Genomic DNA, 57,671 nt, shown 5'->3' on the forward strand with positions numbered 1-57,671 from the left:
TCGCCCAGCTTCGTGGCGATGAACGGGGCCAGCGCGCCACCCATCCAGCGCACGAAGTTGTAGCCCGCCGAGGCCACCGGCCGGGGAGCGTCGGAGACCTCCATGGCCGACTCGGTGAACACGGTGTTGTTGAGGCCGATGGGGATGCCGGACAGGATGGTGAAGACGATGACGCCCGCGTGCCCCGACAGCGCGATACCGATCTGGAGCACGGCCAGCAGGGCCAGCGCCAGGTGCAGCACGTTCACCGAGCCGATCCTGCGCTGCAGCGGCGGCGCGGCGAACACCGACGACAGCGCCACGCAGACGCCCCAGCCGAAGAAGACGGCGCCGATGCCGTAGGCCGACATGCCGAGGATGAACGGCGTGAAGGCCAGCACCGTGAAGAACGCGAAGTTGTAGAACAGCGCGGTGAACGCGGTCGTGGACAGGCCGCCGTGCGCCAGCGCCCTGATGGGGGCGCTCAGGCGGGTCTTCTGGGCAGGTCCGGGCGTGGCCCTGAGCATCGTGGCGATCAGCACGAAGCCGACCGCCATGAGCGTGGCGGTGCCGAAGAACGGGGCCCGCCAGTTCCAGTCGCCGAGCAGCGCGCCGACGAGAGGGCCCAGGGAGATGCCCAGGCCGAGCGCGGCCTCGTACAGGATGATGGCCGACTCCGCGCCGCCGCTGGCGGCGCCGACGATGACGGCCAGCGCGGTGGCCACGAACAGCGCGTTGCCCAGACCCCAGCCGGCGCGGAAGCCGACGAGCTCGGCGACGCTGGTGGAGGTGCCGGCCAGCGCGGCGAACCCGACGACCAGCACCAGCCCGGCCAGCAGCGTGCGCTTGCCGCCGATGCGGCTGGAGACCCAGCCGGTGATCAGCATGGCCACGGCGGTGACCAGGAAGTAGCTGGTGAACAGCAGGGAGACCTGGCTGGGGGTGGCCTTCAGACCTTGGGCGATGGAAGGCAGGATGGGGTCGACCAGCCCGATGCCCATGAAGGCCACGACCGCGGCGAACGCGGTGGCCCAGACGGACATGGGCTGGCGGAGGATTCCGCCGCCGGTTTGCATGTTGCTCCTTCTCGTACGGGCTTTCCTACGAGCGGCCGAGCTTCGCCAGCACGGGCAGGGCGGCCGCGAGGGTGGCGCGCTCGTCCTCGGTGAGCGCCTCCAGTTCACGGGTGAGATGGGCGATCCTGGCCTGGCGTACGGCCCTCAGCCGGTCACGGCCCTCGGCCGTGAGCTCGACCGTCCTGACGCGGGCGTCGGCGGGGTCGGAGCCGCGGGCCACCAGGCCCGCGTCCTCCAGGCGGTTGATCTGGACGGTCATGGTGGGGAGCTGGACGGCGTGCTCCTCGGCCAGCTCGGTCATCCGGCGGGGGCCGCCTTCCAGGGAGCCGAGGACTCCGTACTGCTGGCTGGTGACGGGCTGGCCGGCGACGGTGCGCCTGAGCAGGAGGACCAGGTGCCGCAGCACCGTCGAGACCTGTTCGGCCAGGTGGGTGGGATCGTCCCTCATGGTTAGCACAACTAAGTTAGCCTGGCTAATATTCCGGCCTCGCCGCCCGGACTGAGGTCCTTCCGAAGAGGCGCGCCAGCCGGCCTACGGCGCATCGCGCGCGGGTGTAAGGGCGGCGCGGGCACGTGAGGCCGCGCGAGCGGGACGAAGGCGTGGTGGTTGCTCAAGCGGATCGCCGCGGCGGCACCTCAGACCGCGCTACTCCGGCGCCGGGTCGGCGGGACGTGGTGCGGCGAAGTGCGGCGCGACGTGCGAACTGCACGCGATGCCGGAGCACAACACGCGACGTACAAGACACCAAGGGCACAGAGCCCACGATCGCGCGAAGAAGGGCCTTCGGAGCCGCGGGAGCGTGAGCACGTCCAGGAGGTTCGACGTGCTCACGCCGGCCCAGCGGCGAGGCGGGCGGTTACGGACGCTCGGTCTCCAGCCGAACCGTCTCCTCCACGGTCATCCCAGCCCCGCGACGGAGCGTCGGGTCCAGCGGGCGCAGGTACGTCTGCTGCACCCCGGGCACCCGGTCCTCGATGACGAACGTGGCCCGGGTGTACACCTCGGACCCCGGCGTCTGCACCTGCGGCACGACCTTGAAGTCGGCCGCCAGCTGGTCGCGCTCGATCTTCGTCAGCACGTATCCGCGCTGGTTGTTGTAGAACTTCAGATGCGGGTTGATGGTGAGGAACGGATGCTGCGCCGGGTCGGAGTCGGCCCCGTTCCCGCCGGTCGAGATCGACGTGGCCACCAGTTCGGAGCCCACGGTGGGCCCGGTCGGGTCGTCGTAGTCGAGCTTGAGGTCGCTGGCCCAGTGGGCGTGCACGTCGCCGGTCAGGACGACGGGGTTGCGCACCTGGGCGTCGATCCAGCCCTGGGTGATCCGCCGGCGGGAGGCGACGTACCCGTCCCAGGCGTCCTGGGAGGTGACCTTGACGGGCCCGGCGTTGTTGTCACGCTGGGCGAAGAAGACCTGCTGGCCGAGGATGTCCCACTGCGCGCGCGAGTGGCGGAAGCCGTGCAGCAGCCATTCCTCCTGCGCGGCGCCGGTGATCGAGCGGGCCGGGTCGACGGAGGCGGAGCAGTCGCGGTAGCCGTCGCCGCAGCCCTGGTCGTCGCGGTACTGGCGGGTGTCGAGCATGTGGAAGGTGGCCATCCGGCCCCACCGGATGCGGCGGTAGAGCTGCATGTCGATGCCGCGCGGGATGGAGGTGCGGCGCAGCGGCATGTTCTCGTAGTAGGCGCGGAAGGCGGCCTCGCGCCTGCTCAGGAAGTTCGGCTGGGGGTTCTCGGGCCGCTCGGGCACCTCGTCGGCCCAGTTGTTGTCCAGCTCGTGGTCGTCCCAGACGACCAGCCACGGCGCGGCGGCGTGGGCGGCCTGGAGGTCGGGGTCGGCCTTGTACTGGGCGTGCCGCTGGCGGTAGTTGGCCAGGGTCTCGGTCTCGGGTCCCTCGTGGTGGCGGATGTTGCCGCCGGGGATGGTGTAGGTGTTCTTGGTGTACTCGTACTGGTAGTCGCCGAGGTGCAGGATCAGGTCGGGGTGTTCCTCGGCCAGGCGGCGGTAGGAGGTGAAGTAGCCGTGCTCGTACTGGGCGCACGAGACGAAGGCCATGGCCAGGCCGCCGCCGTACGACAGGGGGTGCGGGGCGGTGCGGGCGCGGCCGAGCTGCGAGACGTACGGGCCGACGCGGAAGCGGTACCAGTAGTCGCGGTCGGAGCTCAGGCCCTGCACCTCGACGTGGACGCTGTGACCCCACTCGGGGGTGGCGACGGAGACGCCGGTGCGGACGACGCGGCGGGCCCGCTCGTCGGCGTAGATCTGCCACTGCACGGGGAAGGGCCGCTGCGGCATGCCGCCGAGCCCGTCCTCGGCCATCGGCTGCTGGGCGAGCCTGGTCCAGATCACGAAGCCCTCGCTGTCGGGGTCGCCGCAGGCGACGCCGAGCGTGAACGGGTCGGTGGTCAGGCCGCGCGAGGCGAGGCTCTGCGCGCTCTCGGCCGTGGGGTCGGGGTCGGCGTGCGCGGCACCCGCGGGGATCGCCGCGGCGGCGCCTGCGGCTAACCCTGTGACGAGGAAGTGTCGGCGGTTGAGCTTGGACACGTGTGGCTCCCGGGACGATCAAGGAACGAGGGTTGACCCGTAGCCTGACTGAGGATCATGACTACGCGGTGAACACCACACAACACCAAAAAGGCGACATCCTTCGCGGATGTCGCCTTATTTGGCAATTTCCACCGTCACATTGTGGCGCCCCCGCCAGGCCGTCAGCGGCCTGCCAGACGTGATCGTCTCACGCGTCCAGCGCGGTGACCTGCAACGACGCGCCGGACTACCAGCCGCGCTCGGCCAGGCGGTGCGGCTGCGGGATCTCGTCGACGTTGATGCCGACCATGGCCTCGCCCAGGCCGCGCGAGACCTTGGCGATGACGTCGGGGTCGTCGTAGAAGGTCGTCGCCTTGACGATGGCGGCGGCGCGCTTGGCCGGGTCGCCCGACTTGAAGATGCCCGAGCCCACGAACACGCCCTCGGCGCCGAGCTGCATCATCATCGCCGCGTCGGCCGGGGTGGCGATGCCGCCCGCGGTGAACAGCACGACCGGCAGCTTGCCGGTCTTGGCGACCTCGACGACCAGCTCGTACGGGGCCTGCAGCTCCTTGGCGGCGACGTACAGCTCGTCCTCGGGCAGCGAGGTGAGCCGCTTGATCTCGGCGCGGATCGTGCGCATGTGGGTGACGGCGTTGGAGACGTCGCCGGTGCCGGCCTCGCCCTTGGAGCGGATCATGGCCGCGCCCTCGGTGATGCGGCGCATGGCCTCGCCCAGGTTGGTGGCGCCACAGACGAAGGGCACGGTGAACTGCCACTTGTCGATGTGGTTGGCGTAGTCGGCCGGGGTGAGCACCTCGGACTCGTCGACGTAGTCGACGCCGAGCGACTGCAGCACCTTGGCCTCGACGAAGTGGCCGATGCGGGCCTTGGCCATGACGGGGATCGAGACGGCGTTGATGATGCCGTCGATCATGTCGGGGTCGCTCATCCGGGACACGCCGCCCTGCGCGCGGATGTCGGCGGGCACGCGCTCGAGGGCCATGACGGCCACCGCGCCGGCGTCCTCAGCGATCTTGGCCTGCTCGGGGGTGACGACGTCCATGATGACGCCGCCCTTGAGCATCTCGGCCATGCCGCGCTTGACGCGCGCGGTTCCGGTGACGGGGGTGCTTTCTGGCGTGCTGGTCGACACGGTCATCCTCACGGGCTCTCACGGCGATTCGGTAGGTTTCAAGCCCATCGTAGGTCCTGGAGGACCCCTCCTCCGACATGCCAAGATGTCAGGATTCGCCCCGTGACTTCTACGGAATGACGGGCTTGCGGCTGGCGAGGGCGACCCAGACCTGGCCGGGGGCGAAGTTCATCGGCTCGCCGCTCTCAGTGGTGAACGTCGTGCCGCTCTCCTCCGATTCCCGTTCCCACCGCGCCTTGAAAGCTTTACCGTCACGCAGCACGATCGCGGAACCCTTGCCCGTGGTGTGCACGAGCGGCGTGTAGCTGTCGTTCTTGTCGTGGAACTCCGAGCGCTCGGTCTTGGTGTACTGGACGACGATCGTCGGCGCGCTGAGCTGGCCGCCCTCCGCGGCCATGTTCTTCTTGCCGTCCTGCCAGATCATCCACTGCTGCTTGTCCTCCGACCAGGCGAAGGTGAAGCGGGCCGCGGGCCACTTGACCGTGTACGACTTCTTGTCGACCCCGCCCTCGGCCGGCGCGTCGCCGAAGCTGAAGCCGATGTCCTTGGCCTTGCTCGCCTTGGGCGCCTTGGCCAGGAGCTGCTTGGTGTTGGCGAACAGGTTGTAGGGGGCGAAGCGGCCGGGCTGGCGGAAGTAGGCGCCGGGGTTGCGGGTGTCGCCCACGTCGTACAGGGACGCCTCGGCGATGAACGGCAGCATCTTGGTCTGCGCGCCCGAGTACGAGAAGGCCGGCTTGCCGAACTGCGGCGCGATGTGCAGGTCGGAGATGCGCGCGCTGCGCACGGGGCCCACCTTGGGCGGCAGCTTGGAGGAGAAGATGGCCATGAGGCGGGTCAGCCCGGCCTCCACCTGCTCGATGTAGACGATGTCCGCGCTCTTGAGCCCGAGCTGGGGCTTGCCCGCCGCGGTGTTCTCGATCTTCACCGCGAGCACGGGCTTGAGGCTCGCGTACGGCTTGCCGGTGAACGGATGCGCCTTGACCTCTTCCGGTTCCTCGCTGGGCGCCGCCGTCGCGGACGGCGCCGGTGCCTGGCCGGCGGCCGGGTCGTCCGACGAACAGGCCGCCACGGGCAGCAGCACGGCCGCTCCGGCCAGGTAGACCGTGATCATCCGGGGTAGCCGCACGTGTAACTCTCCTCGCTTCAGCCCGAAAACGGGATGAAGCTTACTGGCTTCCCCAAATCAGGTCATTCAGTTGCCATAGCTGCGGGCGGATTGTCATCAATCTCGAAGAATTGCGGGTACTCCGTGTGCCCGGCCAGGCGCAACGTCCTGGCGAGCCAGCGGTCCTGGGCCGCCCGCGTGACCCCGACCGCGTTGTTGAAGAAGCGGCGCGAGTAGACCACCTTGGCCACGGCCGCGTCGAGCTCCTCCAGCAGCTCGCGCCCGCCGGGCGACTCCGACAGCTTCTCCCTGAACCGCTCCTGGTCCACCACCGCCCGCAGCGTCCGCGACAGGTCGCTCTCGGCGTGCTCGCGCTCCTCCGGCCCGGCCGACCTGGCCTCGTGCGCCGCCGCGGCCAGCACCAGGGACGTGGCGGGGTCGAGCAGGCGCGAGCCGGCCAGCTCCAGCACCACCGCGCGACGCCGCATCAGCGCGGCGTCCAGCGACTCCTGGGCCAGCTCCAGCCGGATGTGCAGGCGGTCCAGCCGCCCGGCCCGCCAGGAGATGTAGACGGCCGTGAGCACGACCACGATGCCCACGATCAGCACGATCATGGTGGATGTCACAGGTCTTCCTCCACGCGTCCCGCGCCGCTCGTGGTGACGGTCTCGTAGACGCGGACGACGTCGCGCGCCACCGTGGACCAGTCGTACTTCCTGACCGCGACCAGCGCCTCGGCGGCCAGCTTGGCCCGCCGCTCCGGCGCGTCGAGCAGCGCGGCGGCCTCGCGCGCCAGCGAGGCGGGGTCGCGGTTGGCGAACAGCGCGCCCGCCTGCCCGTCGCCCAGCACCCTGCGGAAGGCCGGAATGTCGCTGGCCAGCACCGTCGCCCCGGATGCCATCGCCTCGGCCAGCACGATGCCGAAGCTCTCGCCCCGCGTGTTGGGCGCCACGAACACGTCGACCGAGTGGTAGGCGCGGATCTTGTCGGCCTCGCTCACCATGCCCAGCACGGTCACCCGGTCGCGGAACTCCTTCGGCACCTTGTCGAAGACGTCCTTCTCGTCGCCGGGGCCCGCGATGAGCAGCTTCACGTCCGGCCGCTCGGCCGCCAGCGTCCTGAACGCGTCGAGCAGGATCGGCAGCCCCTTGCGCTCCTCGTCCATGCGGCCGAGGAAACCCAGCGTGGACCCGTCGGGGCCCCAGCCGTCGAGCGGCTCCGCCTCGGTGTAGCGGGCGACGGTGACGCCGTTCGGGATGAGCACGGTGTCGCCGCCGAACTGCTCGACCAGGCTCTTGCGGGCCGCGTCGGAGACCGCGATGCGGCCGCTGAGCTTCTCCAGCGCGCTGCGCAGCAGCGGCTCGGCCACGGCGATCGCGCGCGAGCGGGTGAAGGAGGCGTGGAAGGTCGCCACGATCGGCCCCTTGGCCGCCCAGCAGGCCAGCACGCCCAGGCTCGGGATCAGCGGCTCGTGGATGTGCAGCACGTCGAAGCCGCCCGTACGCACCCAGCGCCGCACCCTCGCGGCCGACAGGAACCCGAACGACATCCTGGCCACCGACCCGTTGTACGGCACCGGGATCGCCCGCCCGGCGCCCGTCACGTACGGCGGCAGCTCCTCGTCGTCCGCGGCGGGCGCGATCACCGACACGTCGTGCCCCTGCGCGATCAGCGCCTGGGCCAGGTCGTCGATGTGCTGCTTGACGCCGCCCGGCACGTCCCACGAGTACGGGCAGACGATGCCGACCCTCATCGGGGTTCCAGGTCGTCGAGCCAGAGCCGCTGCAGCATGTGCCAGTCCTCCGGATGCTCGGAGATGCCCTTCTCGAACACGTCGGCCAGGCCCTGCGCCACGGCCGCGACCTTCTCCTGACGGGTGCCCTCGGCGGGGACCGGCAGCTCGGGGTGGATGTGGATGCCCCAGTCGTCGCCCACGAAGTAGACGGTGGCGGGCAGCAGCGCCGCCCCCGTCTGCACCGCCAGCAGCGGCGGCCCCGCCGGGTACTTGGTGGTCGCGCCGAAGAAGCTCACCTCGACGCCGCTCTTGGTCAGGTCGCGCTCGGCCGGCAGGCAGACCACGCCGCCCTTGCGCACCCGCGTCGCCAGGGTGCCGAAGTTGTGCCCGTCGCCACCGGTGAGCGGCAGCACCTCCATGCCCAGCCCCTCGCGGAAGGCCACGTAGCGGCGGAACAGCGACTCGGGCCTGAGCCGCTCGGCCACGGTCGTGAACGGGTGGCCCACGCCCACCAGCCACGCCCCGGCCTGGTCCCAGTTGCCCATGTGCGGCAGCGCCAGCACCACGCCGCGCCCGGCGGCCACCGTGCTGTGGATGTGCTCGGCCCCGATCACGTGGGTGCGGCGCACGAGCTCGCCGCGGTCCATGGCGGGCAGCCGGAAGATCTCGTGGAAGTAGCGGAAGTACGAGCGCATCCCGGCCCTGGTCAGCTCGCGCAGCTGGGGGCTGCCGACCTCCAGGCCGGTCACCCTGGCCAGGTTGGACTCCAGCCTGCGTACGGACTTGCCGCGCCTGCTCCAGACCCGGTCGGCCAGGAACCGGAAGACCGCGGCCGTCGGCCGCTGCGGCAGCAGCGGCACGAGCTTCCACCCCGCCGCGAACCCGGCCGCCACGACGCGGTCGCCGAAGGACACCTTCTCGCTCATCTCTCCCTCGTCTGCTGGTAGACAGCGACCACCCGCTGCCCGACGGTGATCAGGCTCGCCACCGCGAGCAGCCACATGCCCACGGGCAGGATGTACGGAACGCCGAGCCCCGAGAAGCAGGCGGCCACCAGTGCCACCACCAGCCGCTCCGGCCGCTCGGCCAGCCCGACGTCGGCCGTGAGCCCGAGCCCTTCCGCTCTGGCCTTGGCGTAGGAGACCACGGCGCCGGCGATCAGGCACACCAGTGTCACCGCGGCCATCAGAGTGTCGTCGACGGAGATGAAGTACATGATCAGGCCGGCGAAGATGGCGGAGTCGGCGACCCGGTCGAGCGTGGAGTCGAGGAAGGCCCCCCAGGTGCTGCCCCCCTTCCCGCCGAGCCGGGCCACCACGCCGTCGAGCAGGTCGAACAGCACGAAGACAGTGATGACGAGTGCCCCCCAGGTGAGCTGCCCCAGGGGGAAGAAGAGCAGGGCGGACACGACGGTGCCGAGGGTGCCGACCGCCGTGACGGCGTTCGGGCCGATCCCGCGGCCGACGAGGGCCCTGCCCAGCGGGGTGAGTATCCGGGTCATGGCCGGGCGCAGGAGTTTGAGCATCGCGGTCCGATCGTAGGCCATGACGCGCCTGACAACTTTCTTTGCCCCACCCCCCTTGTGATATCCGCCACACGGGTATTTGGTGAACACACCGCGTCCATGCGGTTTCCATTCCCTCCGCGCGGGCGCGGCGTTGGCACACAACCGACGACGCGGGAGGCCGATGTGGCGGAAAGAAACTCTGGTGGGGCCGTGGGAGCCGCGGGCAGGGCACCCGCGGCCGACAGGGCGGATGCGATACGCAATGTCGTGCTGGTCGGCCACTCAGGAGCGGGTAAGACGACCCTCGTCGAGCAGCTGCTGGCCTCGACGGGCACCATCCAGCGCCCTGGACGGGTGGAGGACGGCAACACGGTCAGCGACTTCGACGAGGTGGAGGTCCGGCAGCAACGGTCGGTCAACCTCTCCGTGGCGCCGCTGGTGCACAACGGCATCAAGATCAATCTTCTCGACACCCCGGGCTACGCCGACTTCGTGGGCGACCTGCGCGCGGGGCTGCGCGCGGCCGACGCGGCGCTGTTCGTGGTGTCGGCCTCCGACGGCGTGGACGGTCTCACCCAGATGCTCTGGGAGGAGTGCTCGCAGGTCGGCATGCCGCGGGCGGTCGTGATCACCAAGATCGACCACCAGCGGGCCGACTTCGACGAGGTGCTCGCGACCTGCCAGGACATCTTCGGCGACGGCGTCGCGCCGCTCTACCTCCCGGTGATCACCAACGGTCACGTCAACGGGCTGATCGGGCTGCTGACGCAGAAGTTCTACAACTACGCCACGGGCGAGCGCACGGTGAAGGAGCCGGGCGCGGAGTACGAGGCGCAGATCGAGGAGCACCGCGGCGTGCTGATCGAGGGCATCATCCAGGAGAGCGAGGACGAGTCGCTCATGGAGCGGTACCTCGAGGGCGAGCCCATCGACACCAAGGTGCTCATCGACGACCTGGAGAAGGCCGTCGCGCGGGGCAGCTTCTACCCGGTGCTGTGCAGCGGCATCGGCGTGGGCGCCCAGGAACTGCTCGAGCTGATGACGCAGGGCTTCCCGTCGCCGCTCGAACATCCCATGCCCGAGATCACCGACCTGTCCGGCAAGCCGGTCAAGGGCATCACGTGCGACCCCGACGGGCCGCTCGTGGCCGAGGTCGTCAAGACCACCAGCGACCCGTACGTGGGCCGCATCAGCCTCGTCCGCGTCTTCTCCGGCACCCTGCGCCCCGACATGACCGTGCACGTCTCCGGGCACGGCCTGGCCGACCGCGGGCACGAGGACCACGACGTCGACGAGCGCATCGGCACCCTGACCTGCCCGCTGGGCAAGCAGCAGCGCAACATCGCCAAGGGCATGGCGGGCGACATCGTGGCCGTGGCCAAGCTGTCGCGCGCCGAGACCGGCGACACGCTGTCGGAGGTGGAGCGCCCGCTGCTGATGACGTCCTGGATCATGCCCGACCCGCTGCTGCCCGTGGCGATCAGGGCCAGGTCCAAGGCCGACGAGGACAAGCTGTCGCAGGCTCTCGGCCGGCTGGTGGCCGAGGACCCGACGCTGCGCCTGGAGAACAACGCCGAGACCCGCCAGCTCGTCCTGTGGTGCATGGGCGAGGCGCACACCGACGTGCTCCTCGACCGCCTGGCCAAGCGGCACGGCGTGGAGGTCGAGCGGATCGAGCTGCGGGTGCCGCTGCGCGAGACGTTCGGCGGCAAGTGCCAGGCGATGGGGCGCAACGTCAAGCAGACCGGCGGCCACGGCCAGTACGCCATCTGCCACCTCGAGGTCGAGCCGCTGCCGTCCGGCGGGGGCTTCGAATTCGTGGACAAGATCGTGGGTGGCGTGGTGCCCCGGCAGTTCATCCCGTCGGTGGAGAAGGGCGTGCGGGCCCAGATGGAGCGCGGCGTCGTCGCCGGGTACCCGATGGTGGACGTGCGGGTCACCCTGTACGACGGCAAGGCGCACTCCGTCGACTCCTCCGACATGGCCTTCCAGATCGCGGGCCAGCTCGCGCTCAAGGAGGCCGCCTCGAAGGTCCCGACGCTGCTGCTGGAGCCCGTGGACGAGCTGGCGGTGCTGGTGGCCGACGACCACGTCGGGTCCGTGATGTCCGACCTGTCGTCGCGGCGCGGGCGCGTGCTCGGCACCGAACCGGTCGGCACGGGCCGCACGCTGGTCAAGGCCGAGGTGCCCGAGCTGGAGATCACGCGGTACGCGATCGACCTGAGATCCATGTCACACGGCACGGGCACGTTCACGCGCACGTTCCTGCGCTATGAACCGCTGCCCGCGAACCTCGCAACCAAGCTGACGGCCGCGGATTGAGCTCCGCGGAGAGCCGGGAGGGATTTGTCCCTCCCGGCCCAGCAGTAGGCTTTTGTCACAAACGTGTCACGACTTGATTTCGGTTTTTCGTACCGAGCATGCCGGAGCAGCTGTCACACTGGGTGGCACTATGCGAACTGGACGCCCACTCCTAGCCGCTGCCGCCCTGGCCGTCGCCACGACGACCGCCGCCTACGTCTTCGGACCCGCGGAGAGCCCGGCAGCGAGCGAGAAGAAGACGACCGTCGCCCCACCCCCCGCTGCGGCCTGCAAGGCCGATGCCCGCTTCCCGAAGCGTGAGCTGCGCGGAGTGTGGATCGCCACGACCCAGAACATCGACTGGCCCTCCAAGGCCGGCCACGGCATCGACCGGCAGAAGGCCGACTACGTCAAGATCCTGGACAACGCCGCCAAGCGCAATCTCAACGCGGTCTTCGTCCAGGTCCGGCCCGCCTCCGACGCCCTCTACAAGAGCTCGCTGGAGCCCTGGTCGCAGTACCTGACCGGCACCGCGGGCAAGGACCCCGGGTGGGACCCGCTGCCGTTCCTCATCGACGAGGCGCACAAGCGCGGCATGGAGTTCCACGCCTGGTTCAACCCCTACCGCGCCTCCTACGGCGACAGCGCCTCGGCGCTGCCCGCCAACCACCCGGCGCGCCGGCACCCCGACTGGACCGTCAAGTACGGCGGCCGCCTCTACTACAACCCCGGCCTGCCGGCCGTCCGCGAGCACGTGACCAAGGTCATCACCGACGTGGTGGACCGTTACGACATCGACGGCGTGCACTTCGACGACTACTTCTACCCCTACCCCGTGGCGGGGGCGAAGTTCGACGACACCGCCGCCTTCCGCAAGTACGGCAAGGGCGCCTCGCTCGCCGACTGGCGGCGCGGCAACGTCAACAAGCTCGTCGCGCAGGTCGACAAGGCCGTCCACGCGTCCAAGCAGCACGTGAAGTTCGGCATCAGCCCGTTCGGCATCTGGCGCAACAAGGCCCAGGACCCGACGGGGTCGAGCACGTCCGGCATGTCCGCGTACGACTCGATCTACGCCGACGCGCGCGCCTGGATCAAGTCCGGCACCGTCGACTACGTGCTGCCCCAGCTCTACTGGCCGCGCGGGCACAAGCTGGCCGACTACAACACGCTGGTGCGCTGGTGGTCCAACGAGGTCAAGGGCAGCGACGTGCAGCTCTACATCGGCCAGGGCGCCTACCGGGTCGGCGCCAAGGACGACAGGACCTGGCTCAAGCCCGGCGAGCTCGCCGGCCAGGTGGGCGTCAACCGCGCCAGCAAGCAGGTCGACGGCGCCGTCTACTTCAGCGCCAAGAACCTGATGGCCAACCCGCTCGGGGCGGTCGACCGGATGGCCAAGGCCCACTACAGCCGCCCGGCGCTGCTGCCGCTGCAGGACTCGCTCGGCGGCTCGGCCCCGGCCGCCCCTGCCGACGCCAAGGCGGCGGGCACGCGGTTGTCCTGGAAGCCCTCGGAGGGGGCCCGGGCGTACGCCGTGTACCAGGTGCCCAAGTCCGGCAAGGACTGCCACACCACCGACGCGCGGAACCTGGTGGCCGTGGTGAGCGACCCGTCCTACGCCGCGAAGTCGGCGGGGACGTATCTGGTCACCTCGCTCGACCGCCTGCACCACGAGAGCAAGGCGGTGAAGGTCAAGGTGGACGAGGTCTGAGCCTCGCGTGACGCCGAAAGGCCGGTCGACTTTCGACCGGCCTTTCGCCATTTTCTCCGCTTTCTTGGGCCATGCTGGGGCTTATGCGACTGATCCGGATCTTGTCCTGTGCGGTCGTCAGCGTGCTCCTGCTGGGCCTCGTCGGCAGGCCTGGGGAGGTCATGACCTCGATCGAGAGCTCCCCGGAGCCGTGGCAGGGATCCGGGACGGGCCGGCGGGGACGTGGGCACCGGTGACGAGGTGGTGGTCGGCTGATCCCGGCCCTCTCGCGAGCCGCCTTCATCTCCCGTAGGCCCGCCAGGCCTGGGCCAGACCGGCGACCGCCTGGTCCAGCAGGTCCGGCGGCAGGGCGAAGCTGAGGCGCAGCCGGTCGCGGTGGCGGCCGTCCGGGGAGAACAGGGAGCCGGGCGCGACCGCCACGCCGTGCTCGCGCGCCACGGCCGCGAACCTGTCGGTGTCCGTGCCCGGCAGCCGCGCCCACACCGACAGCCCGCCCGCCGGGCGCGTCCACGTCCACTCGGGCAGGTGCGCGGACAGCGCCGCCAGGCAGTGCTCCCTGCGGCGGGCCAGCTCGGCCAGCCAGGGCCGCACGGGGTTGCGTTCGAGCAGGTCGGTGGCCAGCCGCTGGGCGACCGCGCTGGTCGCCAGGTCGGCGTCCACCTTGGCCTCGGTCAGGCGGGCCAGCAGCGGCTCCGGGGCCGCCAGCCAGCCCACCCGCAGCCCGCCCCACAACACCTTCGACAGGGACCCGACCGTCACCGTCCCGTACGGATGCACCCGGGCCAGCGGCTCGGGCGGCGGCGTGCCGTCGTACACGAGGGCCGCCAGCGTCCGGTCCTCCACCACCGTCACGCCCGCGTCCCTGGCCAGTTCGGCGACGTGCCGCAGCGGCGGGACCGCGCCGGTCGGGTTGTCGACGCTGACCGCGTACACGGCGGCGGGGCGATGGCGGGCCAGCGCCTCCTCGACGGCGGCCGGCGCGCCGAGATCGACGGCCACCACGTGCGCCCCCGCCCGCCGGAACACGCTCAGCGCGCCCCCGTAGGCCGGGTCCCCCACCAGGACGCGGTCACCGGGCCGCAGCAGCACCCGGGCGGCCAGGTCGATGCCCTGCTGGGCGCCCGCCGTGACGAGGACGTCCTTCGGGTCGGCGCTCTCGCCGCTCGCCAGCACCGTCCTCAGCCGGGGATCGCCCATCGCGTCGTACCCGTGCCCGCTGGGCACCCTCAGCAGGTCCGCCGGGTCGATCGAGGGCAGGACGAGGTGGGAGGGGTCGGGGACCACGGAGGTGAACAGGTCCGCGCGCACGGCCCCCGCCTGCAGGAGTCCGCCGAACGAGGGGGTGCCGAGCACGTACGTGCCGCTCCCGTGCCGCCGCTCGCACCATCCCTCCTCGCACAGGGCGTTGAACGCCGCCGCCACCGTCCCCCTGCTGACCCCGACCGCCTGGGCCAGGTCGCGCTCCGACGGGAGGCGGGTGCCGGGGCTGATGAGGCCGGTCTGGGCGAGGTCGGCGAGCGCGCCGGCCAGCCGCCGGCTGGGCGGGCCCTGGTGGAGCCGGAGGCGGTCGCGGACGAGTGTGACGAGGGTGTCTTCCCTTCCCATAGCCACCATTATCCCGATACTGTGCCACTCACCGCGCAATTGGCCCATCGAATGTCGTCGTGCCGGGCCACCGAAGGAAGGAGTGCGGGTGGAGGAGGCCAAGTTCATCTGGATGGACGGGGAGCTCGTGCCGTGGGGCGAGGCCCGGGTGCACGTGCTGTCGCACGCCCTGCACTACGGCACGGCCGTCCTGGAAGGCACCAGGGTGTACGAGACGCAGGACGGGCCCGCCGTCTTCCGGCTGGACGACCACCTGCGGCGGCTGACGGCCAGCGCGCGGATCATCGGGCTGGCGATGCCGTACACGATGGACGAGCTGCGCGAGGCCACGCTGCGGACGGTGGCCGCGAACGGCCGCCCCTCCTGCTACATCCGCCACCTCGCGCACCGCGGCTACGGCGAGATGGGCATCGCGGCGCGCGGCTGCCCGACCACCGTGTCCATCGCCACCTGGGAGTGGGGCGCGCTGCTCGGCTCCGGCGTCCGGCTGATGACCAGCTCCTGGCGGCGTAACGACCACACGATCGTGCCCACGGCCGCCAAGGCCACCGGCCCCTACCTGAACTCCGTCCTGGCCAAGCACGAGGCGCTCGACGCCGGCTACGACGAGGCCGTGCTGCTGAACTCCGCCGGCTACGTCAGCGAGTGCACCGGGGCGAACCTCTTCGTCGTCCGCGACGGGGTGCTCGCCACGCCGCCCGACAGCGCGGGCGCGCTGGCGGGGCTCACGCAGGACACCGTGGAGCGCCTGGCCGCCGGCCTCGGATTGCCGGCGGTCAGGCGCGAGCTGATGCGTTCCGACCTCTACACCGCCGACGAGGTCTTCCTGTGCGGCACGGCCGCCGGCGTCGTGCACGTCTCCTCGGTCGACCGCCGGGAGCTGGGCACCGGCCCAGGCCCGGTGACGGCCAGGCTGGCCGACGCCTACGACGCCGTCGTGCACGGCAGGGACGAGCGCTACCGCCACTGGCTCACCCCGGTGGCCGGCTGAGACGCGACGATCGGTCCGTACGATCGCCGCCCGGCGGGCGGAAGACGGCCTCCGGCACTCCCGGCGCATGAGAGGGTAGTCGCGTCTGGTGGCGCCGGAGCATGACCTAGCACTACCCAGCCCGGCCGTGCCACAGAACTCTGCGATCACGGGAGGTCATCGGGTGAGGCGCGCGCTGGTCGTGCTGGCCGTGCTGGTCGGTCAGGTGATTATCGGTCATGCTCTGTTCGCCGGCCCCGCCAGGGCGGGGTCCGAGACGGGGCGGGTGGCGCTCATCGGCGTGCCCGGCCTGCACTGGAACGACCTGACCCCGTCCGGCACCCCCAACCTGTGGGCCCTGGCCGGGTCCAGCGCGATCGGCTCCCTGTCCGTCCGCACGGTCGGCAACGTGACCTGCCCCTACGACGGCTGGCTCACCGTGTCGGCGGGCACCAGGTCGGCCGTCGGCTACGCGTGCGGCGCGCCGCCCGCGCCCGAGCCCAGGGGCGAGGGCGCAGTCATCCCCGACTACCGGTACCTCATCGACGTGGCCGGCCAGCGCACGGCGGGCACGCTGGGCGAGTCGCTGAAGGCTGCCGGGCAGTGCTCGATCGCGATCGGGCCCGGCGCGGCACTGGCGCTGGCCGACCGGCAGGGCGCGGTGGCTCACTACCACGCCTCGCCGCTCCAGGTCGGGACCGCCGGCCTGGAGAAGTGCCGGATGGTGGCGATGGACGTGGACGACCTCGTCCAGCCGTACCTGGCGGGCGAGCCCGGCCGGCTGCCCAAGGTGCCCGACAAGCTCGGCCCCGCCGAGCGGCGCGAGGCGCTGCGGCTGGCCGACACCAAGGCGGGGGCGCTGCTGTCGGTGCTGCCCGCCGGCACGACGGTGCTGCTGGCGGGCCTGTCGGACCACGGCTCCGTGCCGCACCTGCGGGTGGCCGCGCTGCGCGAGCCCGGCGCCGAGGGGCGGCTGCTGGGCGCCGCCTCCACGCGCAGGGACGACATCTCGATCCTGACCGACCTGACCGCCACCGTGCTGGACGAGCTGGGCGTGGCCGTGCCGAGCACGGTCGTGGGCGTGCCGCTGCGGGTGGGCGAGCCGGGCGCGACGGTCGAACGGCTCCGCAGCGCCGACGCCACCGCCCAGACCATGCGCTCGGCGAAGGCCGCCTACTTCACGGCCCTGGCGGTGTTCCAGGTCCTGTTCTACGTGCTGGCCTTCCTGCTGCTGCGCCGCCGCAAGGGCCTGCCCTGGGTACGCCGCGCCGCCGTGGCGCTCGCGGCCCTGCCCGTCACCTCGTTCCTGGTCAACCTCCTGCCGTGGGACTCCCACCTGGAGCTGTTCGGCGGCATGGCGGCCTGGTGGGCGGCGATCACCGCGCTGGCGCTGGCGGGGCCGTGGCGGCGCAGGCCGCTCGGCCCGCTGGCCGTGGTCGCCGCGATCACGGCGCTCACCCTCGTCGGCGACCTGCTCACCGGCACCACCCTCCAGCTCAACAGCTTCATGGGCTACAGCGCCGAGCAGGGGGCCCGCTACTTCGGCCTGGGCAACATCCCGTTCGCGCTGCTGGCGACCGGCACGCTGCTGGCCACCACGGTGATCGCCCATCGGTGGCCGGGCAAGGTGGGCGTGGGCGCGATCGTGGTGCTGGGGGCGTTCGCGATGGTGCTGGGCGGGTCCGGGATGGGCAGCGACTTCGGCGGCGTGATCGCCTTCGTGCCGGGCATCGCGGTGACCGCGCTGATCCTTTCGGGCAAGCGCGTCTCGCTGGTGAAGCTGGGCGCGTTCTGCGTAGCCGGAGGCGTGATCGTGATGGGCTTCGCGTGGCTCAACTACCTGCGGCCCCCGGAGGAGCAGTCGCACCTGGGCAGGTTCGTGGGGCAGGTGCTGACCGGGGAGGCCGTGGACGTCATCTGGCGCAAGTTCCTGGCCATGGTCTCCACCCTGGCCAACCCCAACCTGATGCCGATCGTGATCGCCGCCGTGGCGTTCCTCGTGTACGCGATCCTGCGCCCCGAGCAGGCGTCGGCGGGAGTCGTGCCCGCGGCGTTCGAGCACTCCCCCGCGCTGCGTGCCGGCCTGATCGGCACGCTCGTCAGCGGCGTGGTCGGGATGCTGGTCAACGACTCCGGCGCGGCCGTGCTGTCGATGGCCCTGGCACTGGCCGTGCCGCTGCTGCTGGCCACCGGCATCGGCGCGCTGCGCCGCGACGGCGAGTCAGTCCCACGCGTCGGCGAGCAGCTGGCGGGTGTCGTGAAGTAGCTGCGGCAGCACCTTGGTCTGGGCGACGACCGGCATGAAGTTGGTGTCGCCGCCCCACCGGGGCACCACGTGCTGGTGCAGGTGGGCGGCGATGCCCGCGCCCGCGACGTGGCCGAGGTTCATGCCCACGTTGAAGCCCTGCGCGCCGCTGGCCTTGCGCAGCGCCCGCAGCGACCGCTGCGTGAACTCGCCCAGCTCGGCCACCTCGGCGGCGTCGAGCTCGTCGTAGTCGGACACGTGGCGATAGGGCACGACCATCAGATGGCCCGAGTTGTACGGGTACAGGTTGAGCACGGCGTAGACCGTCTCGCCCCGCTTCACGATCAGGCCGTCCTCGTCGCTCATCTTCGGGATGGCGTCGAACGGGCAGCCGTCGCCGGGACCGGTGCCGGTCGGCTTGTTCTCGCCCTTGATGTAGGCCATGCGATGCGGGGTCCACAGACGCTGGAAGTTGTCGGGGGCCCCGGCCCCTGCCTGATCGTGCATAACTAGCAGCATAGGACCCCGGACAAACGGGGTCCTCTTCCGGCACAATCCTGAGCACCCGCCTACAGGAGGCCGCGATGAGTGAAGCCTTGGCCGAGCAGCCCGCACCGTCCGCCGAGCAACCTGCCCCCTCGCCGCCCTCGTACATCGAGGCGCCCACCTCGGGGGCGGTGGTCAAGGGCCGGATCAAGGTCGCCGACGAGGTGGTCGAGAAGGTGGCCGCGCTGGCCGCGCTGGAGGTGGCCGGGGTCGCCGACATGGGCGGCGACCTGGCGCGGGCCTTCGAGTCCGTACGCGACCGCATCGGCATCGGCTCCCGCCGCGGCAACCAGGGCGTCAGCGCGCAGATCCAGGACCGCCAGGTGGCGGTGAGCCTGACGATCGTGGTCGAGTACGGCCACGTCGTCATGGACGTCGCCTCCGAGGTCAAGACGAACGTGGCCAGGAGCGTCAGCCGGATGCTCGGCATGCGCGTCATGGAGGTGAACGTCACCGTGGACGACGTCCGGCTCCCCGGCGAGGGCCGGGCCGCGGCCCGTGGCCCCGCCGAGGACCTGGTCGAGGGTGAGGAGCCGGGCTGAGGCTCAACCCACCCTGGTCATGTTCGACTCGTAGCCGCCGCCACCGGGGTACACCCAGGCGCCGGTGACGCTCGCCCCGTCGGCGCTGAACGTGCCGCGGTAGTAGGCCCCCGAGTCCTTCTTGTGCGCCCAGATCGTCAGCGTGTCGCCCTCGATCTCGTACACGTAGGCCAGGGTGCTGCCGTCGCTGTCGAAGTACCAGGAGTGCACGTCCTGGCTGGGCTCCTCCGCCCCGTACGGCCGCTTCCTGCCGATGAACTCCGTGCCCTTGACCGTGCCGCCCTCCTGCGTGAGGTCCACGTCCTGGATGAGGAAGTGGCCGCCCTCCATCCAGCGGTAGGTGACGGTGCCTGCGGCGGCGCCGGTGACCTTCCAGGTGCCGACGAGGCGGTCGAGAGCCTTGAGCTTGGGGTCGTTGTGCTCGGTCATGGCGGAATTCCTCTCTAGTGAGTGGTCGTACGGCCATATGACGGCGGGGCGGCGGGAAAGGAATCGGTCCGGGCCGGGAAATCTCCTCTCAAAGTTCGTGGGGCAGGCCGAAAGCGGTGTGCAGCTCGGCGCCGAACGTGGTGATCTCGGCGATCAGGCCGTCCTCGACGCGGAGCACGTCGATGTTGACGGCGGTGTAGCGGCCCTGCCCGGGACGGCGTACGTAGTTGGCCACGGCCGGCTGCCGGTTGGCGCGCGTGGCCAGCGCCTTCCACTCGCCCCACGCCTCCGGCCCGATCATGACGGGCCGCCACATGTCGAGGATGGCCGCCCGGCCGTCGTACACCTGCGAGGCCGGCGGCATGGTCTGCCGCGCGTCCTCGCGCAGCAGCTCGGCCAGGGCCGACAGGTCGCCCTCCACGGACGCCTCCATGTAGCGGCGCAGCACGGCCCGCTCCTGCTCGTTCGGCGCCGTGGCGGGGCCCCACTGGGAGCGCCGGGCGGGCAGGTGCATGCGCAGCGTGGCGCGGGCCCGCTGCAGGGCGCTCTTGACGGCCGCCACGCTCAGCTCCAGCGCCTGCGAGGTCTCCTCGGCGGACCATCCGGCCACGTCCCGCAGGATCAGCACCGCCCGCTGGCGTGGCGGCAGGTGCTGGATCGCGGCCAGGTAGGCCAGCTCGATCGTCTCCCGCTCCACCGCCACCGCGTCCGGCGTGCCCGCCCCCGGCGCGGCCAGGTCGAGCAGGCGGTCCGGGTACGGCTGCAGCCACGGCACCTCCGCGAACGGCGAGCGGGACTCGCCGCCCACGCCCACCGTGATCTCGCGGGCGCGCGCGGGCCCCGACAGCAGGTCGAGGCAGGCGTTGGTGGCGATGCGGTAGAGCCAGGCCCGCAACGTGGAGCGCCCCTCGAACGTCTCCCGCCGCCGCCAGGCGCGCATCATGGTCTCCTGCACCATGTCGTCGGCGTCGGTGTAGGAGCCCAGCATCCGGTAGCAGTGCACCCGCAGCTCGTGCCGGTGGCCCTCGACCAGCTCCCCGAACGCGGCCCGCCCGCCCTCCCTGACGGCCGCAACGGCCTCGCTCTCGTCGCCCACGTCGCCTCCCTGGCCCACGTGCCGCCCCTGATCAGTCCTGCCATCCCGAGCTCCCGGCCCGAACGTCGCGTCGCGGCGCCCCGCACCACGCGAGCCCCGCACCACGCGAGCCCCGCACCACGCGAGCCCCGCACCACGCGAGTGCCGCGCCGCGCCGCGCGGGCGCCGTACTGTCGTGCTCTCCCGGCGCAAGCGTCGCACGAGCACCCGCCCGCCGTGAAGTACGCGGATGAAGCGGCGTCTGTCGGCGGGGCGCCGGTGCTGCCAGGATGGCAGGCATGATCGATCAGCTGGCGCCCATGCCGGACGACTGGCAGCGCGCACTGGCCATCGTGGCCCACCCCGACGACCTCGAATACGGCTGCGCCTCCGCCGTGGCCGTCTGGACCGATGCCGGACGTCACGTCTCCTACCTGCTCGTCACCAGGGGCGAGGCGGGCATCGACACGCTGGAGCCCGCCAAGGCGGGCCCGGTGCGCGAGCGCGAGCAGCGGGCCAGCGCGGCCGTGGCCGGGGTGACGGACGTGGAGTTCCTCGACCACACCGACGGGGTGATCGAGTACGGCCTCCGGCTGCGCGAGGAGCTGGCCGCCGCCATCCGCAGGCACCGCCCCGAGCTCGTGATCACGCTGAACTACGAGGACACCTGGGGAGGCGCGTACTGGAACACCCCCGACCACCGGGCCGTGGGGCGGGCCGTGATGGACGCGGTCGGCGACGCCGGAAATCGCTGGATATTTCCGGACACGGAGGCCGAGCCGTGGAACGGCGTGCGGTGGATCGCCGTCGCCGGATCCGACACCCCCACCCATGCCGTGGACGTCACCGACGGCCTGGAGCGGGGCGTGCGCTCGCTCCTGGAGCACCGCGCCTACATCGAGGCTCTCACCGACGAGGCCCCGGAGACCTACGCCCGCAACCTGATCGAGGGGTTCGCCCGGGAGCAGGCGGAACGCTTCGGCGGACGGCCGGCAGTGACATTCCGCCTCTTCAATCGCTGACTTCCACAAACCGGATGCGTGGGGCGACCCATCGCCAAGGCGGCCGAGACGGAAAGCGGGCCGTGCCATCAGGCACGGCCCGCTTCCGCGTGATCGATGCTCAGACCTGGACGCGGCGCTCCACGGCGCTGACGATCTCGCCGATCGCCTCTTCCACGGGGACGCCGTTCTTCTGCTCGCCGCTGCGGTAACGGAAGGACACCGCGCCGTTGGCGATGTCGTCGTCGCCGGCCAGCAGCATGAAGGGCACCTTGGCCTTCTGCGCGTTGCGGATCTTCTTCTGCATCCGGTCGTCGGCCGTGTCGACCTCGACGCGGATCCCGGCGGCCCGCAGCCTCTTGGCGACGTCCTGCAGGTAGGGCACGTGGGCCTCGGCGATCGGGATGCCCACCACCTGCACCGGGGCCAGCCAGGGCGGGAAGGCGCCGGCGTAGTGCTCGGTGAGCACGCCGAGGAAGCGCTCGACGGAGCCGAACAGCGCCCGGTGGATCATGACCGGGGTCTGCCGCGAGCCGTCGGCCGCCTGGTATTCGAGGCCGAACCGCTTGGGCTGGTTGAGGTCGAGCTGAATGGTGGACAGCTGCCAGGTGCGCCCGATGGCGTCCTTGGCCTGCACCGAGATCTTGGGACCGTAGAAGGCCGCGCCGCCCGGGTCGTCCTTGAGCGTCAGGCCGGACTCGGTGGCGACCTGGCGCAGCGCGTCGGTCGCCTCCTCCCACTCGGCGGGGTCGCCGATGAACTTCTCGGAGTCGTCGCGGGTGGACAGCTCCAGGTAGAAGTCCTCCAGGCCGAAGTCGCGCAGCACGCTCAGCACGAACCGCAGCAGCGACTTGATCTCGTCGGCCATCTGCTCGCGGGTGGTGTAGATGTGCGCGTCGTCCTGCGTCATGCCGCGCACCCGGGTGAGCCCGTGGACCACGCCGGACTTCTCGTAGCGGTAGACCGAGCCGAACTCGCACAGCCGCAGCGGCAGCTCACGGTAGGAACGCCCGCGCGCCCGGTAGATCAGGTTGTGCATCGGGCAGTTCATCGGCTTGACGCGGTACTCGATGCCCTCCAGCTCGAAGGCGGGGAACATGTCGTCGGCGTACCACGGCAGGTGGCCGGAGGTCTCGAAGAGCGAGCTCTTGGTCAGGTGCGGCGTGTTGACGAACTCGTAGCCCGCCTCCGCCTGCCGCCTGCGCATGTAGTCTTCCATCTCCTTGCGGATGATCCCGCCCTTGGGATGGAAGATCGGCAGGCCGCTGCCCAGCTCCGGCGGGAAGCTGAACAGGTCGAGCTCCGCGCCCAGCTTGCGGTGGTCGCGCTTCTCGGCCTCCTCCAGCAGCTTGAGATACTCCTCCTGCTTGTCGCGGGACTCCCACGCGGTGCCGTAGATGCGCTGGAGCTGCGGGTTCTTCTCGCTGCCCCGCCAGTAGGCGCCGCCGGAGCGCATGAGCTTGAAGGCCGGGATGGACCGGGTGGAGGGCACGTGCGGGCCCCGGCACAGGTCCTTCCAGCACAGCTCGCCGCTCTTGGCGTCGAGGTTGTCGTAGATGGTGAGCTGCCCGGCCCCCACCTCGACGCTCTCCTCGTCGGCGGCGCCGCCCTTGAGGCCGATCAGCTCCAGCTTGTACGGCTCCGCCGCCAGCTCCTCGCGCGCCTCGTCGTCGCTGACCGGGCGGCGGGAGAAGAGCTGCCCCTGCTTGACGATCTCGCGCATGCGCTTCTCGATGCGCTTGAGGTCGTCGGGGTTGAACGCCTGCGCGACGTCGAAGTCGTAGTAGAACCCGTTCTCGACGGGCGGCCCGATGCCCAGCTTGGCCTCGGGGAACAGCTCCTGCACCGCCTGCGCCATGACGTGCGCGGTGGAGTGCCGGACGATCGCCCGGCCCTCTTCGCTGGAGATCTCGATCGGCTCGACGGCGTCGCCGTCGGCCAGCGCGCAGGCCAGGTCGCGGGCCTCGCCGTTGACCCTGGCGGCGATGACGGTGCGGCCGTCGGCCTCGAGCGCCTCCCCGGCCGTCGTGCCGGCCGCGACCACACGCTCGGCTCCGGCGAGGGTGATGCGTAGCTCGGCTGACACGGTGAACTCCTTGAAGGTCGCGCTCGATGCCCGGCACCGAGGCAGGTTCGACGGTAGTCACCGATGCTATCGCGGGTGAAACCCCAGCTTTGTCAGCTCCTGCCGGGTGCCGTGGAAGACGTTGCGGTCGATCGGGCTGTTGGCGTACTGGTGGATGGTCCAGTCGCGCCAGGGGCCTGGCACCGGCGGGTTGCCGCGCGGGCTCTCGGGGCTGGCGATCCAGAGAGGGTATTCGGCCAGCCCCGCGCAGTGCCCGCCGCGCGCGAACGCCTGGAAGGTGTAGATGAACGGCCGCACGCCGGTGTGCCGCTCGACGTGGTGGCACCAGCGGCGGGCGTACCTGGCGACCTGCTCGGGGCGCAGGCCGTCGTTGGTCTCGAGGTCGAGCGCGACCAGGTCGCCGCGGCGCAGCCCGCCCGCCGACCTGATCGCGCCGAGGAAGTGCCGTGCCTGCTCGATGGGGTCGCCCTTGGGCCTGGCGAAGTGGTAGGCGCCGCAGACGATCCAGCTCTCGCGCATGCCGTTCCAGTTGCGCGCGAACCACTTGTCGGTCCAGTCGCCGCCCTCGGTCGCCTTGGCGAAGGCGAAGGCCACTCCCGCCTCCGCGTGGCCGGCCCAGTCGACGGTGCCCTGCCAGTTCGACACATCGATGCCTTGTAGCACGCGCTTCACCTTGCCGGATCTTATGGAGATGTACGCGGATCAGCCCTTCGCCGCGCCGATCAGCAGGCTCCTGGTGCGTTCCCGGTTGGCGAACATCGAGCCCACGAAGTCGGTCACCCCCGCCTGCTTCAGCTCCTCGAGCCTGGCCAGCACGGTGTCCTCGTCGCCGACGATCGCCGCGTCGCCCGGCCCCGCCGCCCCTTCCCTGTCGAGCATGGCACGGTAGGAGGGGAGCTGCCCGTAGATCTTGAAGATCTCGTTGGCCCGCTCGACGGTCGCGGCGCGGTCGTCGGTGACGCTGATGGGCAGCGCGCAGACGATCCTGGGCCGCTCGCGGCCCGCCTCGGCCGCGGCGGCCGTGATGGTGGGCGCGATGTGCTCGGCGACCGTCCGCGGCCCGGTCATCCAGAGCACGGTGCCGTCGGCCACGGTGCCGGCGAGCTTGAGCATGCGCGGGCCGAGCGCGGCCACGAGCACGGGGAAGCCCGCGCCGGGGGTGGTGAGCCGCACGTTGGCCTTGAGCGTCTCGCCCTGGTAGTCGACCTGCTCGCCGCGGGAGGCCGGGATCAGGATGTCGAGGTACTCCTTCATGTGCCGGCCGGGCCGCTCGAAGCTGTAGCCGAACATGTTCTCGATGACCATCTTGTGCGACAGGCCGATGCCCAGGGCGAACCGGCCGCCGAGCGCGGCGTTGGCGGTCATGGCCTGCTGGGCGAGCACGGCCGGGTGGCGCGGGTAGGTGGGCACGACGGCGGTGCCGAGCTCGATGGGCGGCGCCTGGACGCCGGCCGCGGTCAGGGCGGTGATGGCGTCGAGGCCGAAGATGTTGGAGAGCCAGGCGGAGGAGAAGCCGTCCTCCACCGCCTGGGCGATCTGGTCGCGCAGACCGCCGATCGCGTCGGGTCCTTGAGGTTCGGCGAGGAAATATCCGTAGCGCATGAGAACAGAACTCCGTTCTGGTGACTGACGCGAATGTATCTCCCCACACCGCCGTGCGGTCACCCGCCCGGCCGGGCCCGATTTGTAAAGTGACCTACATGACGCATGAACGCGCGGGACAGCCCGCCCGGCCTTCCGACCTGGTCGACGTCGCCAGGCTGGTGACGTCCTACTACGCGCTCCACCCGGATGCCGGCGAGGTGGCGCAGCGGGTGGCGTTCGGCACGTCGGGGCACCGGGGGTCGTCGCTGAGGTCGGCGTTCAACGAGGACCACATCGTGGCCACGAGCCAGGCCATCTGCGAGTACCGGCAGGCGCAGGGCACCGACGGGCCGCTGTTCCTGGGCATCGACACGCACGCGCTGTCGGAGCCCGCCCGGGTGTCGGCGCTGGAGGTGTTCGCGGCCAACGACGTCGCCGTGCTCATCGACTCGCGCGACGGCTACACCCCCACGCCCGCCGTCTCCCACGCCATCCTGCGGCACAACAGCGGCCGTAAGAGCGGGCTCGCGGACGGCGTCGTCGTCACGCCGTCGCACAACCCGCCGGGCGACGGCGGGTTCAAGTACAACCCGCCGCACGGCGGCCCCGCCGACACCGACGCCACCGGGTGGATCCAGGATCGCGCCAACCGGCTGCTGCAGGACGGGCTCAAGGGCGTACGCCGGGTGCCGTACACGGCGGCCCTGGACCGGGCCGGGCGTTACGACTTCCTCGGGACGTACGTGGACGACCTGCCCTCGGTCGTCGACCTCGACGCGATCCGGGCGGCCGGCGTGCGCATCGGGGCCGACCCGCTGGGCGGGGCGAGCGTGGCCTACTGGGGGGAGATCGCCGAACGGCACCGGCTGGACCTGACCGTGGTCAACCCGCTGGTGGACCCGACGTGGCGGTTCATGACGCTCGACTGGGACGGCAAGATCCGGATGGACTGTTCGTCGCCGTACGCGATGGCCTCGCTCATCGCCAATCGCGACACCTACGACATCTCCACGGGCAACGACGCCGACGCCGACCGGCACGGCATCGTCACCCCCGACGGCGGGCTGATGAACCCCAACCACTACCTGGCCGTCGCCATCTCCTACCTCTGCACCCACCGCGACGGCTGGCCGTCCGACGCGGGCGTGGGCAAGACCATGGTCAGCAGCGGGATCATCGACCGGGTGGCCGAGTCGCTGGGCCGGCGGCTGTACGAGGTGCCGGTGGGCTTCAAGTGGTTCGTGCCGGGACTGCTGGACGGGTCGCTCGGGTTCGGGGGCGAGGAGAGCGCGGGGGCGTCGTTCCTGCGGCGCGACGGCTCGGTGTGGTCCACCGACAAGGACGGCGTCATCCTGGCGCTGCTGGCCGCGGAGATCCTGGCCGTCACCGGCGAGTCGCCGAGCGTCCGCTACCGGGGCCTGGTCGAGCGGTTCGGCGAGCCCGCGTACGCGCGGGTGGACGCGCCCGCCACCCGGGAGGAGAAGGCCGTGCTCGGCAAGCTCTCGGCCGAGCAGGTGACGGCCGGCTCGCTGGCGGGCGAGCCGGTCACGTCGGTGCAGACATCGGCGCCCGGCAACGGCGCCAAGCTGGGCGGGGTGAAGGTCTCGACGCAGAGCGCCTGGTTCGCGGCCCGGCCGTCCGGGACCGAGGACGTGTACAAGATCTACGCCGAGTCCTTCAAGGGCCCGGACCACCTGGCCAAGGTGCAGGAGGAGGCCCGCTCGCTGGTGTCGGCCGCCCTGGGGGCCTGAGGCGGGGCCCCGGCGTCCCCCGCTCAGTACTGCAGGTGCCGCCCGCCGTCCCCCACCAGCACCTCGCCCGTCACCAGGTCCGACTCCAGCAGGGCGGTGACGAGCTGGGCGATGTGCTCGGGTTGCGCGGTGCGCCGCAGCGGCGCCTTCAGCTGCTCCTTCGCGGTCATCTCGGAGAACACCTGCTCCCCCACCCGGTCGATGTGCCAGCGGGTGGCCACGAGGCCGGGCGCGACCGCGTTCACCCGCACCTCGGGGCCGAGCGCCACCGCCAGGTCGCGGGTGAGCTGGAGCAGGGCGGCCTTGCTGACCCCGTACGCGATGGAGGAGCCGGTGGCCAGCAGGCCGGCGACGGAGGCCACGTTCACGACGGCGCCGCGCGCCGCCCGCAGGGCCGGCGCGAAGGCGCGGGCGCAGTAGAAGGCGCCCATGAGGTTGACGCCCATGATCCGCTGCCACACCTCGTCGGTGAGGCCCTCCAGGTCGGGGAACGGCACCCACGCGGTCGTGCCCGCGTTGCACACCAGGACGTCCACCCGGCCGTGGTCGGCGCGGACGCGCTCGGCCAGCCGGCGTACGGCGGCGTCGTCGGACACGTCGGCGGCCACCGCCTCCGCCTTGCAGCCGAGGCTCTCCAGCAGGGCGACCGTCTCCCGGGCTTCGGCCGCCGAGCGCGAGTAGTTGACCACCACGGCCGCCGCGCCCTTCCTCGCCAGGCGCTCCGCGACGGCGGCGCCGATGCCGGTGCCGCCGCCAGTGATCACCGCGACCGTGCCGTTCAGGTCCATATGTCCGTCTCCTTGCTCTCACGCGAGGCGTAGAACGCGGCGAACGAGATCACCGCCGTGCCGGCCAGGAACGCCGCCACCAGCCAGGGCGCGCCGCCCAGCCGGGCCGCCAGCGCCGCGCCGATCAGCGGCGAGAACCCGGCCAGCGCAGCGCCCAGCTCCCGCGAGGCGGCGAACCCGGTGTAGCGGACCCGTGCCCCGAACAGCTCGGCGTAGAACACCGGCTGCACGGCCACCTGCGGCGCGAAGCCGAACGCGCCCATGATCATCATGGCCAGCCAGACCAGCCAGGTGACGCCGGTGTCGACCAGCAGGAAGTACGGATACGCGTACACCGCCACGAACACGACGCTGAACAGGTTGAGCGGCCGCCTTCCCACGCGGTCCGACAGGTGGCCGTAGACCGGTTGCAGCACGATGACCGTCAGCCCGAACAGGATCACGCCCAGCAGCGCCGTGCGGCTGCTCAGGCCGAGCCGGCCGGTGGCGTACGCGACGCTGAACGTGGCCAGCGTGTAGACCACGGCCGTGTCGCAGATGTGCGCGCCGACCCCGACGAGGAAGTTGCGCGGGTGGCGGACCAGCGCGTCCCTGATCGGCAGCCGGACGATCTCCTTGGTCCGCGCCATCTGCTGGAACACGGGCGACTCGTCGACCCGCAGCCGCACGTACAGCGCCACCCCGATCAGCGCGAAGCTCACCAGGAACGGCACCCGCCAGCCCCAGGCCAGGAAGTCCTCCTCCGGCAGGAGCTGGACCAGCAGGAACGCCGAGGTGCCCAGCACCAGCCCGATCTGCACGCCGGTCTGCGCGTAGGAGGCGTAGTACCCGCGCCGGCCCGGCGGGGCGTGCTCGGCCAGCAGCGTCGCCGCGCCGCCGAACTCCGCGCCCGCGCCGAGCCCCTGGCAGACGCGCAGCAGCGTGAGCAGCACCGGCGCCAGCACCCCGATGGCGGGATAGGTGGGCAACAGGCCGATCAGCCCGGTCGACACACCCATGATCACCGTGGTGATGATCAGGGTGGAGCGGCGGCCGATCTTGTCACCGAGATGGCCGAACAGGATGCCGCCGAACGGCCGCACCACGAACCCCACGCCGAACGTGGCGAACGCGACGATCGTGCCCGTGGCCGGGTCGGCGTCGGTGAAGAACAGGCGGTTGAACACGAGGGCGGCGGCGGTGCCGTAGATGAAGAAGTCGTACCACTCCAGGGCGGTGCCGACGAGGGCGCCCAGGACGACGCGGCGTAATGCGGGGCTGGGGGCGGGTGTGGCGGACATCTAACCTCCTGGCGGCGTGTCTGGCCACGGAACGCCGAGCCGCGCGGCGAGCCCGCGCAGCTCCGCCCACACCGGCTCCGGCACCGGGACGCCCTCCTCCAGCCGCTGCGCGCGCGTGCGGGCCTCGGGCTCCCCCGGGACGACCACGCCGGGGCCGCCGGCGCGCAGGGCCTCGCAGAAGGATTCGACCTGGGCGACGTAGCTCTCCAGCGGGACGAAGGCGGCGATGTCCACCGCGGTGATCACCGTGCCGAACGTGCCGTCGTACTCGGCGGAGCACGCGGTTCCGGTGCCCGTGAGCAGGCCCCCGACCAGCTCGATGAGCACGCTCAGGCCGTAACCCTTGTGGCCGCCGAACGGCAGCAGCGCCCCGCCCCGGTAGAAGTCCGCCGGGTCGGTGGACGGGCGGCCGTCCGGATCGACGAGCACCTCCTCGGGGGCGGGCCGGCCGGCGGCGAGCAGGAGGCCCAGCTTGCCTTCGGCCATGGCGGCGGTCGCCCAGTCCATGACCACCGCCGCGCCGCCCGCGCGGGGCACGGCCCAGGCCATGGGGTTGGTGCCGAGCATCCTGCGGTGCCCGCCGTACGGGGCCACGGTGGGGTCGGCGTTGCCGACGACCTGCGCGATCAGGCCGCGCCGCGCCAGCGTCTGCGCGTACTCGCCGAGCCTGCCGACATGGTTGCAGTCGCGGATGGCGACCACCCCCACGCCGTGCGCGGCGGCCAGCGCGGCCGCCTCCTGCGTGGCCAGGCCGGCGGCGGCCTGGCCGAAGCCGCGCCGCCCGGACACGACGGCGGTGGCGCCGCGGCGCGAGACCACCTCCGGGCGGGCGTCCGGCACGATCGCGCCGCTCTCGATCCGGTCGTGGTACCACTTCACCCGGCGTACGCCGTGCGAGCCGTGACCGGCGAGGTCGGCCTCCACCAGGGACGCGGCCACCACCGCGGCCGTGTCCCCGGGCAGGCCGGCGGCCGTGAGGAGGTCGTGGGCGAGATCGCGGAGGCGGTCGGCGAGGACATGGACGGATGCGTTCACGGTGACCTGACTCGCTTGGGCAGGGCTGCGTTCCGTGTGCGCGCTTATGCCCGATTACCGCCCCGCCCAAACAGATGCTGGGAAAGGGCTTACCAAGAACTGGCCCTGCCTCAGGCGAGCTCCCTGGCGGCGGCCGTGGCCATGCCGGTGCGGCCGAGGTCGGCCCTGCGGCCCGCGGCCACCCCGTCGCGGTAGCCGGTGCCGCTGGTCGTGGGCACGCTCATGCGGATGTCGGGGTAGTGGGCGGCCACCGCCCGCTCCACCTCGGCCCTGCGGTCGGCCAGGACGAGCGCGGTGCCCGTGCCGGCCGACGCGGCCTCCGCCCCGGACTCGGCCTCGCGCAGCAGCCGGTACACCTCGTCGGTGAACCCCAGCAGCCACGACCTGCGATAGGCCCGCACGCCCGTGACGTCCCCGGGCAGCTCCACCCTGGCCAGCCCCGAGGCCATCTGCAGCAGCAGCGAGGTGGCCAGCAGGTCGGCCCGCTCCAGATCGGCCGCGAACCCGAACACGTGCACCCGCTGCCCGCCGTCGCCCCGCCCGATCAGCAGCGGACGGCACCGCAGCGCCCGCGCCACCAGGCTGACCAGCCGGGCCTTCTCCCTGGCCCAGGGCGCGGGCAGGGTGACGATGCGGTCACCGGGGACCTGGCGGGTGCCGGCGGGCGGCAGGCTGTCGATGCCGTGCTTGGCCATCAGCGCCGAGGCGGCGGCCATGAACGTGGCCCGCTCGTGCTCGTTGTCGGTGCGCTCGGCCTTGGCCAGCAGTTTCCTGACGCGTTCGAGCGTCCGCTCCCGCACCCGTCCTCCCCCTGCTCCCGTTCCCGTACACCGCGCCCGAGCGAGGGCGGGCCGGTGGCGCGCGGGACCAAGCCTACGACTTGGTGGTCAGCACCCGCCCGTCGTCGGCGATGGCCGGGAAGGCGCCGGTGTCGACGATGCCGTGCTGCTGGTACAGCGCCTCGATGAGCGCGTGCGCCTGCGGCTCCAGCTTCCACAGGGCCCGGTACTCGCGCGCCGTGGCCAGCGAGATGCCGATCTCCTGGGCGATGTCCACCGTGCGCGGCACGATGCCCTTGGCGATCTGCCGGTCCCAGAACTCGCGCGCGGCCCGCATGAGCGCGGCGCGTTCGGCGGTGCTGACGACGTGCGGGGTGGTGTCGAACACCGTGACGTCCTCGTCCTCGTCGTCGACGAGCTCGGCCAGCGCGGGCGGCAGGGCGGGCCTGGCCGGCACGGGGTGGTGGTCGGCCTCGGGCTCCCAGGGCACGCGGGGGTCGGCGTCGATGAGCGCGGAGGTGTTGTACAGGGCGGCGATCTGGGCCAGCAGCGCCTCCTGGCGGGCCGGGTCCACGGCCAGGCCGGTGTGCTCGACCGCCTGGTCCATGGCCTTGTCGAGCTTGGCCAGCGCGGCGCGCATCTTGCGGTCGGGGGCCCCGGCCTCGCGCAGCGCCTTGGCCTTCTTGGCGGCCAGCGCGACCCTGGTCAGCCTGCGGTGGGCGTCGACCTCGCTGGCCGTGCGGTCGCTGACCTCGGCCAGGCCGAGCCGGACCAGGAGCCGCTCGGGGGTGAGCCGCCAGTTGATGCGGCCGGTGCCGCGGATGCGGTGGCGCTCGATGGCCATGCCGCGCTCCCACAGCCAGGCGGCCACGAGCGGGGCGGCCAGGCGGAACACCGCTTCGGGCAGGCTGCGCGCGTCCATGGAGGACAGCACGGCGGTCAGGCAGGTCAGGGCCCACACGGCGATGCCGTCGATGCCGGCGGAGAAGTTCTCGCGCATGTTGCGGCGGGCGCGTACGGCGGAGGTGATGATCGCGACCTCGATGAACGCGAACAGCAGTAACCGCAGCGGTCCGTCGAGGTCCAGCACGTCTTCCGAGAAGCGCCACATGCCCTGCGCCGAGACGCCGGTGGCGATGGAGGCGGCCACGATGGTCAGCACGTCCTCGACGGGACGCGGGGCGACGTACCTGGTGAAGATCCAGGACACGGCGCGCCAGGCGACCCTGAGCACCAGGACCGCGAGCGCCAGGCCGACCAGGCTCAACAGCGTGATGACGGCGGTGGCGAGCGGCTTCTCGGTGATGAAGGCTGCTATTTCCTCAAATGTCGGCATCAGTCACTATCCGTGAGGGCTCAAACTCCGGCTCTATGCGACGAGATCATCGCAGAATGTCGCCATCTTGTACGCCAAACGCCGTCTACCGCCCCACTTTGCCCTGCTTTCACGGCAGTTCAGGGCACTTGACGGAGGTGTGGCAGACCGGGGCCTGACCCCTCTGCCGTCACAGGGCGTCCGATTCCGCCCGCGTCCCCATGGCGGGTTCGCCGGGATCCCTGCCGTCTTGGTGACAGCCTCGATCCCTGCTGGTCGTGTGCCGTGGCCGGGCGCACAATGGGACGCGGAGGAGGGAGCTGTGAGCAAGCGATCGCGAAGACGCCGTGCTCTTTCCAGTGGCGCGCCCGCCTGGCCGCCCGGCTTCGGCCCCGGCGAACCGCACTGGACCGAGCGTGACCACCCCCCGTTCGAGGATCCGCCCGGAGGCAGGGGCGGGGTGCGGGAGCCGCGCAGGCCCAAGCCCTCCCCGCCCGCCCTGTCGGCCGAGGCCGAGCCGCCCGAGCCGCCCGTCATCGCCCGCGACCGGACGCTGCCGCCGCCGGAAGAGGTGACCAGGGCGTTAGCCGGAAGATGACCGCCCCCGCGCCCGCAAGGGCAGCGAGGGGGAGATGTAAATTCGTCCTTCCGAAGGGCCCCATTCACCTCTCCGGATGGGACCATCTACGCAGGGATTTATCCCAACATGGTGCGATGTATCCCAGCCAGGACGGATATCGATGTCAGAGACAGAAGAGTTCCCGCTCGTCCAGTTCATGCGTGACGGGTTCGACCCCGTGGGTGAACTCGGGCGCATCAGGGACGAGCACCCGGTCTTCCCCATGCAGATCCCGGGCGACCAGACGGTGTACCTCGTCACCCGCTGGGAGGACGTCCGCGCGGTGCTCGGCGACCACGAGCGCTTCAGCAACGACTTCGCGGGCGTGATCGGGCTCGGCTCCAACCAGGAGGACCCGGGCGGTCTCGGCTTCCGCGACCCGCCCGAGCACACGCGGCTGCGCAAGTACCTCACGCCCGAGTTCACCATGCGCCGCCTGCGCAGGCTGGAGCCGCGGATCGAGGCCATGGTCGAGGAGTACCTCGACCGCATCGAGGCCAAGGCCGCGGCCGGCGGGACGCCGGTCGACCTGGTGGAGGAGTTCTGCCTGCCGATCCCGTCGCTGGTCGTGTGCGAGCTGCTCGGCGTCCCGTACGACGAGCGCGCCGACTTCGTGAAGCTGAGCAAGGACCGCTTCGACTTCACCGCGGGGCCCGAGGCGTCGCTGCAGGCCATCAACGACGCGATGACGTACCTGACGGACCTGGTGGCCAGGGAGCGGCAGAACCCGGGCGACGGGCTGCTCGGCCAGCTCCTGCGCGAGCACGGCGACGAGCTCGACGACCGCACCCTCGCCAGCATGGCCGACGGCCTGCTGACCGGCGGCCACGACACCAGCACCAGCATGCTCGCCCTCGGCACCCTGTGGCTGCTGCGCAACCCCGAGCACGCCGCCAAGGTGCGCGAGGTGGACGGCTACGTCGAGGACGTGGTCGAGGAGCTGCTGCGGTACATGACGGTCGTGCAGGTCGCCTTCCCGCGCTTCGCCCGCGACGACCTGGAGCTGCACGGCGTGCCGATCAAGAAGGGCGAGATGGTGCTGTGCTCGCTGACCGGCGCCAACCGCGACCCCGCTCTCGGCGGCGGCATGGACGAGGTACGGCCCGGACGGGAGACGGCGGGCTCGCACCTGGCCTTCGGCCACGGCATCCACCGCTGCATCGGCGCGCCGCTGGCGCAGATGGAGATGCGCATCGCCTTCCCCGCGCTGCTGCGCCGCTTCCCCGGCCTGCACGTCGCCGGTGAGGTGCCGTTCAGGGAACTCGCCATCGTCTACGGCGTGAAAGAGCTACCCGTCGCCTGGTAGAGCGGTTACGTTCGCTGTGTGGACGAGCCTGTCATCGACCTGACCGCGATCAGCGCCGTCGTGTTCGACACCGACGGCGTGGTCACTGACACCGCTCGGGGGCACGCGGCCGCCTGGAAACACGTCTTCGACGCGTTCCTGCGCGGCCGCTCGGCACCGTTCGACATCCGCGGCGACTACCTGCGTCACGTGGACGGTCGCCCGCGCCTCGACGGCATCCGCACGTTCCTGGCCGCACGCGGCATCACCGTGCCCGAGGGATCGCCCGGCGACGAGCCGGGAGCGCCCACCGTGCACGGGCTCGGCCTGGCCAAGGACCGCGTCTTCATGGAGCAGGTGGACAAGTACGGCGTGGCCGCGTTCCCCGCCACGGTGGCGCTGCTGCACGAGCTGCGGCATCGCGGAGCCCGTACCGCCGCCGTCTCGGCCAGCCTGCACGGGCGCAAGCTCGTCGGCTCGGCGGGGGTGATGCACCTGTTCGACCTGATGGTGGACGGCAACGACGCCGCGCTGCTGAACCTGCCCGGCACGCCCGACCCCGCGCTCTTCCTGGAGGCGGCGCGGCGGCTGGACCTGCCCGCGGCCAAGGTCGCGGTGGTGGTGTCGGCGCTGCCGGGGATCGAGGCGGGCCGCAGGGGCGGGTTCGGCATGGTGGTCGCGGTGGACGCCGAGGGCGAGGGCGCCCATGCGGCGGTGCCCGATCTGGGCGCGGTCGAGGTGCGTGGGAGGGTTCTACCCTTGACGTCGTGACTGTTCTGATCGATCCGCCCAACTGGCCGGGGCCACGCGGCCTGATGTGGTCGCATCTCGTCAGCGACAGCTCCCTGGAGGAGTTGCACGCGTTCGCGGTGCGGCTGGGGTGCCCGAGCGGGCGTTCGATCGGGATCATTACGACGTGCCGGAGACCGTGCACGCGCGGGCGGTGGCCCTGGGGGCGGAGGCGGTCAGCTCGCGCGAGCTGCTGCGGCGGCTGGTCGCGGCCGGGCTCCGCCGCCGCAAGCGCCACCTCGCCGGTTAGCCCCGGTCAGCCCCCGGTCAGCCCGCGCCCAGCGCCGCCGGCGCCGTATGCCGCCCAGCGCCGCCGCCCGTGCCCAGCGCTGTCAGCCCGCGTCCAGCGCCGCCAGCTCCGCCGCCATGTTGGCCCTGGCGCGCTGCTCCCACAGGTCGCGGGCGCGGGGCGTGCGGTAGAGGGCCGGGGTGGCGAGCAGGCGGCGCAGCACCGCCGCGCGGCCCTGCGCGAACAACGCGTCGGGCACGTGGGCGTACTCCTGGCGGATCGCACGCGTGTAGTCGTCGTATCCCGGGCCTGCCAGGACGGCCAGGTCGGCGTCGCACAGGACGGCGCCGTTGCGGTCGCCGGGCTGGAGCGTGTCGTGGGCGGCGGTGAGGCGGACCAGCCTGGCCACCTCCGCCACCCGGCCGGGCGGGACGCCGCAGCCCGGAAGGCGTGACTGGGCGAGCTGGGCGCTGCGTTCCTCGTCCCAGCCCGCGCGGCCGTCGTAGACGGCGTCGTGGAACCAGGCCGCGAGGCGTACGGCCGCCAGGTCGCCGGCCTCGTCGGTGAGCTGGTCGGTGAGCTGCTCGATGGCGGCCAGGACGGCGGCGAGGTGGTTGAGGGTGTGGTAGCGGCGGTGCGGCTCCGCCCAGCGGGCGACCAGCTCGGCCCCGAGCGCGAGCGAGGCACGCGAGCCGCCCGCCAGCCCCGTCCAGCCTCGCGCGAGATCGGCCGCCGATTCCCCGCCGATGGCCGCGCCGCCGCCCGCGAGCGCCGCACCGGCCGCGGTGGCGGGGTCGTAGGCGGGGTCGTAGGCGGGGTCGTGACCGCGGGCGTCGTCGTGACCGCGGGCGAGGGCGGGGTCGTGAGCGCGAGCGGGGGCGAGGTCGTGAGCGTGAGCGGGGGCGGGGTCGTAGGCGGGGGCGGGGGCGGGTGGGTCGTGGGGTGTGGGCGGGCGATCGTCGATCACGATCCCACCGTACGCGGGCCGCGCGATGTTAAGGTCCTCGGCATCGGGTCGAACGCGGACAAGGAGCCACGGCGCCTGCCCCGGTGGCGGGAGCTGCGGAGGGTCGTGCCCGGGCGGCCGCGATGGTCGAGGGCGGACAGGGTCGCGGCGGCGGCCGGCGTCGCCGATCTGCGGCTGCTGGCCAGGAGACGCGCCCCGCGCATGGTGTTCGACTACGTGGACGGCGCGGCCGAGGGCGAGCGGTCGATGGCCAGGGCCGTGGAGGCGTTCGACCGGGTGGAGTTCGCCCCGCACGTGCTGCGGGACGTCGCCGAGGCGCCCACGTCGGTCGAGATCCTGGGGCGGCGGATCGCGATGCCGGTGGTGCTCGCGCCGACCGGGTTCACGCGGATGATGCACCGCGAGGGCGAGCGGGCGGTGGCGCGGGCCGCCGAGCGGGCGGCCGTCCCCTACACGCTGTCCACGATGGGCACCACGACGGCCGGCGACGTGGCCGCCGCCGCGCCCGGCGGGTGGAACTGGTTCCAGCTCTACGTGGTCCGCGACCGGGCCCGCAACCTGGAGCGGCTCTCCCTGGCCTCGGACGCGGGCATGGACGTGCTGGTGGTGACGGTGGACGTGCCGGTGGCCGGGGCGCGGCTGCGGGACGTGCGGCACGGCCTGACGATCCCGCCCTCCCTGCGCTGGCGGGGCGTGCTGGAGGCGGCGCGGCATCCGGCGTGGTGGTTCGACTTCCTCACCGGCGAGCCGCTCGCGTTCGCCACCGTGGAGGGCGCGCCGGACGACATGGCGGGGTTGACGAACCTGATGTTCGACCCGTCGGTGACGGTCGCGGACCTGGAGTGGATCAGGTCGGCGTGGCGGGGGAAGCTGCTGGTCAAGGGCGTGCAGCGGGTGGACGACGCGAAGGAGCTGGCCGCCGTGGGCGTGGACGGGCTGGTGGTGTCCAACCACGGCGGGCGCCAGCTCGACCGCTCCGCCACCCCGCTGGAGCTGCTGCCCGAGGTGGTGGAGGCGGTCGGGGATCGTACGGAGGTGTTCCTCGACGGGGGTGTGCGCAGCGGGGCCGACGTCGCCGCCGCGGTCGCGCTGGGCGCCAGGGCGTGCTTCGTCGGCCGCGCCTACCTGTACGGGCTGATGGCCGGGGGCGAGCGGGGCGTGACGCGGGTGCTGGACCTGCTCCACGCCGAGCTCGTACGGACGTTGCAGCTCCTCGGGGCGAGCGGCGTCGAGGGGCTCACCCGGGACGTCGTACGGATCAGGGGAAGTTGACGATCTTCACGGGGATGGTGGCCGTGCCCTGGGCCGGGGCTCCGGTGTCGTTGATGACGCGGTTGATCGTGCCGTTGCCGCCGAGCGAGACGGTGAGCAGGGAGTGGAAGCGCACGTTCGGGTTGACGGGCGCCTCGAAGCCGCGCTCGGCCACGATGCTCGGGTCGACGTTGAAGTAGCAGTACGCCCCCACCCCCCACGCCTCGTGCGAGGTGACCGAGTCGGCGACCTTGTAGGCGGCGTAGCCACGGGTGGAGCCGTTCATCCAGGCGGCCTGGCCGGGCGGGTCGTACGGCATCTCGTTCTGGAAGAAGATGGTGCGCCCGCGCTGCCCGTTCCAGATGAGCTGGTACTTCTGGTAGTGCTCGACGAACAGCCCGTACGCGGTGACGTCGTCGCCGTTGACGATCAGGCCGGTGTCGGCGGTGTTGACCGTCCAGCCGATGCCGGCGCCGTGGTCGCCGCGCCAGGCCCAGATGTGGTCGATGAGCGTGTGGTCGCTGTTGACGACGAGGCTGGTCGTGGCCTTGCCGGCGTGGGCGCCGCCGATGCGGAAGAACACGTCCTGGATGGAGATGGGGTTGGCCGCGTGCGAGGCCGACGAGCCGGGCGGGCCGACCTCCATGAGGATGGGCGAGTTCACGCTGCCCGCGTCGAACAGCAGGCCGGCCACCCTGACGCCGTCCACGTCGGCGACGCGCATCGGCACGACGCCGTTGTCGGGGATGATCGTGGCGTAGCCGAGGCCGAGCACGACCGTGTCGGGCCTGGTCACGTTGATGGTCTGGCCGACGTGGTAGATGCCGGGCGTGAAGAGCAGGTTCAGGCCGGAGGCGAGGGCGGCGTTGATGGTGGCGGCGGTGTCGGACGGCTTGGCCACGTAGAACCGGGTGAGCGGGATCGAGGCGCCGGTGCCGGGCCAGCTCGCGCCGCGCGTGTTCTGCCGGAGCGAGGGCACGAACACCTGGTAGGCGCCGGCGGAGTCCACGTACAGGTAGGGCTTCTCCCTGGTCACGGGGCTGTTGGCGAGCGTCGTGTACGGCGGCTCGGGGAACGACTGGGCGGGCGCGCCCACGACGCCGGAGAACACCATGTTCCACACGCCGTTGAGCCAGCCGCCGATGGTGCTGTCGCGGGTGAACCACTGCTGCTGCGAGTACGGCTGCACGGTGCCGTCGATCCGGCTGTCGGCGATGTAGCCGCCGCTGGCCCAGCCGTACCCGGTGGGGGCGAGGTTGAGGTTGCCCCTGACGTGCATGCGGCGGAACGGCGCGGCCTGCGAGACCGCCCATTGGTTGGTGCCGCCGGTCGGGGTGATGGACAGGTTCTCGGCCGAGCGCCAGAAGTTCTGCGTGGCGTTGCCGCCGAACCAGCCCGCGTCCACCCTGACCTGGCCGTTGATGGTGACGTCGTCGGGGTTGCGGCCGAGGCCCATGATCGAGGTGTAGAAGCCGATGTTCGCGGTGACGTTGTAGCTGCCGGGCTTGAACAGCAGGGCGTGGCGCTGCAGGCCGAACTGGTTGGACTCCATCTGGGTGAAGACCGAGTCGAGCGTGGCCTGGATGCTCGACGACGGCATCGAGGGGTCGAAGACGTGCACGTTGGGGCCGAGGTCGCCGCCGCCGGGCGGGGTCGTGGTGGTCGTGCGGACGGTCAGCTCCCACAGCGAGTAGCCCCAGCCGGTCGCCCTGGCCGTGCCGTGCACGCGCAGGTAGCGGCCGGTGCCGGTGACGTCCAGGGTCTGGGTGCCGCCCGTGCCGGTGGTGGTGGCGTAGAGGTCGGTCCAGGCCGAGGCGTCGCCGGAGACCTGGACGCGGAACGCGGTGGCGTGGGCGGTCTCCCATTGGAGTACCACCTGGCAGATCTCCTGGGACGAGCCCAGGTCGACCTGGAGCCACTGGGGGTCGCTGAAGGCGCTGGACCAGCGGGTGCCGGTGTTGCCGTCCACGGCGGCCGAGGCGGGGGTGCCGGCGTTCTCGGTGGAGGAGGCGGTGGCGGGGCGGTTGAGCGCGGCGTTGGCCGTGCCGCACGCCAGGGCCTGTGCGGGGGCCGAGCGCGCCGACATCGTGATCAGGCAGGACAGGAGTAAGGCCGCCAGCGCGGCGACGATCAGGGCAGGGCTTCGGCGGGGGTGCACTGCGGGACTCCTCACGAACGGGGGGTGGTGAGAGAGCGCTCTATCGAGCAGAGCGTGCCTGCGGCCCGGACTTATGTCAATGCTTGATTTAACTTCTACGCAATAGTGGGCACGGACGACGGATACGCCGCGTCCCCGAAGAACGGCTCGATGACCAGCGTGGCCGCCCCCAGCGCCACCGCGTCGGGCCCGAGCCGCCCGAGCACCACCGACTCCGGCTGGAACGGCTGGGCCTGCGTGTTCGCCGCGGTGGCGGCCCGGATCGCGTCCAGCAGCCGCCCGCCAAGCATCAGCCCCGCCCAGCCCCCGATCACGATGCGCTCGGGGTTGAACAGGTGCACCAGCGACGACAGCCCCGCCCCCAGGATCTCCACGGTCTCCCCGATCACCGGCGAGCCCTCCTCCAGCAGCCTGGCCAGCGCCGCCTCCTCGTCGGCGGAGTCCGCCTCGACGCCGGCGCGCTCGAGCATGGCCTCGGCCCCCAGGTACGCCTCCAGGCAGCCGCGCGCCCCGCACCGGCACGCCCGCCCTCCCGCGACCACCTTCAGGTGCCCGACCTCGCCCGCGGCCATGCCCGCCCCGCGGTAGATGCGCCCGCCGGTCACGATCGTGCCGCCGACGCCCGACCCCACGAGCATGATGATCGCGTCGCGGGTGCCCCTGCCCGACCCGAACCAGAGCTCGGCCTGCCCCATGGTCTTGGCCCCGTTGTCCAGGACCAGCGGCAGCGGGGTGCCGGCCCGCAGCAGCGCGCCGAGCGGCACCGCCTCCCAGCCGAACGTCTTGGCCCGCACCAGCCCGTCGGGGCCCGGCTCGACGATGCCGGGCACGCCGACGCCCACGCCGAGCACCTGCCCGGCCGGCACCTCGCCCTCGGCGACGACCGCGGCCACGCCGGTCAGGATGTGGCGGGCGACCAGCTCGGGGTCGTGCTTGGCCGAGCGGACCGCATAGTGGGCCCTGGCCCGCACGTTCATCTCCAGGTCGAACAGTTCGACCTTGACCTGGGTCTCCCCTACGTCCACGCCGACGGCGTAGCCGTAGGCGGGGTTGACCTTGAGCAGCACGCGGGGCCGGCCGCCGTCGGAGTCGACCTGCCCCGCCTCGACGATGACGTTGTCGGCCAGCAGGTCGCCGGTCATCGTGCTGACCGTGGCGGCGCTCAGCCCGGTCTCGGCGGACAGCTCGTTGCGGCTGGCGGGCCCGCCGAAATAGAGCGCGCGCAGCAGCATCGCCCGGTTTCCCCGGCGAAGATCCCGTACGGTCTTGCGCCCTGACGTGCCCATTCTCGTCCCCGTCCCTCTCAGAAGTCCGCCGCCATGTTAGTTCACGGCCCGAAGTAGCCGGGCGGCCGGTGTTACCAAAGCGTTCCCTGACTTTTTTCGGAGCTTAGATTATGGTCTGGCCATCCCCCCGATGAGGAGATGGCAATGAGCCGAGGACTTGTGCGAGGCGCCGTCGCGGCGGCTCTCGTGACCGGACTGGCCGCCTGCGGAAGTGGCGGTGGCGGTGGCGGTGGCGGTGGCCAGGGCGAGGGCAAGGAGCTGACGTTCTGGATGTACCAGGACCGGACCCCGCAGGCGGGCCAGGTCATGGAGCAGGTCCGCAAGGACTTCGAGAAGGCCAACCCCGGTGTCACGGTCAAGCTCGTCAAGATCCCCAAGGACGACTACAACACCAAGCTGGGCAGCGCCGTGGCCAGCAAGAGCGCGCCCGACGCGGGCATACTCGACCAGCCGCTGGTCTCCAAGTACGCCCTCGACGGCACGATCAGGGAGGTGCCCGCCGGGCTGATCGACGAGGCCGACTACTACAAGGGCGCGCTCGACACCAACCGCGCGGCCGGCAAGCTCTACGGCCTGCCCCAGGACCAGACCACGGTCGCCCTCTTCTACAACAAGAAGCTGGTGCCGGCCCCGCCGAAGACCTGGGACGAGCTGAAGCAGGTCGCCGCCCAGGTGCACGCCGCCGACGCGAACGTGGCCGGCATGAACGTGCCCAAGGGCGACGGCTACGGCGCCTGGATGTTCCCCGGGATCGTGCACGGCGCGGGCGGCGAGATGGTGGACGACGCCGGCAAGAAGGTGCTGTTCGACCAGCCGCCGGCCGTGGAGGCGCTGCAGCTCTGGGTGGATCTGCAGAAGTCGTCGCCGCGCAAGATCACCGACTCGGACAAGCCGTTCGAGAACGGCCTGGCGGCCATGACGATCTCCGGCCCGTGGGACGTGCCGACGATCCGCGAGCAGTTCCCCGACCTGGACTTCGGCGTGGCGCCGCTGCCGTACAAGACCGAGCCGGCCGGCAACATCGGTGGCGAGGACTCCGTGGTCTTCTCCACCAGCAAGAACCCGGACCTGGCCTGGAAGTGGCTGGCGTTCCTGGCCGGCGCCCAGAACAACGGCGCGGTCGCCGACGCCTTCGGCGGTTTCCCCGTGCACCTCAAGGCGCAGGTGCCCGCGGGCGGGCCGGAGCAGGCGGCCTTCCTGGAGCAGCTCAAGGTCGCGCACGCGCGCCCCGCGGTGCCGCAGTGGATCCAGGTCAACGACGAGGTCATCGCCCCGGCCATCGAGTCGGCGCTGACCGGCAAGGTCACGGCGCAGCAGGCGCTGGCGGACGCGGCGAGCAAGACCCGCTCCCTGCTCGGCTGGAACGGCTGACGTGGCCGCTCCCGTACTCGAACGGGTGACGACGGGACCCGGGAGGCGCGCCAGACGCCGCCCGGGCGCCCGCCGCCGCGACCACCTGATCGGCTGGCTGCTGATCACCCCCGCGCTGGCCTACTTCCTGATCTTCCTGCTGTACCCGGCCCTGTCCGCGCTCTACTACAGCTTCACCGACTGGAACCTGCGCACCGACGCGAGCTGGGTCGGCCTGGCCAACTACGCGGACCTGCTGTTCGACGACGTCAAGTACCCGCACTTCTGGAAGTCGGTGAGCGTCACCCTGCAGTACACGCTCATCGCCGTGCCGCTGACCCTGGTCGCCGCGCTGGCGCAGGCGTTGCTGCTGAACGCGATCAGGCGCGGCGCGAACCTGTTCAGGCTGCTGCTGTTCCTGCCGGTCGTCACGGCGGAGGCGGCGGTGGGCGCGATCTGGCGCTGGCTCTACGACCCGCAGTACGGCCTGATCAACACGCTGCTCGGCCTGGCCGGCATCCCCGGGCAGAACTGGCTCAACACCCCCGAGCTGGTCATCCCGGCGCTGGCGTTCATCGCGGCCTGGCAGTGCGGCATCTCGATGATCATCTATCTGGCGGGGCTCAAGGGCATCCCCGGCTCGATCCAGGAGGCGGCGATCATCGACGGGGCCGGGCCGTGGCAGCGGTTCTGGCGGGTGACCTTCCCGATGTTGCGGCCGACCACGTTCTACCTGCTCGTGACCGGCGTCATCGCGGCGCTGCAGGTGTTCGGCCTGGTGTACGTGATCTTCTCGGGGAACGGGCGCAGCGTCACCGGCGGCCCCGAGCAGTCGGGGCTGACGTACGTGCTGCACCTGTACCTGTTCGCCTTCCGCTACGACGCGATGGGCGCGGCCTGCGCGATGTCGTTCATCCTGCTGGTCTTCATCATGATCGTCACGGCGCTGCAGTTCCGGTTCGTCAAGCAGGAGGCGGCGTGAGGAAGCTGTCCGTCCATGTCGCGCTGGTGCTGCTGGCCGCCGTGTCGGTGGTGCCGTTCCTGTGGATGGTGGCCACCTCGTTCAAGCACGGGCCCGACATCTACACCAAGACGCCCAGCCTGCTGCCGCTGGACAAGAAGACCGGCGAGTGGGCCGCCACGCTCGACAACTACTCCTACGTGCTCGACGTCGGCGGGCTCGGCAACGCCTTCGTCAACAGCGTGTGGGTGTGCGCGATCCTGGTGCCGGCCAAGCTGCTCATCGACGCGCTGGCCGCGTACGCGTTCGCGCGGATCCCGTTCCCCGGCCGCGACAGGCTGTTCGTGATCATGCTGGCCGGCATGATGGTGCCCGCGATCACGCTGCTGGTGCCGCGCATCCACGTCACCCAATCGCTGGGCATGTTCGACTCCGGGTGGGGGCTGATCGTGCCGAACATCGCCTCGGTGCTCGACATCTTCCTGCTGCGGCAGTTCTTCCTGTCGCTGCCCGGCGAGCTGGAGGAGGCCGCGCTGATCGACGGCGCCGGCCGGATGCAGATCTTCTGGCGGATCGTACTGCCGCTGTCGAAGCCCGTGCTGGCGGTCGTGACCATCACCAGCTTCCTGTTCCACTGGAACGACCTGGTGTGGCCGCTGCTGGTCACCAACGACCCCGAGCTCTACACGCTGCCGCTGGCGCTGCAGCAGCTCGTCGCCAGCCCGGACGGCGGGCGCGCGTACTACATCATGGCGGGCGCCACGCTCGCCGTCCTGCCCGTGATCGCGGTGCTGCTGGTCTTCCAGCGCCGCATCCTCCAGGGCATCGCCTTCACCGGTCTCAAGGGTTAGGAGAAGCCACTGTGGTCATCGAGGTCCGCGACGGGGTCGCCGTCGTCGACGGCGTGCCGCGGGTGCTCGTCACCGCCGACTATCCGTACTACCGCGACGATCCGGCCGTGTGGGCCGATCGCCTGCGCGCCGTACGGGACGGGCTCGGGATCGAGGTGATCACCTGCTACCTGCCCTGGCGGCACCACCAGCCGGAGGCGGGCGCGGCGCCCGACTTCACCGGCCTGACCCATCCGGCCAGGAACGTCACCGGCTTCCTGGCGCTCTGCCACGAGCTGGGCCTGCGGGTGATCGCCAAGCCCGGCCCGTTCATCCACGCCGAGGTCAACTACGGCGGGCTGCCCGACTGGGTGTGCCCCGACGCCGACCCCGCCTTCGAGGCGCTGCTCGACGCCTCAGGCGCGCCCTCGCGCTGGGCGGACGCCGCCGCTCCCGAGGGCCGGCCGCTGCCCGCGCCGCTGGCCCCGGCCTTCCTGTCCAGGGCCACCGAGTGGCTGTCGGCCGTGGGCAAGGAGGTGCTGGACGGGGCCGAGGCGGTGGTCGCGGTGCAGATCGCGAACGAGGGCGTCTACACCAGCGGCGCGCTGCCGCTGACGGCCTACGACTACAGCGCCTCCGGGGTGGCGTTCTACCGCGACCGGCTGCGGTCCTGGTACGGGACGCCGCAGGCGTACAACACGGCGCACGGCACCCGCTACGGCGACTGGGCGGACATCGCGCCACCGACACCCGCCTGCGGCCCGCTCGCCAAGGCCGACTGGGGACGCTTCCACGCCGAGTACCTGGCCGAGGTGTACCGCGTCTGGACGCAGGCCGTCGGCTCCGGACTGCCGGTCCTGGTCAACCTCAACCCGCCGACCGTGCCCGAGCTGGACGACTGGCTGGCCAGGGTCAGGCCGGAGCTGTGGGGCGAGATCTGCTACGGGTTCACCAACTGGATGGGTGTCGTGTCGGCCGACCGCGACGCGCACGCCCGTTACGTCATCGCCGCCAAGCGCGCGCCCGGGCCGAATCTGGAGGAGAACTGGGGCTTCTCCGAGCTCTACGACCCCGCCTACATCGACGGGGCGACCAGCTTCCACCAGTCGCTGCTGGCGCTGGCGGCGGGCGCGACCGGGTTCAACGTCTACACCGGGGTGGCCACCTCCGGATGGGCGCCGGAGCTGGACGCCGCCCACGCGGGGCCGTACCCGGACTGCCCGCCCATCGACGCGGGCGGCAGGGTGACGGGGAAGGCGCCGGTGGTGCGGGCGCTGGCGGGCTTCTTCGCCGTGCACGGCGCCGAGTTCCTGGAGTGCGAGCCGGTGCGGCGCGACGCGTTCGGCCTGTACCTCCCGTACGCCGGGATCGCCGCCCTCTCCGGCGAAGACGGGCCGGGGTGCGGGCGGGCGCTGCTGGCCTTCCACGAGCGCATGCGGGCCAGGGGGCTGGACTACGGGCTGGTCGAGCTGGAGAGCGTGACGGCGCGGGAACTGGCCGCGTACCGGTCGGTCACGGTGCCCGGCGGGCCGTTCATGCACCGGCGCGTGCAGGAGCTGCTGGCCGCGTACGCGGAGGCGGGCGGGCTGGTGCTGGTGGACGGCCCCGTGCCCGCGCTGGACGAGCGGATGGCGCCCTGCGAGCTGATCACGCCGTCCGCTCCCCCGCCGGACGCCGGCGAGAACCCCGTCCTGTACGGCGACGCCGACGCGTTCCTGCGCAGCCATCCGACCCGGGATGTGCACTATCTCGTCGTGCTCGTCCAGTCGGGCAACGAGGGCCCGATCGGGCTGCGGACCCCGTACGGGACCGTCGAGGTGGTCGCCGCGCAGGGCGGCGGCGCGGTGCTGCGCCTGGCCGGCGGGCAGGTCGGCGACCTCGTGATCAGAGGGCTCAACACCTACCTCGACTGCGCCGTGGAGGCCGGCGTGCGCCTGAACGGGGTGCGCACCGGCGCCGTCGGGCCCGGCGACCTCACCCGGATCAACGGGAGACTTGTCTAGACGAAAGCCGGAAACGCATCGATGGAAGGCACGGGTATTTCGCCACCGGTGTCGTCGCTCTGCTCCTTCGCACAGGACCGCCCGCGGAGAGGAGATCGCCATGGCATCAGGGGAGTTCCAGGTGATGAAGGTGCCGGCCGAGCAGTTGGCCGGCCTCCTTCACGGCCAGGTTGTCGATCCCGGTGCCCAGCCCACGCACGTGGTCCATCGGGACGAAGGTTGGACAGTGGACGTGAGCTGGGAGGTCACCGGCGAGCTCGTCGACTGGCTGGCGGGACGCTGGCAGTTGGAGATCATCGCCGACCTGATGGGCGGTGGCGAGACCAGGCATCCGTCACCACCGGTGGAGCTGACCTTCACCCCTGGCTCGGGCCGGTACACCGCCTCGATCCCCATGCGCGGCCAGCTTTCCCCCGGCACCTATGACCTGGTGGTCAACCTCACCACGACGACGGCCGCGGGCACCGCGGGGGCGCTCGGCGGATTCGTGGTGATCAGCAAGCTGACGGTCAAGGAGTGAGGACCCACCCCCGGATTGCCGGGGGTGGTGATCATCCTGCAAGCACCCCGCAAGCGGCGCCTCCTAGGCTCCTGGCCGCGGCCACAGGGGAGACACAGGCCGCCGGACTGTATCTGACGCCGACGGGGGTGCTCTTAACTCCGTGAGCCCTCCGCCAGGCGACGGGACCAGCAAACGGGAGACTCCATGTCCGACACTCCGATGACCGCGGATGACGTGCTGCGCATCGCGGCCTACAAGGACCGGAGCGCGGCACTCGAAGCCATGGTCATCGCCTACAGCTACCACCGCGTGGCCGGGGACCTCGCGGCGCGCCTGGGCCGGGAGGCCAACAACTGGTACTGCTACGCCACCTGGACCTCCAAGGCGGTCGGCGAGAGCCTCGACCTCGGCCCGAACTCGCCGTTCATCGAGGACTTCGGCCGCCGCCTGCGCGTGCCGCAGCGCTTCAAACGGCTGTTCCGGGCCGCGCTGCTCACCCTGCTCGGGCCCAGCTACCAGCTCGGCCTCGCGCTGGCCAACCGCGCCATCTTCCTGGAGACGGCCAGCCTCGCGGTCAATCTGTGGAACGACGAGCCCGACCGCTTCCTGAAGGTCAGCCCCGAGTCGGACCTGACGCCGACGCCGCCGGAGTTCCTGACCGACCTGCTGTCGCCGGCCGACCCGCGCTACCTCAAGGACGCCGCGCAGCTCATGGTGGAGGCGGACAAGACCGAGGACCAGGCGGAGCGGGCGGAGCTGCTGCTGGGCGCCAACATCGCGCTGTCGGCCTACGAGCAGGCACGCGCGCAGGCGGCGCTGGAGCTGGTGCTCTACCGGCCGGTCCGCTGGCTGACCCGGGTGTCGTGGCGGTCGCTGCGCTCCCTGGTCACGCGCAAGCCCTTCCCCAGGTTCAGGCTGTACGCGGCGAGCCACGCCGACCAGCCCTGGCTGACCCGCAAGCTGGAGGACCTGTGGTCCTCGCTCTACACCCGCCACCTGTTCGCCGTCGCCACGCCGCTCAGCGACGTCAAGGTCGGCAGGCCGCTGACGGCGCCGGCGGGCGTGGACATGGCCAAGGCGTGGGCGCCGATCCAGAACGAGAAGGTACGCAAGCTCGCCGAGGAGTTCATCACCGAGGACCAGGAGGCGTCCACGGCCGGGGTGACCGACTGGGTGTCCTACCCCGACCGCATGCGCTTCATCGTCAGCTACTTCCGCGTCTACCAGAGCGTGGACGCGCTCTACCGGGTGCCGTTCGACCAGAAGATCGCCGACGGGCTGGCCGAGGAGATGGCGCGGGGGCTCGTCCCCGAGGCCGTCAGCGGCATGCCCGCGCTACGCGGCAGGAAGTTCTACGCCTTCCCGGCGGAGACGGATCCGGACGCGTACGAGATGGCGCACTTCGACTTCGAGCCGTTCCTGGAGGCGATCCCGCTTGACCGGTGAGTAGCCCTCAGTCCAGGAAGTCGCGAGTGATCTCGCGGGCCTGAAGGAGCCCGCGGAGCCTCGCGAAGGCGCGGGCTCGGGTCGGCCCGATGCTCCCGACCGGCCTGCCCAGCCTGCGCGCCACGTCCACGTAGTGCGGCTCGGAGGTTTCCGTGAGCGCTCTGAACAGGACCCGCTGCGCTGCCGGCAGCTCCTCGACCAGCTCTTCGAGCGTGCCGGCCAGCCAGATCCTGGCCAGTTCCCTGTCCACGTCGTCCGTGCTGCCCAGCGAGTCGAGGTCAGGGGTGCAGATCTCCTTCGTGCGCTTGGTGAGCTTGAGGCACTCGCGGAAGGCGATCGTGGCCAGCCAGCCCGGCATGCGGTGGCCGTCCTCGACGCTGCCCAGGTTCTGCCAGGCGAGCATCCAGGTCGTCTGGAGCACGTCCTGGGCGTCCTCGTGGCTGAGCCTGAAGCGGCGGATGCGGGCCTTGAGCATCGGGCTGAACTCCTCGACGAGCTGCTCCCACGCCCAGGCGTCGCCCTCCCGGGCGGCGGACACCAGGGTCGCGGTGTCGGGGCGCGTGTCGGGGCGCGTGTCGGGGCGCGAGTCGGGGCGCGAGTCGGGGCGCGAGTCGAGCCGTTCCATGGTCTGCGCTTGCATGTCGTTCTCCCCGCCGGTCCGGTTTCTCGGGGGGCCAATTCCGGCCGGCTACCTCACCGTGCGACGGGTGATCCGAAAAGACTGTTCCGAAGGCAACAGTCCGGGTGTGGTCCTCGTCACATTCGGGAGATCGGATGCCACCTGCTGTCCGCTCGCGGAAGTCGGCCTAGAGTTCTTGCATGAACGCGCGCAGCGGGCTTCCGTACGAGGTCGAGCCGGTCGCAGCCGTGCTGGCGGAGATCCCGTTGTTCCAGGTGCTCGGGGAGAGCGGCATCCTGAGCACGGCGCGCGCGGGGGTGGCGCGCCGCTACCGGCCGGGGCAGATCATCTTCCATCAGGGGGACCCGGGAGAGTCGCTGTACGTGCTGCTCGACGGGCTGGTGAAGGTGGTCTTCACCACCGAGCACGGCGACGAGATCGTGCTGAACATGCTGAGGCGGGGCGACACGTTCGGGGAGATGGCGCTGCTGGACGGCTCGCCGCGCTCGGCATCCATCGTGACGGCGCGGCCGTCCTGGGTGTTCGCGCTGCCGAGGGCGCGGCTGCTGGAGCTGATGCGGGAGCACCCGGGCCTGGCCGACGAGTTCCTGCGCCTGCTCGGCCGCATGGTGCGCAGGCTCACCGGCCAGGCCGCCGACCTGGCCTTCCTCGACCTCGGGGGGCGGCTGGCCAAGCTGCTGCTGCAACTGGCCGACAAGCACGGCCGGTCCGACGACGTGGTGGACCTGCCCGGGCTGACCCAGTCCGACCTCGCCGCGCTGATCGGCGCGTCGCGGCCCGCGGTCAACCGGGCGTTGCAGTCGCTGGTGTCGAGGAACCTCATCTCCGTCCAAGGGCGGACGATCACGCTGCTGGATGTCGCCGCCCTGCGGAAACGGGGCGGCCTCTGAACGAACTGGAGAGTACGGGGTAGATGAACGTCCATGACGAGCGCTGGCCGGAGGAGAGGTTCCGGCAGCTCAGGCAGCAGGCCGATCCTGACATCGACAAGGTGGTGGCCGAGTACCTCCAGGCGCAGCCCACGGGGACGGGCGCGCTGGAGCTGGTCAAGGCCGTGGTCGCGGAGCTGGGGGCGGCCAAGCGGGAGGCCAGGGAGCCCTCGGGCGCGCCGCCGGCCTCGGAGATCTTCGACGCGCTCGAATTCGCCAGGGAGCTGCCCGAGTGGGGCGACGACCTGGAGCTGCTGGCCCGGGGGCAGGCCGTGTTCGCCGACTACGGGCTGTACCAGTCGGCGGCGCTGTTCTTCGCGTGCCTGCCGATGGCGTACGTGGAGGTGTCCAGCGCCAAGGTGCTGGCCGGCGTCTCCAACCTGGCCACGCACAGCCTCACCCGCCGGGTGGCGGAGACCGGGCAGATGCTGGTGGACGTGATGGGCCTGAAGGCCACCGACAGCCTGCAGCCGGGCCGTCCCGGGCACACGACGGCGATCGGGCTGCGGATCCTGCACTCGTTCGTGCGGGCCCTGGTCGAGGAGAAGTACGCCGACCGCTGGGACACCGGGCGGTACGGCCCGCCGGTCAACCAGGAGCTGCTGCTGGCCACGCTCTTCGACTTCTCCGTGGTCACGTGGGAGGCGATGGAGACCATGGGCGTGGTGCTGAGCGAGCAGGAGCGCGCCGCCAACCTCTACACCTGGAGCGTCTTCGGCCACCTCATGGGCGTCGAGGTCTGCCGCGACGGCCCCCTCACGCTCGACGACGTCCCGCCGATCAGTGCTCGCCTGGGCCGCATGCTGGAGCCCAGCGACGAGGGCCGCCGCCTGATGGCCATGCTGCTGAAGGAGATGGAGTCCTTCATGCCGCTGGGCTGGCGCAAGATGCCGCGCAGCCTGGTGCACTGGATCTTCCAGGACGCCGAGCACGGCGTCCACCGGGTGCCCGAGCTGCTCGGCGTGCCCGGCGCGGCCTGGTGGTGCACCGCGCTGTTCGCGGCGGCGCGTTCCGCTCACCGGCAAAAGTGGCTGGCAGGGCCCGCGGGCGGTGTGGTTCGCTGGCTGGTACGGAAGGCCGGGCGGCACATCGTGATCGCCCTGATCGACCGCCACTCCGACGGGCAGGCGGCGTTCAGGATCCCCGACGAGCTGGCCCGCGCCTGGCGGATCAAGCAGTCGGCCCCCGCGGTGAAGACGCGCGCGCTCCGCCGCACCGTCCGTAAGACGCTACGAGCGCCCGCGCAGGGGCGGAAAGGCCCGCGCTAGTGACTGCTCCGCATCAGCCCGGACGTGAGCCGGGCACCCTCACCACGGCGACCATCCTGTTCACCGACGTGGTCAGCTCCACCGCGCTGCGGATCAGGCTCGGCGAGGAGCGGGCCAACGTGGTCTTCCGACGCCTCTACGAGCTCCTGCGCTCGGTGGTGACGGCCAGCGGCTCCTCCTTCACCAAGAGCCTGGGCGACGGGCTGATGGCCGTGTTCGACTCCGCGACGGCCGGGCTCGACGCGATCATCGCGGTGCAGCAGGCGGTGGTCGACGAGAACGAGCGCGCCCTGGAGAAGATCTCCATCAGGGCCGCGCTGGCCGCCGGCGACGTGTGCTGGGGGCACGACGACGTGAGCGGGCTGCCCACGGTGGAGGCAGCCCGCCTGGTCGCGGTCGCCGAGGGCGGACAGGTGCTCTGCACCGACCTGGTCAGGCGGCTGGCGCAGGGGCGCAGCCGGCACGAGTTCAAGGATCTCGGGCGGATGCCGGGCAAGGGGCTGCGCGAGCCGCTGCACACCTACGAGCTGCACTGGCAGAGCGCCGACCACCACCTCGGCGGCGGGCTGGCGCCGTGGCTGGACGACGCGGGGGCGCTGCCCTTCGTCGGCCGCGAGGAGGAGCTGCGGGTGCTCGACGGGGAGCTGGCCGCGGCCGAGTTCGGCAGCGGGCTGGTGATCCTGGAGGGCGACCCGGGGGTGGGCAAGACGCGCCTGGCCTCCGAGGTGGCCAGGCGGGCGCTCAAGCGGCAGTTCACGGTGCTGGCGGGGCGGTGCACGGATCCGGCGCGCAAGGCGTACGAGCCGATCGCCGGGGCCGTGGAGCGGCTGGCCCGCACCTCGCCCGCGCTGCTGCTGCGGGCCGGGGTGGACCAGCAGTGCGGCCAGCTCGTCCGGCTGGCGCCGTCGCTGGCGGCGCCGCCGCTGTCGCTGGAGGTGCCGCCCGCCACCGAGCCCGTGTCCGAGCGCTACCACCTGATGGCCGCGGCCCGCACGCTGATCGAGCGGCTGGCCACCGTCCGGCCGGTGCTGCTGGTCATCGACGACCTGCAGTGGGCCACGCTGGAGTCGCTGCAGATGCTCAGCGCCCTCATGTGGGACGCCGACGCGCTGCCGCTGCTCGTGCTGGCCATGTCGCGGCCCGTCCCGGTCGAGTCGGCCCCGCCGCAGACGCTGCCGGAGCTGCACAAGCTCACCGCGGGCGCCCGGGTCGTCCAGGTGCCGTCGTTCGGGCTCGACGAGGTCTCCTCGGCGCTGACGCAGGCGCGGGCGGGCAGCGACCCCGAGCGGCTGCACCGGATCACGGGCGGCAACGCGTTCCTGGTCAGCGAGGTGATCAGGGAGCTGGGGGCGGGCAAGGACCTCGACGCGCTGGCCGTCCCCGACTCGGTCACCCGCATGGTGACGGCCCGCCTGTCGCAGCTCCACCCCGACGCCAGGGACCTGGTCACCCTGCTGGCCGTCGGCGAGCGCATGACCTCGGCGGAGCTGCGCCGCGGGCTCGACCTCGACGAGGCCAGGTTCGTGGCCGCGGTGGAGGAGGCCATGGGCACCGGCCTGGTGACGATGCTGGACAACGGGTCCTGCCAGTTCTCCCACGAGCTGACGAGGGACGCGCTCTACGCCACGCTCTCGCCGCCGCGGGCCGCGCTGCTGCACGGCCGGGTGGCCGACGCGCTGTGCGAGACGGACCCGGCCGCGATGCGGGCGCGCCCGTACGTGGTGGCCGCCCACCTGGTGGCCGCCGCCGAGCAGGGCCGCGACCCGGCCAGGGTCAGCGCGGCGGCGGACGCGGCCGTGCAGGCCGCCCAGCACGCGCTGGCCGGGCTGGCGCACCGCGAGGCCGTCACCTGGTACCAGCGGGTGCTCGGACTGCTGCGCGACTTCCCCGGCACCACGCTGGAGCGGCGCGCCGAGCTGCTGGTCGAGTGCGGCAGGGCGATGTGGCTGGCCGGGCATCCGGAGGCCAGGCGCACCCTGCTGGAGGCCGCCGACCTGGCCAGGGAGTGCCGGCGGCACGACCTGCTCGTCACCGCGGCGCTCGGCGGCGACCGGGGCTCGGCCATCTCGGCCGCGCCCGACCGGGAGCGCATCGCCCTGCTGACGGAGGCCCGCAAGGTGGTCGACTCCACCGACGTCAGCACCAGGGCCCTGCTGGCCGCCCAGCTCGCCTCGGAGCTCATCTGGGCGCCCGACGGCGAGCGCCGCTTCGCGCTGAGCGACGAGGCGGTGGCGCTGGCCCGCAAGTCCGGCGACCCGCGCACGCTGGCGAGCGTGCTCGGGATGCGCAGCCTGACCATCATCCCGGCCGACCCGCTGCACCAGCGGCACCGCGACGGTGACGAGATGCTGGAGGCGGCCCGCAGGACGGGTGACGACCTGGCGCTGTTCCACGCGTACATGCAGCGCACTCCCCCGGTGCTCGACGGCGGCGACACCACCAGGGTGGCCATGCTGCTCGGCCAGGCCGACGAGCTGGCGCACCGGCTCGGGCAGCCGCACCTGACCTGGCTGATCGGCTACTCCAAGGCCGGCCTGACGCTCATGCAGGGCGACCTGGTGCAGGCCGAGGCCGAGGCGGAGTCGGCGCTGCGGCTGGGCTCGGAGATCGGCCGCCGCCTCGAGGCCATGGCCATCTACTCCGAGCAGATCCGCGAGATCAGGCGGCTGCAGGGGCGGCTGTGGGAGCTGCGCGAGCGGCTGCGCCGCGCCGCCCGGCGCCCGCGCGTGGATCCGGTGCACGCGGTGCTGCGCTACCTGTGCGAGCTCGGCGACGAGGAGGCCGCGCCGCTGCTGGACCGCATCCTGGACTACGGCGGCGCCGCGCCGCCGCGCAACATGGCGCACCGGTCCGCGCTCGACAACCTGGCCGTGGCCGCCGCCCGGCTGGGGCGGGCCGAGCTGGCCGGGCGGTTGTACGACTCGCTGGCCTCCGGCGGGGAGACGTTCGGGCACGGCGCGGTGGCCCATCACTGCGGGCATCACTACCTGGCCCACCTGTGCGTGGCGACGGGTGATCCTGGGCGGGCCGCCGAGCACTTCGAGGCCGCGGCCGAGGTGCACGAGCGGCGCGGGGTGCCGCTCATGCTCGCCGAGTCCCTGCTCGACTGGGCGGACCTGCTGGACGAGGGCGACCTGGGCGGGCCGAAGCCGGCGGACCTGCGCGAGTGGTGCCGCTCGCTGCTGGCCGGCCGGGGCGCGCTGCTGCTGGACAGGCGCGCCGCGGGGGGCGGCTGAGGGGTTCAATACCAGACCGAACAGGCATTACGCCCATCCGGGGCAGTCGGCCGGGTCCATTCTTGGACGGTCCTTCTCCCTCCAGTGGAGCCGCGCCATGGGATACCCCTCGGAACCGCACCGCCAGCAGCAGGAAGCCGCGGCGTTCGCGCCGCCGCCGCAGGACCCGTACAGGCCGCAGTACACGGCCGGCCCCGACCATCTGGGCGGTCCGCCGTACGGGTACGGGCCGCCGACCCCGCCCACGCCGCCGCGCCGCCGCCTGGCCCTCGTCCTGGCCTTGGCCATCGGCGTGCCGGTGCTGCTGCTCGGGGGCGCCGCGACGGCCTGGTTCGTGCTGATCGAACCGGTCCGCGACTCGATCGCCTCGGCCTCCGCCTCGCCCGCGGACCCGGGCCCGTCCGCCGAGCTTCCCGCCGAGCCGGCCACGCCGCCTTCCGAGGAGCCCTCCCAGGAGACGGCGCCCAAGGGCGACGACGACGACCCGCTCACGAGCAGACCCGGCGGAACGGTGACCCTCACAGGCCTGGAGCCGGGCTCGAAGGTGGCCGTGACGCTCAACGAGGTCTACCACGACGCGGCGCCGACGGCCGACAGCGCGCAGCCGAGGCCGGGCAACCGGCTGGCGGCGGTCCAGCTCACGCTGACCAACAAGGGCCGGGTCGGCTACAACGACGCTCCCATGAACGGGGCGGTGATGATCGACTCGGGTTCGCAGCAGTACCCGTTCTCCATCAGCCGGGTGGAGCAGGGCCTGCCGTTCCACTGGATGACCTCGATCAAGCCGGGCGACAGCCTCAAGGGGACGGTCGTCTTCGAGGTGCCGGAGGACGCCGAGCTGGTGCGGTTCCAGTTCGCGCTGAACAGCGGGTACGCCCAGCAGCGCGGCGAGTGGGCGCTGCGCTGACGCGCTGGCCGCTGTCAGGCCTGCCGGTCCAGGCTGAGGGTCTGGCCCGCCTCGATGGCCACCCGCACGCTCCTGGCCAGCGTCTCCTCCAGGGCCGCGCCGTGCGTCTCCAGGTCGCGCATCCCCTCGTCGTCGTCGGTGTGCGCCAGCAGGGCCCGGTACTTGTCGTTGTTGTCCAGCGCCTCGCGGGCCCGCAGGGCGGCGTCGGCCTCCTGGACGCGGCGCGCGTACCGCTCCAGCTGCTCCACCCTGGCCGTCACGGACGCCACGGAGCGGCGAAGCGCCTCCTGCTGCGGCTCCAGCACGGCCCTCAGCTCGGGGGTGACGAGGCCACGCATGGCGCGCTCCTGCTCCTGGTGCAGGTGCGTCTGGACCCGCAGCAGCATCGCGATCTCCCAGATCTGCCGGGGCAGCAGCGCCTCGTTGGCCAGCCCGTCCAGCAGGCGGCGGCGCATGACCTGCGAGGTGTAGACGGACATCACGGCCCGCCTGGCGCGTTCCAGCAGCGCGCGGGCGGGTGGTGAGAGCTCGGGGACGAGGACCAGCCGGTCGCGGAACGGCGCCCGCGACACGCGCAGCCGCGGGATGAACGAGTCGATGACCGTCAGGCGCTGCTCCTCGGTCAGGGCGGGGTCGGCGACGAAGTCGACCGTGCGCCTGACGTGGTCGCGCTCCTTGGCCAGCCGCCGCGCCTCCTCGGCGGCCAGCGACCGGCGGCGCATCGTGTCGTGGGCGACGATGAACGCGCACAGGCCGACCAGTCCGACCAGCACGCTGAACACCGCGCCGACGGGCCCGGCGACCATGTACATGGCCAGGCAGGTCACCAGGACGGCCGCGGAGGACGCGACCGATAACAGCGCGTACAGGCAGCATTTGGCCACACCGTCCCCCTCTGAACGAGTTCGCGAAGTGCCCTGAGAGTTCACCATAGCCGCCGATTCCGGGAAGATCACGGGATTGGCGGCCGATGTCAGGTCAGCGCAGGTACGAGGCTCCGTTGAGGTCGAGCACGGCGCCGCTGGCCCATTCGGCGGCCGGTGAGGCCAGGTAGAGGACGGCCGCGGCGATCTCCTCCGGGCGCGCCACCCTGCCGAACGGGCTCTGCGCCCTGATGGCGTCGCCGCGCGGGGCCTTGAGGTGCTCGTTGGTCATGTCGGTCTCGACGAAGCCGGGGGCCACGGCGGCCACCGCGATGCCGCGCGGCGCCAGGGCGATGGCCAGCGACTGGCTCAGCGCGTTCATGCCCGCCTTGCTGGCGCCGTAGGCGGGGCCCTCGGGCTCGCCGCGGAACGCGCCGCGCGAGGAGACGTTGATGATCCGGGCGCCGGAGGACATGTGCCGCAACGCGCACCAGGCGGCGTTGGCCGCGCCCAGCAGGTTCACGTCGAGCGTGCGCCGCCAGGCGTCCTGCCACTCCTCGTACGACGTCTCGGTGACGGGGTGGTGGAGGAACACGCCCGCGTTGTTCACGAGCACGTCGATCGCCCCGCCCAGCTCCCGCGCCGCCGCGTCCACCATGGTCCTGACGTCCTCGGGGTCGGCCAGGTCGGCCCGCACCACGGCATGCCCCTGTCCGGGCAGCTCGCGGAGCAGGTCGCCGGCCTCCCCGGCGGAGTCACGGTGGTGGATCGCCACCCGGTCCCCCTGGGCGGCGAACGCCGCCGCGATCGCCCGTCCGATCCCTCGCGATGCCCCGGTGACAAGAACTCCACGTCCGCTCATTCACCGCACATTAGGGGATCAACCGCACATGACGGCATCCGGGGCCCTCCGGGGTCATCACCACCGGGGCGTCCTGCGGTAGGTGACGGTCCTGTCGCTCTTCCCGGGGAAGGCCGTGATCAGGAGCCGCTGGCCGCGCTGCCGCTCGCCCTTCCACGGGAACCACGCGTGGTGCACGCGGATCCGGTAGGGGCCCCGGTAGCCGTCGAGCGCGAGATCGGGCAGTTCCTGGCCGCCCATCTGGTCCTGGAGCACGATGGACGCGCCGGTGTCGCGGTAGCCGACCTCCACGACGTGGTCCCAGCCCTTGGTCTCGACCGGCGGGCGGCGGGTGCAGGTCTCCATGGTGACGCACACGCCGAAGTCGGAGTGGGTCAGCACCAGCAGGTGGCCGGGACGGGCCGCGACCAGGCCGTTCTTCTGCGCCTTGTCCAGGAGCTCCATGCCACCGGGGTCGTAGTCGTCCTCCGGCGTCCCGTACGCCTCCATGACCCCGTAGTCCATCCACTGGGGCTCCGAAAAGCCGATCAAGCTGTTGCGCGGACAGGACAACCGGAGGTACGGGTGGAACGTCCCAACAGTCCCGTCCCCTGTCAGGAGTCGCGCCATGGGATACCCGCCCCTGCCGTCCGGCCCGTACGGACCGCAGCCTCCGTACCAGCAACCGCCGTACGGCTCGTGGCCCCAGCCTCCGTACCGGCAGCCCTCGTACCAGCAGCCCCCGTACCAGCAGCCCCCGTACGGCGGGCACCCGCACGACCCCGGACTCCAGGAGCCCGTGGCGGCGCCGCCGTCGCCGCGCGACAACCTGCCGCTGGTCGTCCTGCTCGCGGTCGGCGTCCCGCTGCTGCTCCTGGGTGCTTGCGCCGCGGTGGTGATGGTGCTCACCGACACCGGCCGGCCGGCGGTGCTCGCCGACTCCGACGGGCCGAACATGGTCATCACGCAGGAGCCGCTACCGAGCGAGCCTCCGGCCGCGGGTGACGCCGCGGGTCAGCCGACGGCGGACCCGGCCGGTCAGCTCCCGCCGGTGGACCCGGCCGGTCAGCCCGGTATCGGCCAGCCGGGTATCGACCAGCCCGGTATCGACCAGCCCGGCGCCGGACAGGCCGATGTCGGCCAACCCGCCGCCACCCCACCCGCCGCCACCCCGCCCGCGGCCACCCCACC

50 protein-coding genes and 1 pseudogene (2 of these 51 running past the window's edge) are annotated in these 57,671 nt (G+C 71.9%); 23 read left to right on the plus strand and 28 right to left on the minus strand.

What is annotated here, in order from left to right:
• The 9 genes from AB0I79_RS23265 to pgsA form a co-directional block, all read right to left on the minus strand.
• Positions 1-1,022, minus strand: partial view of an MFS transporter gene (locus AB0I79_RS23265; protein WP_357876157.1) — the 5' portion only. The gene continues 157 nt to the left of window position 1, outside the view; 1,022 of the gene's 1,179 nt are visible here — the first part of the coding sequence; the start codon lies at positions 1,020-1,022; the stop codon falls past the left edge of the window.
• Between the two features lie 58 nt (positions 1,023-1,080).
• Entirely contained in the window at positions 1,081-1,503 is a 423-nt protein-coding gene (locus AB0I79_RS23270) for a MarR family transcriptional regulator (protein ID WP_357876159.1), read from the minus strand.
• A 409-nt stretch (positions 1,504-1,912) separates the two neighbouring features.
• Positions 1,913-3,595: an alkaline phosphatase D family protein gene (locus AB0I79_RS23275; RefSeq protein ID WP_357876161.1), complete on the minus strand. Its 1,683-nt coding sequence runs from the start codon at positions 3,593-3,595 to the stop codon at positions 1,913-1,915.
• A gap of 229 nt (positions 3,596-3,824) precedes the next feature.
• Complete coding sequence (gene pdxS, locus AB0I79_RS23280) at positions 3,825-4,739, minus strand: pyridoxal 5'-phosphate synthase lyase subunit PdxS (protein WP_357876595.1); 915 nt, start codon at positions 4,737-4,739, stop codon at positions 3,825-3,827.
• A gap of 103 nt (positions 4,740-4,842) precedes the next feature.
• Positions 4,843-5,859: a DUF3048 domain-containing protein gene (locus AB0I79_RS23285; RefSeq protein WP_357876163.1), complete on the minus strand. Its 1,017-nt coding sequence runs from the start codon at positions 5,857-5,859 to the stop codon at positions 4,843-4,845.
• A gap of 62 nt (positions 5,860-5,921) precedes the next feature.
• A complete protein-coding gene (locus AB0I79_RS23290; RefSeq protein WP_357876165.1) occupies positions 5,922-6,464 on the minus strand; it encodes a hypothetical protein in 543 nt (180 codons plus the stop codon).
• The gene (locus AB0I79_RS23295; RefSeq protein WP_357876167.1) at positions 6,461-7,591 is read right to left on the minus strand and encodes a glycosyltransferase family 4 protein; all 1,131 of its coding nucleotides are present in this window, start codon (positions 7,589-7,591) and stop codon (positions 6,461-6,463) included. The genes AB0I79_RS23290 and AB0I79_RS23295 overlap by 4 nt, the downstream gene beginning before the upstream one ends.
• Positions 7,588-8,499: a phosphatidylinositol mannoside acyltransferase gene (locus AB0I79_RS23300; protein WP_357876169.1), complete on the minus strand. Its 912-nt coding sequence runs from the start codon at positions 8,497-8,499 to the stop codon at positions 7,588-7,590. Before AB0I79_RS23300 ends, AB0I79_RS23295 begins: the two co-directional genes overlap by 4 nt.
• A complete protein-coding gene (pgsA, locus tag AB0I79_RS23305; RefSeq protein ID WP_357876171.1) occupies positions 8,496-9,119 on the minus strand; it encodes a phosphatidylinositol phosphate synthase in 624 nt (207 codons plus the stop codon). The genes AB0I79_RS23300 and pgsA overlap by 4 nt, the downstream gene beginning before the upstream one ends.
• Before the next feature lie 144 nt (positions 9,120-9,263).
• Between pgsA and AB0I79_RS23310 the strand changes: the two genes are divergently transcribed.
• Both AB0I79_RS23310 and AB0I79_RS23315 read left to right on the plus strand, forming a co-directional pair.
• Positions 9,264-11,402, plus strand: a complete 2,139-nt coding sequence (locus AB0I79_RS23310) for an elongation factor G-like protein EF-G2 (protein WP_357876173.1) — start codon at positions 9,264-9,266, stop codon at positions 11,400-11,402.
• 130 nt (positions 11,403-11,532) lie between these two features.
• Positions 11,533-13,089 (plus strand): family 10 glycosylhydrolase, encoded by a 1,557-nt coding sequence (locus AB0I79_RS23315; RefSeq protein WP_357876175.1) that lies wholly within the window; start codon positions 11,533-11,535, stop codon positions 13,087-13,089.
• A 279-nt stretch (positions 13,090-13,368) separates the two neighbouring features.
• Here AB0I79_RS23315 and AB0I79_RS23320 read toward each other — a convergent pair whose 3' ends face one another.
• Positions 13,369-14,694: a PLP-dependent aminotransferase family protein gene (locus AB0I79_RS23320; protein ID WP_357876177.1), complete on the minus strand. Its 1,326-nt coding sequence runs from the start codon at positions 14,692-14,694 to the stop codon at positions 13,369-13,371.
• An 88-nt stretch (positions 14,695-14,782) separates the two neighbouring features.
• Here AB0I79_RS23320 and AB0I79_RS23325 point away from each other — a divergent pair, with 88 nt between their 5' ends.
• Both AB0I79_RS23325 and AB0I79_RS23330 read left to right on the plus strand, forming a co-directional pair.
• Positions 14,783-15,685 (plus strand): branched-chain amino acid transaminase, encoded by a 903-nt coding sequence (locus AB0I79_RS23325; protein ID WP_357876179.1) that lies wholly within the window; start codon positions 14,783-14,785, stop codon positions 15,683-15,685.
• A 163-nt stretch (positions 15,686-15,848) separates the two neighbouring features.
• Positions 15,849-17,930: a hypothetical protein gene (locus tag AB0I79_RS23330; RefSeq protein WP_357876181.1), complete on the plus strand. Its 2,082-nt coding sequence runs from the start codon at positions 15,849-15,851 to the stop codon at positions 17,928-17,930.
• Here the strand turns inward: AB0I79_RS23330 and AB0I79_RS23335 are convergent.
• Entirely contained in the window at positions 17,886-18,416 is a 531-nt protein-coding gene (locus AB0I79_RS23335; protein ID WP_357876183.1) for an HIT domain-containing protein, read from the minus strand. The two genes, AB0I79_RS23330 and AB0I79_RS23335, sit on opposite strands and share 45 nt — an antisense overlap.
• Before the next feature lie 77 nt (positions 18,417-18,493).
• On the opposite strand from AB0I79_RS23335, the gene AB0I79_RS23340 reads away from it, so the two are divergent.
• The gene (locus AB0I79_RS23340) at positions 18,494-18,997 is read left to right on the plus strand and encodes an Asp23/Gls24 family envelope stress response protein (protein WP_357876185.1); all 504 of its coding nucleotides are present in this window, start codon (positions 18,494-18,496) and stop codon (positions 18,995-18,997) included.
• Between the two features lie 3 nt (positions 18,998-19,000).
• Here AB0I79_RS23340 and AB0I79_RS23345 read toward each other — a convergent pair whose 3' ends face one another.
• Both AB0I79_RS23345 and AB0I79_RS23350 read right to left on the minus strand, forming a co-directional pair.
• On the minus strand, positions 19,001-19,426 hold the full coding sequence (locus AB0I79_RS23345) for a hypothetical protein (RefSeq protein ID WP_357876187.1): 426 nt from the start codon (positions 19,424-19,426) through the stop codon (positions 19,001-19,003).
• Between the two features lie 88 nt (positions 19,427-19,514).
• Entirely contained in the window at positions 19,515-20,522 is a 1,008-nt protein-coding gene (locus tag AB0I79_RS23350) for an RNA polymerase subunit sigma-70 (protein WP_357876189.1), read from the minus strand.
• Positions 20,523-20,800: 278 nt separating this feature from the next.
• On the opposite strand from AB0I79_RS23350, the gene AB0I79_RS23355 reads away from it, so the two are divergent.
• Positions 20,801-21,523: a PIG-L deacetylase family protein gene (locus AB0I79_RS23355; protein WP_357876191.1), complete on the plus strand. Its 723-nt coding sequence runs from the start codon at positions 20,801-20,803 to the stop codon at positions 21,521-21,523.
• A 100-nt stretch (positions 21,524-21,623) separates the two neighbouring features.
• Here AB0I79_RS23355 and thrS read toward each other — a convergent pair whose 3' ends face one another.
• The 3 genes from thrS to AB0I79_RS23370 all read right to left on the minus strand — a co-directional run bounded on the left by thrS (position 21,624) and on the right by AB0I79_RS23370 (position 25,190).
• Positions 21,624-23,588 (minus strand): threonine--tRNA ligase, encoded by a 1,965-nt coding sequence (thrS, locus tag AB0I79_RS23360; protein ID WP_357876193.1) that lies wholly within the window; start codon positions 23,586-23,588, stop codon positions 21,624-21,626.
• Between the two features lie 66 nt (positions 23,589-23,654).
• Positions 23,655-24,260 carry a glycoside hydrolase family 25 protein gene (locus tag AB0I79_RS23365; RefSeq protein WP_357876194.1) on the minus strand — a complete coding sequence of 202 codons (606 nt, stop codon included), beginning with the start codon at positions 24,258-24,260 and terminating at the stop codon, positions 23,655-23,657.
• A gap of 30 nt (positions 24,261-24,290) precedes the next feature.
• A complete protein-coding gene (locus AB0I79_RS23370; RefSeq protein WP_357876196.1) occupies positions 24,291-25,190 on the minus strand; it encodes a TIGR03564 family F420-dependent LLM class oxidoreductase in 900 nt (299 codons plus the stop codon).
• A gap of 98 nt (positions 25,191-25,288) precedes the next feature.
• Here AB0I79_RS23370 and pgm point away from each other — a divergent pair, with 98 nt between their 5' ends.
• Entirely contained in the window at positions 25,289-26,923 is a 1,635-nt protein-coding gene (pgm, locus tag AB0I79_RS23375) for a phosphoglucomutase (alpha-D-glucose-1,6-bisphosphate-dependent) (protein WP_357876198.1), read from the plus strand.
• A gap of 23 nt (positions 26,924-26,946) precedes the next feature.
• On the opposite strand, the gene AB0I79_RS23380 is transcribed toward pgm, so the two are convergent.
• The 5 genes from AB0I79_RS23380 to AB0I79_RS23400 form a co-directional block, all read right to left on the minus strand.
• On the minus strand, positions 26,947-27,711 hold the full coding sequence (locus AB0I79_RS23380; protein ID WP_357876200.1) for an SDR family oxidoreductase: 765 nt from the start codon (positions 27,709-27,711) through the stop codon (positions 26,947-26,949).
• Entirely contained in the window at positions 27,702-28,991 is a 1,290-nt protein-coding gene (locus AB0I79_RS23385; RefSeq protein ID WP_357876202.1) for an MFS transporter, read from the minus strand. The genes AB0I79_RS23380 and AB0I79_RS23385 overlap by 10 nt, the downstream gene beginning before the upstream one ends.
• Positions 28,992-30,026 carry an Ldh family oxidoreductase gene (locus AB0I79_RS23390; protein WP_357876204.1) on the minus strand — a complete coding sequence of 345 codons (1,035 nt, stop codon included), beginning with the start codon at positions 30,024-30,026 and terminating at the stop codon, positions 28,992-28,994.
• Between the two features lie 110 nt (positions 30,027-30,136).
• On the minus strand, positions 30,137-30,826 hold the full coding sequence (locus AB0I79_RS23395) for a DUF2786 domain-containing protein (protein WP_357876206.1): 690 nt from the start codon (positions 30,824-30,826) through the stop codon (positions 30,137-30,139).
• 73 nt (positions 30,827-30,899) lie between these two features.
• On the minus strand, positions 30,900-32,141 hold the full coding sequence (locus AB0I79_RS23400) for a hypothetical protein (protein ID WP_357876208.1): 1,242 nt from the start codon (positions 32,139-32,141) through the stop codon (positions 30,900-30,902).
• A 301-nt stretch (positions 32,142-32,442) separates the two neighbouring features.
• Between AB0I79_RS23400 and AB0I79_RS23405 the strand changes: the two genes are divergently transcribed.
• From AB0I79_RS23405 to AB0I79_RS23420, 4 genes and pseudogenes are all read left to right on the plus strand, one after another.
• Positions 32,443-32,718, plus strand: coding sequence for a hypothetical protein (locus AB0I79_RS23405; RefSeq protein ID WP_357876210.1), 276 nt, complete (start codon positions 32,443-32,445; stop codon positions 32,716-32,718).
• A 142-nt stretch (positions 32,719-32,860) separates the two neighbouring features.
• Positions 32,861-34,045, plus strand: coding sequence for a cytochrome P450 (locus AB0I79_RS23410; protein ID WP_357876212.1), 1,185 nt, complete (start codon positions 32,861-32,863; stop codon positions 34,043-34,045).
• Between the two features lie 18 nt (positions 34,046-34,063).
• Positions 34,064-34,795 (plus strand): HAD family hydrolase, encoded by a 732-nt coding sequence (locus tag AB0I79_RS23415; protein WP_357876214.1) that lies wholly within the window; start codon positions 34,064-34,066, stop codon positions 34,793-34,795.
• Positions 34,792-35,063: pseudogene (locus AB0I79_RS23420) on the plus strand (DUF4031 domain-containing protein). Before AB0I79_RS23415 ends, AB0I79_RS23420 begins: the two are co-directional and overlap by 4 nt.
• 82 nt (positions 35,064-35,145) lie before the next feature.
• On the opposite strand, the gene AB0I79_RS23425 reads toward AB0I79_RS23420, so the two are convergent.
• Entirely contained in the window at positions 35,146-36,009 is an 864-nt protein-coding gene (locus AB0I79_RS23425; RefSeq protein WP_357876216.1) for a metal-dependent phosphohydrolase, read from the minus strand.
• 105 nt (positions 36,010-36,114) lie between these two features.
• On the opposite strand from AB0I79_RS23425, the gene AB0I79_RS23430 reads away from it, so the two are divergent.
• Positions 36,115-37,281 carry an alpha-hydroxy acid oxidase gene (locus AB0I79_RS23430; RefSeq protein ID WP_357876218.1) on the plus strand — a complete coding sequence of 389 codons (1,167 nt, stop codon included), beginning with the start codon at positions 36,115-36,117 and terminating at the stop codon, positions 37,279-37,281.
• Here AB0I79_RS23430 and AB0I79_RS23435 read toward each other — a convergent pair.
• Positions 37,268-39,418 (minus strand): discoidin domain-containing protein, encoded by a 2,151-nt coding sequence (locus AB0I79_RS23435; protein WP_357876220.1) that lies wholly within the window; start codon positions 39,416-39,418, stop codon positions 37,268-37,270. The two genes, AB0I79_RS23430 and AB0I79_RS23435, sit on opposite strands and share 14 nt — an antisense overlap.
• 95 nt (positions 39,419-39,513) lie before the next feature.
• On the minus strand, positions 39,514-40,704 hold the full coding sequence (locus tag AB0I79_RS23440; RefSeq protein ID WP_357876222.1) for an ROK family protein: 1,191 nt from the start codon (positions 40,702-40,704) through the stop codon (positions 39,514-39,516).
• Positions 40,705-40,848: 144 nt separating this feature from the next.
• Between AB0I79_RS23440 and AB0I79_RS23445 the strand changes: the two genes are divergently transcribed.
• The 6 genes from AB0I79_RS23445 (at position 40,849) to AB0I79_RS23470 (ending at position 47,796) form a co-directional block, all read left to right on the plus strand.
• Positions 40,849-42,075: an ABC transporter substrate-binding protein gene (locus AB0I79_RS23445; protein ID WP_357876224.1), complete on the plus strand. Its 1,227-nt coding sequence runs from the start codon at positions 40,849-40,851 to the stop codon at positions 42,073-42,075.
• A 25-nt stretch (positions 42,076-42,100) separates the two neighbouring features.
• Complete coding sequence (locus AB0I79_RS23450) at positions 42,101-43,036, plus strand: sugar ABC transporter permease (protein ID WP_357876226.1); 936 nt, start codon at positions 42,101-42,103, stop codon at positions 43,034-43,036.
• The gene (locus tag AB0I79_RS23455) at positions 43,033-43,866 is read left to right on the plus strand and encodes a carbohydrate ABC transporter permease (RefSeq protein ID WP_357876228.1); all 834 of its coding nucleotides are present in this window, start codon (positions 43,033-43,035) and stop codon (positions 43,864-43,866) included. The genes AB0I79_RS23450 and AB0I79_RS23455 overlap by 4 nt, the downstream gene beginning before the upstream one ends.
• 11 nt (positions 43,867-43,877) lie before the next feature.
• Complete coding sequence (locus tag AB0I79_RS23460) at positions 43,878-45,848, plus strand: beta-galactosidase (protein WP_357876230.1); 1,971 nt, start codon at positions 43,878-43,880, stop codon at positions 45,846-45,848.
• Between the two features lie 226 nt (positions 45,849-46,074).
• A complete protein-coding gene (locus tag AB0I79_RS23465) occupies positions 46,075-46,368 on the plus strand; it encodes a hypothetical protein (RefSeq protein ID WP_357876232.1) in 294 nt (97 codons plus the stop codon).
• A 186-nt stretch (positions 46,369-46,554) separates the two neighbouring features.
• A complete protein-coding gene (locus tag AB0I79_RS23470) occupies positions 46,555-47,796 on the plus strand; it encodes a hypothetical protein (protein ID WP_357876234.1) in 1,242 nt (413 codons plus the stop codon).
• Between the two features lie 7 nt (positions 47,797-47,803).
• On the opposite strand, the gene AB0I79_RS23475 is transcribed toward AB0I79_RS23470, so the two are convergent.
• A complete protein-coding gene (locus tag AB0I79_RS23475) occupies positions 47,804-48,436 on the minus strand; it encodes a sigma-70 family RNA polymerase sigma factor (RefSeq protein WP_357876236.1) in 633 nt (210 codons plus the stop codon).
• A gap of 179 nt (positions 48,437-48,615) precedes the next feature.
• On the opposite strand from AB0I79_RS23475, the gene AB0I79_RS23480 reads away from it, so the two are divergent.
• From AB0I79_RS23480 to AB0I79_RS23495, 4 genes are all read left to right on the plus strand, one after another.
• Entirely contained in the window at positions 48,616-49,326 is a 711-nt protein-coding gene (locus tag AB0I79_RS23480) for a Crp/Fnr family transcriptional regulator (protein WP_357876238.1), read from the plus strand.
• Positions 49,327-49,349: 23 nt separating this feature from the next.
• Positions 49,350-50,633: an oxygenase MpaB family protein gene (locus tag AB0I79_RS23485; protein WP_357876240.1), complete on the plus strand. Its 1,284-nt coding sequence runs from the start codon at positions 49,350-49,352 to the stop codon at positions 50,631-50,633.
• Positions 50,633-53,869 (plus strand): AAA family ATPase, encoded by a 3,237-nt coding sequence (locus AB0I79_RS23490; protein ID WP_357876242.1) that lies wholly within the window; start codon positions 50,633-50,635, stop codon positions 53,867-53,869. The genes AB0I79_RS23485 and AB0I79_RS23490 overlap by 1 nt, the downstream gene beginning before the upstream one ends.
• A 97-nt stretch (positions 53,870-53,966) precedes the next feature.
• Positions 53,967-54,776: a DUF4352 domain-containing protein gene (locus AB0I79_RS23495; protein ID WP_357876244.1), complete on the plus strand. Its 810-nt coding sequence runs from the start codon at positions 53,967-53,969 to the stop codon at positions 54,774-54,776.
• Between the two features lie 14 nt (positions 54,777-54,790).
• Here AB0I79_RS23495 and AB0I79_RS23500 read toward each other — a convergent pair whose 3' ends face one another.
• The 3 genes from AB0I79_RS23500 to AB0I79_RS23510 all read right to left on the minus strand — a co-directional run bounded on the left by AB0I79_RS23500 (position 54,791) and on the right by AB0I79_RS23510 (position 57,005).
• Positions 54,791-55,660 (minus strand): hypothetical protein, encoded by an 870-nt coding sequence (locus tag AB0I79_RS23500; RefSeq protein WP_357876246.1) that lies wholly within the window; start codon positions 55,658-55,660, stop codon positions 54,791-54,793.
• 94 nt (positions 55,661-55,754) lie between these two features.
• Entirely contained in the window at positions 55,755-56,501 is a 747-nt protein-coding gene (locus AB0I79_RS23505; protein WP_357876248.1) for an SDR family oxidoreductase, read from the minus strand.
• A 57-nt stretch (positions 56,502-56,558) separates the two neighbouring features.
• Entirely contained in the window at positions 56,559-57,005 is a 447-nt protein-coding gene (locus AB0I79_RS23510) for a hypothetical protein (protein ID WP_357876249.1), read from the minus strand.
• 103 nt (positions 57,006-57,108) lie between these two features.
• Here AB0I79_RS23510 and AB0I79_RS23515 point away from each other — a divergent pair, with 103 nt between their 5' ends.
• A protein-coding gene (locus tag AB0I79_RS23515; RefSeq protein WP_357876251.1) for a DUF4352 domain-containing protein crosses the window boundary here: on the plus strand, positions 57,109-57,671 show its 5' portion. 478 nt of this gene lie beyond the right edge of the window; only the first 563 of its 1,041 coding nucleotides appear in the window; the start codon lies at positions 57,109-57,111; the stop codon falls past the right edge of the window.

It is taken from the genome of Nonomuraea sp. NPDC050202, from assembly GCF_040656115.1.
Lineage (GTDB): Bacteria > Actinomycetota > Actinomycetes > Streptosporangiales > Streptosporangiaceae > Nonomuraea.

What these genes read in the sequence shown, in the direction of transcription:
- AB0I79_RS23295 (WP_357876167.1), bottom strand. Translation starts at nt 7,591, where the DNA reads ATGAGGGTCGGCATCGTCTGCCCGTACTCGTGGGACGTGCCGGGCGGC.
- AB0I79_RS23380 (WP_357876200.1), bottom strand. Translation starts at nt 27,711, where the DNA reads ATGGACCTGAACGGCACGGTCGCGGTGATCACTGGCGGCGGCACCGGC.
- AB0I79_RS23445 (WP_357876224.1), top strand. Translation starts at nt 40,849, where the DNA reads ATGAGCCGAGGACTTGTGCGAGGCGCCGTCGCGGCGGCTCTCGTGACC.
- AB0I79_RS23440 (WP_357876222.1), bottom strand. Translation starts at nt 40,704, where the DNA reads ATGGGCACGTCAGGGCGCAAGACCGTACGGGATCTTCGCCGGGGAAAC.
- AB0I79_RS23315 (WP_357876175.1), top strand. Translation starts at nt 11,533, where the DNA reads ATGCGAACTGGACGCCCACTCCTAGCCGCTGCCGCCCTGGCCGTCGCC.
- pdxS (WP_357876595.1), bottom strand. Translation starts at nt 4,739, where the DNA reads ATGACCGTGTCGACCAGCACGCCAGAAAGCACCCCCGTCACCGGAACC.
- AB0I79_RS23470 (WP_357876234.1), top strand. Translation starts at nt 46,555, where the DNA reads ATGTCCGACACTCCGATGACCGCGGATGACGTGCTGCGCATCGCGGCC.
- AB0I79_RS23400 (WP_357876208.1), bottom strand. Translation starts at nt 32,141, where the DNA reads ATGCCGACATTTGAGGAAATAGCAGCCTTCATCACCGAGAAGCCGCTC.
- AB0I79_RS23505 (WP_357876248.1), bottom strand. Translation starts at nt 56,501, where the DNA reads ATGAGCGGACGTGGAGTTCTTGTCACCGGGGCATCGCGAGGGATCGGA.
- AB0I79_RS23270 (WP_357876159.1), bottom strand. Translation starts at nt 1,503, where the DNA reads ATGAGGGACGATCCCACCCACCTGGCCGAACAGGTCTCGACGGTGCTG.
- AB0I79_RS23345 (WP_357876187.1), bottom strand. Translation starts at nt 19,426, where the DNA reads ATGACCGAGCACAACGACCCCAAGCTCAAGGCTCTCGACCGCCTCGTC.
- AB0I79_RS23300 (WP_357876169.1), bottom strand. Translation starts at nt 8,499, where the DNA reads ATGAGCGAGAAGGTGTCCTTCGGCGACCGCGTCGTGGCGGCCGGGTTC.
- AB0I79_RS23480 (WP_357876238.1), top strand. Translation starts at nt 48,616, where the DNA reads ATGAACGCGCGCAGCGGGCTTCCGTACGAGGTCGAGCCGGTCGCAGCC.
- AB0I79_RS23510 (WP_357876249.1), bottom strand. Translation starts at nt 57,005, where the DNA reads ATGGACTACGGGGTCATGGAGGCGTACGGGACGCCGGAGGACGACTAC.
- AB0I79_RS23320 (WP_357876177.1), bottom strand. Translation starts at nt 14,694, where the DNA reads ATGGGAAGGGAAGACACCCTCGTCACACTCGTCCGCGACCGCCTCCGG.
- AB0I79_RS23370 (WP_357876196.1), bottom strand. Translation starts at nt 25,190, where the DNA reads ATGCGCTACGGATATTTCCTCGCCGAACCTCAAGGACCCGACGCGATC.
- AB0I79_RS23340 (WP_357876185.1), top strand. Translation starts at nt 18,494, where the DNA reads ATGAGTGAAGCCTTGGCCGAGCAGCCCGCACCGTCCGCCGAGCAACCT.
- AB0I79_RS23410 (WP_357876212.1), top strand. Translation starts at nt 32,861, where the DNA reads ATGTCAGAGACAGAAGAGTTCCCGCTCGTCCAGTTCATGCGTGACGGG.
- AB0I79_RS23335 (WP_357876183.1), bottom strand. Translation starts at nt 18,416, where the DNA reads ATGCACGATCAGGCAGGGGCCGGGGCCCCCGACAACTTCCAGCGTCTG.
- AB0I79_RS23495 (WP_357876244.1), top strand. Translation starts at nt 53,967, where the DNA reads ATGGGATACCCCTCGGAACCGCACCGCCAGCAGCAGGAAGCCGCGGCG.
- pgm (WP_357876198.1), top strand. Translation starts at nt 25,289, where the DNA reads ATGACGCATGAACGCGCGGGACAGCCCGCCCGGCCTTCCGACCTGGTC.
- AB0I79_RS23385 (WP_357876202.1), bottom strand. Translation starts at nt 28,991, where the DNA reads ATGTCCGCCACACCCGCCCCCAGCCCCGCATTACGCCGCGTCGTCCTG.
- AB0I79_RS23355 (WP_357876191.1), top strand. Translation starts at nt 20,801, where the DNA reads ATGATCGATCAGCTGGCGCCCATGCCGGACGACTGGCAGCGCGCACTG.
- AB0I79_RS23485 (WP_357876240.1), top strand. Translation starts at nt 49,350, where the DNA reads ATGAACGTCCATGACGAGCGCTGGCCGGAGGAGAGGTTCCGGCAGCTC.
- AB0I79_RS23475 (WP_357876236.1), bottom strand. Translation starts at nt 48,436, where the DNA reads ATGCAAGCGCAGACCATGGAACGGCTCGACTCGCGCCCCGACTCGCGC.
- pgsA (WP_357876171.1), bottom strand. Translation starts at nt 9,119, where the DNA reads ATGGCCTACGATCGGACCGCGATGCTCAAACTCCTGCGCCCGGCCATG.